Source organism: Luteolibacter sp. Y139 (genome assembly GCF_038066715.1).
GTDB lineage: Bacteria > Verrucomicrobiota > Verrucomicrobiia > Verrucomicrobiales > Akkermansiaceae > Haloferula > Haloferula soli.
Genome location: NZ_JBBUKT010000001.1, coordinates 230,107 through 285,444, shown reverse-complemented (window position 1 = coordinate 285,444; position 55,338 = coordinate 230,107). Strand labels below are relative to the sequence as shown.

55 protein-coding genes and 1 pseudogene (2 of these 56 cut by a window edge) are annotated in these 55,338 nt (G+C 62.4%); 19 read left to right on the top strand and 37 right to left on the bottom strand.

All coding sequences use genetic code 11. The features are described 5' to 3' along the window. The 4 genes from WKV53_RS01265 to WKV53_RS01250 all read right to left on the bottom strand — a co-directional run. Positions 1-875, bottom strand: the 5' portion of a protein-coding gene (locus WKV53_RS01265) for a polyprenyl synthetase family protein (RefSeq protein WP_341402521.1). 127 nt of this gene lie to the left of the window's left edge; the window shows 875 of its 1,002 coding nt (coding positions 1-875); the start codon lies at positions 873-875; its stop codon lies beyond the left edge, outside the window. A 136-nt stretch (positions 876-1,011) separates the two neighbouring features. Beyond that, the gene (locus tag WKV53_RS01260) at positions 1,012-1,845 is read right to left on the bottom strand and encodes a 3-keto-disaccharide hydrolase (protein WP_341402519.1); all 834 of its coding nucleotides are present in this window, start codon (positions 1,843-1,845) and stop codon (positions 1,012-1,014) included. Positions 1,846-1,928: 83 nt separating this feature from the next. Then, a complete protein-coding gene (locus WKV53_RS01255) occupies positions 1,929-3,080 on the bottom strand; it encodes a redoxin domain-containing protein (RefSeq protein WP_341402517.1) in 1,152 nt (383 codons plus the stop codon). A 99-nt stretch (positions 3,081-3,179) separates the two neighbouring features. Further along, on the bottom strand, positions 3,180-4,196 hold the full coding sequence (locus tag WKV53_RS01250; protein WP_341402515.1) for a ferritin family protein: 1,017 nt from the start codon (positions 4,194-4,196) through the stop codon (positions 3,180-3,182). Between the two features lie 138 nt (positions 4,197-4,334). Between WKV53_RS01250 and WKV53_RS01245 the strand changes: the two genes are divergently transcribed. Both WKV53_RS01245 and WKV53_RS01240 read left to right on the top strand, forming a co-directional pair. Then, positions 4,335-5,225, top strand: coding sequence for an NAD(P)-dependent oxidoreductase (locus WKV53_RS01245; protein WP_341402513.1), 891 nt, complete (start codon positions 4,335-4,337; stop codon positions 5,223-5,225). A gap of 15 nt (positions 5,226-5,240) precedes the next feature. Further along, positions 5,241-5,969, top strand: a complete 729-nt coding sequence (locus WKV53_RS01240; protein WP_341402511.1) for an alpha/beta hydrolase — start codon at positions 5,241-5,243, stop codon at positions 5,967-5,969. Positions 5,970-6,237: 268 nt separating this feature from the next. Here WKV53_RS01240 and WKV53_RS01235 read toward each other — a convergent pair whose 3' ends face one another. The 4 genes and pseudogenes from WKV53_RS01235 to WKV53_RS01220 all read right to left on the bottom strand — a co-directional run. Continuing rightward, entirely contained in the window at positions 6,238-7,692 is a 1,455-nt protein-coding gene (locus WKV53_RS01235; protein WP_341402509.1) for a DUF4340 domain-containing protein, read from the bottom strand. Between the two features lie 30 nt (positions 7,693-7,722). Continuing rightward, on the bottom strand, positions 7,723-9,663 hold the full coding sequence (locus WKV53_RS01230; RefSeq protein ID WP_341402507.1) for a Gldg family protein: 1,941 nt from the start codon (positions 9,661-9,663) through the stop codon (positions 7,723-7,725). A 22-nt stretch (positions 9,664-9,685) separates the two neighbouring features. Next, complete coding sequence (locus WKV53_RS01225) at positions 9,686-10,417, bottom strand: ABC transporter permease (protein ID WP_341402505.1); 732 nt, start codon at positions 10,415-10,417, stop codon at positions 9,686-9,688. An 81-nt stretch (positions 10,418-10,498) separates the two neighbouring features. Then, positions 10,499-11,167 (bottom strand): annotated as a pseudogene (locus WKV53_RS01220) (ABC transporter ATP-binding protein); the annotation flags it as partial. A 282-nt stretch (positions 11,168-11,449) separates the two neighbouring features. On the opposite strand from WKV53_RS01220, the gene WKV53_RS01215 reads away from it, so the two are divergent. Further along, positions 11,450-11,995 (top strand): hypothetical protein, encoded by a 546-nt coding sequence (locus tag WKV53_RS01215; protein WP_341402501.1) that lies wholly within the window; start codon positions 11,450-11,452, stop codon positions 11,993-11,995. A 36-nt stretch (positions 11,996-12,031) separates the two neighbouring features. Here WKV53_RS01215 and WKV53_RS01210 read toward each other — a convergent pair whose 3' ends face one another. Then, entirely contained in the window at positions 12,032-13,066 is a 1,035-nt protein-coding gene (locus WKV53_RS01210) for a glycoside hydrolase family 5 protein (RefSeq protein ID WP_341402499.1), read from the bottom strand. Positions 13,067-13,254: 188 nt separating this feature from the next. Here WKV53_RS01210 and WKV53_RS01205 point away from each other — a divergent pair, with 188 nt between their 5' ends. The 6 genes from WKV53_RS01205 (at position 13,255) to WKV53_RS01180 (ending at position 20,230) form a co-directional block, all read left to right on the top strand. Continuing rightward, positions 13,255-16,071, top strand: coding sequence for an Ig-like domain-containing protein (locus tag WKV53_RS01205; protein WP_341402497.1), 2,817 nt, complete (start codon positions 13,255-13,257; stop codon positions 16,069-16,071). A 55-nt stretch (positions 16,072-16,126) separates the two neighbouring features. Next, positions 16,127-17,095: a PhoH family protein gene (locus WKV53_RS01200; RefSeq protein ID WP_341402495.1), complete on the top strand. Its 969-nt coding sequence runs from the start codon at positions 16,127-16,129 to the stop codon at positions 17,093-17,095. Positions 17,096-17,369: 274 nt separating this feature from the next. Further along, entirely contained in the window at positions 17,370-18,971 is a 1,602-nt protein-coding gene (locus tag WKV53_RS01195; RefSeq protein WP_341402493.1) for an HD family phosphohydrolase, read from the top strand. Between the two features lie 5 nt (positions 18,972-18,976). After that, positions 18,977-19,435 carry an rRNA maturation RNase YbeY gene (gene ybeY, locus WKV53_RS01190; RefSeq protein WP_341402491.1) on the top strand — a complete coding sequence of 153 codons (459 nt, stop codon included), beginning with the start codon at positions 18,977-18,979 and terminating at the stop codon, positions 19,433-19,435. A 43-nt stretch (positions 19,436-19,478) separates the two neighbouring features. Continuing rightward, complete coding sequence (locus WKV53_RS01185; protein ID WP_341402489.1) at positions 19,479-19,769, top strand: hypothetical protein; 291 nt, start codon at positions 19,479-19,481, stop codon at positions 19,767-19,769. After that, positions 19,766-20,230: a PIN domain-containing protein gene (locus WKV53_RS01180; protein ID WP_341402487.1), complete on the top strand. Its 465-nt coding sequence runs from the start codon at positions 19,766-19,768 to the stop codon at positions 20,228-20,230. Before WKV53_RS01185 ends, WKV53_RS01180 begins: the two co-directional genes overlap by 4 nt. A gap of 24 nt (positions 20,231-20,254) precedes the next feature. On the opposite strand, the gene WKV53_RS01175 is transcribed toward WKV53_RS01180, so the two are convergent. Both WKV53_RS01175 and WKV53_RS01170 read right to left on the bottom strand, forming a co-directional pair. Further along, positions 20,255-21,211, bottom strand: coding sequence for a M28 family metallopeptidase (locus tag WKV53_RS01175; RefSeq protein ID WP_341402485.1), 957 nt, complete (start codon positions 21,209-21,211; stop codon positions 20,255-20,257). Between the two features lie 77 nt (positions 21,212-21,288). Beyond that, positions 21,289-22,191 carry a ParB/RepB/Spo0J family partition protein gene (locus WKV53_RS01170; protein ID WP_341402484.1) on the bottom strand — a complete coding sequence of 301 codons (903 nt, stop codon included), beginning with the start codon at positions 22,189-22,191 and terminating at the stop codon, positions 21,289-21,291. Between the two features lie 176 nt (positions 22,192-22,367). Between WKV53_RS01170 and WKV53_RS01165 the strand changes: the two genes are divergently transcribed. Next, entirely contained in the window at positions 22,368-22,967 is a 600-nt protein-coding gene (locus WKV53_RS01165; protein WP_341402482.1) for a hypothetical protein, read from the top strand. Between the two features lie 8 nt (positions 22,968-22,975). Beyond that, complete coding sequence (locus tag WKV53_RS01160; protein ID WP_341402480.1) at positions 22,976-23,533, top strand: SET domain-containing protein; 558 nt, start codon at positions 22,976-22,978, stop codon at positions 23,531-23,533. A gap of 144 nt (positions 23,534-23,677) precedes the next feature. Here WKV53_RS01160 and WKV53_RS01155 read toward each other — a convergent pair whose 3' ends face one another. The 3 genes from WKV53_RS01155 to WKV53_RS01145 all read right to left on the bottom strand — a co-directional run bounded on the left by WKV53_RS01155 (position 23,678) and on the right by WKV53_RS01145 (position 25,664). Continuing rightward, positions 23,678-24,607: a DUF6268 family outer membrane beta-barrel protein gene (locus WKV53_RS01155; RefSeq protein WP_341402478.1), complete on the bottom strand. Its 930-nt coding sequence runs from the start codon at positions 24,605-24,607 to the stop codon at positions 23,678-23,680. A gap of 113 nt (positions 24,608-24,720) precedes the next feature. Continuing rightward, positions 24,721-25,035, bottom strand: a complete 315-nt coding sequence (locus WKV53_RS01150; RefSeq protein ID WP_341402476.1) for a hypothetical protein — start codon at positions 25,033-25,035, stop codon at positions 24,721-24,723. 8 nt (positions 25,036-25,043) lie between these two features. Beyond that, positions 25,044-25,664: a hypothetical protein gene (locus WKV53_RS01145; protein ID WP_341402474.1), complete on the bottom strand. Its 621-nt coding sequence runs from the start codon at positions 25,662-25,664 to the stop codon at positions 25,044-25,046. A 309-nt stretch (positions 25,665-25,973) separates the two neighbouring features. Here WKV53_RS01145 and WKV53_RS01140 point away from each other — a divergent pair, with 309 nt between their 5' ends. From WKV53_RS01140 to WKV53_RS01125, 4 genes are all read left to right on the top strand, one after another. Then, positions 25,974-26,564 (top strand): sigma-70 family RNA polymerase sigma factor, encoded by a 591-nt coding sequence (locus WKV53_RS01140; RefSeq protein ID WP_341402472.1) that lies wholly within the window; start codon positions 25,974-25,976, stop codon positions 26,562-26,564. 63 nt (positions 26,565-26,627) lie between these two features. Then, positions 26,628-27,020, top strand: coding sequence for a hypothetical protein (locus tag WKV53_RS01135; RefSeq protein ID WP_341402470.1), 393 nt, complete (start codon positions 26,628-26,630; stop codon positions 27,018-27,020). 72 nt (positions 27,021-27,092) lie between these two features. Then, positions 27,093-27,893 (top strand): S1C family serine protease, encoded by an 801-nt coding sequence (locus tag WKV53_RS01130; protein ID WP_341402468.1) that lies wholly within the window; start codon positions 27,093-27,095, stop codon positions 27,891-27,893. A gap of 41 nt (positions 27,894-27,934) precedes the next feature. After that, on the top strand, positions 27,935-28,537 hold the full coding sequence (locus tag WKV53_RS01125; protein ID WP_341402466.1) for a GNAT family N-acetyltransferase: 603 nt from the start codon (positions 27,935-27,937) through the stop codon (positions 28,535-28,537). On the opposite strand, the gene WKV53_RS01120 is transcribed toward WKV53_RS01125, so the two are convergent. Then, positions 28,528-28,941, bottom strand: a complete 414-nt coding sequence (locus WKV53_RS01120; RefSeq protein WP_341402464.1) for an RrF2 family transcriptional regulator — start codon at positions 28,939-28,941, stop codon at positions 28,528-28,530. The two genes, WKV53_RS01125 and WKV53_RS01120, sit on opposite strands and share 10 nt — an antisense overlap. On the opposite strand from WKV53_RS01120, the gene cysE reads away from it, so the two are divergent. Next, a complete protein-coding gene (gene cysE, locus WKV53_RS01115; RefSeq protein WP_341402462.1) occupies positions 28,940-29,800 on the top strand; it encodes a serine O-acetyltransferase in 861 nt (286 codons plus the stop codon). The two genes, WKV53_RS01120 and cysE, sit on opposite strands and share 2 nt — an antisense overlap. A gap of 60 nt (positions 29,801-29,860) precedes the next feature. Then, positions 29,861-30,871 (top strand): hypothetical protein, encoded by a 1,011-nt coding sequence (locus WKV53_RS01110; protein WP_341402460.1) that lies wholly within the window; start codon positions 29,861-29,863, stop codon positions 30,869-30,871. Positions 30,872-31,488: 617 nt separating this feature from the next. Here WKV53_RS01110 and WKV53_RS01105 read toward each other — a convergent pair. Then, on the bottom strand, positions 31,489-31,980 hold the full coding sequence (locus WKV53_RS01105; protein WP_341402458.1) for a hypothetical protein: 492 nt from the start codon (positions 31,978-31,980) through the stop codon (positions 31,489-31,491). A gap of 260 nt (positions 31,981-32,240) precedes the next feature. On the opposite strand from WKV53_RS01105, the gene WKV53_RS01100 reads away from it, so the two are divergent. After that, positions 32,241-33,929 (top strand): DUF4407 domain-containing protein, encoded by a 1,689-nt coding sequence (locus WKV53_RS01100; protein ID WP_341402456.1) that lies wholly within the window; start codon positions 32,241-32,243, stop codon positions 33,927-33,929. A gap of 10 nt (positions 33,930-33,939) precedes the next feature. Here WKV53_RS01100 and WKV53_RS01095 read toward each other — a convergent pair whose 3' ends face one another. From WKV53_RS01095 to WKV53_RS01005, 19 genes are all read right to left on the bottom strand, one after another. Next, complete coding sequence (locus WKV53_RS01095; protein ID WP_341402455.1) at positions 33,940-34,473, bottom strand: hypothetical protein; 534 nt, start codon at positions 34,471-34,473, stop codon at positions 33,940-33,942. Beyond that, the gene (locus WKV53_RS01090; protein ID WP_341402454.1) at positions 34,470-35,192 is read right to left on the bottom strand and encodes a hypothetical protein; all 723 of its coding nucleotides are present in this window, start codon (positions 35,190-35,192) and stop codon (positions 34,470-34,472) included. Before WKV53_RS01090 ends, WKV53_RS01095 begins: the two co-directional genes overlap by 4 nt. Next, a complete protein-coding gene (locus WKV53_RS01085; RefSeq protein WP_341402453.1) occupies positions 35,189-35,977 on the bottom strand; it encodes a hypothetical protein in 789 nt (262 codons plus the stop codon). Before WKV53_RS01085 ends, WKV53_RS01090 begins: the two co-directional genes overlap by 4 nt. Before the next feature lie 4 nt (positions 35,978-35,981). Beyond that, positions 35,982-36,461 carry a hypothetical protein gene (locus WKV53_RS01080; protein WP_341402451.1) on the bottom strand — a complete coding sequence of 160 codons (480 nt, stop codon included), beginning with the start codon at positions 36,459-36,461 and terminating at the stop codon, positions 35,982-35,984. Beyond that, positions 36,458-36,889, bottom strand: coding sequence for a type II secretion system protein (locus WKV53_RS01075; RefSeq protein WP_341402450.1), 432 nt, complete (start codon positions 36,887-36,889; stop codon positions 36,458-36,460). Before WKV53_RS01075 ends, WKV53_RS01080 begins: the two co-directional genes overlap by 4 nt. Before the next feature lie 51 nt (positions 36,890-36,940). After that, entirely contained in the window at positions 36,941-37,402 is a 462-nt protein-coding gene (locus WKV53_RS01070; RefSeq protein WP_341402448.1) for a hypothetical protein, read from the bottom strand. 19 nt (positions 37,403-37,421) lie between these two features. Beyond that, positions 37,422-38,567, bottom strand: a complete 1,146-nt coding sequence (locus WKV53_RS01065; RefSeq protein WP_341402446.1) for a type II secretion system F family protein — start codon at positions 38,565-38,567, stop codon at positions 37,422-37,424. Continuing rightward, a complete protein-coding gene (locus WKV53_RS01060; RefSeq protein WP_341402445.1) occupies positions 38,560-40,254 on the bottom strand; it encodes a GspE/PulE family protein in 1,695 nt (564 codons plus the stop codon). The genes WKV53_RS01065 and WKV53_RS01060 overlap by 8 nt, the downstream gene beginning before the upstream one ends. Further along, a complete protein-coding gene (locus WKV53_RS01055) occupies positions 40,251-40,823 on the bottom strand; it encodes a hypothetical protein (protein ID WP_341402444.1) in 573 nt (190 codons plus the stop codon). Before WKV53_RS01055 ends, WKV53_RS01060 begins: the two co-directional genes overlap by 4 nt. Before the next feature lie 58 nt (positions 40,824-40,881). Continuing rightward, positions 40,882-42,759 carry a type II secretion system protein GspD gene (locus tag WKV53_RS01050; RefSeq protein WP_341402442.1) on the bottom strand — a complete coding sequence of 626 codons (1,878 nt, stop codon included), beginning with the start codon at positions 42,757-42,759 and terminating at the stop codon, positions 40,882-40,884. 44 nt (positions 42,760-42,803) lie between these two features. After that, positions 42,804-43,511: a hypothetical protein gene (locus WKV53_RS01045; protein ID WP_341402441.1), complete on the bottom strand. Its 708-nt coding sequence runs from the start codon at positions 43,509-43,511 to the stop codon at positions 42,804-42,806. Further along, entirely contained in the window at positions 43,508-44,041 is a 534-nt protein-coding gene (locus WKV53_RS01040) for a hypothetical protein (RefSeq protein ID WP_341402440.1), read from the bottom strand. Before WKV53_RS01040 ends, WKV53_RS01045 begins: the two co-directional genes overlap by 4 nt. Positions 44,042-44,060: 19 nt before the next feature. Next, positions 44,061-45,845 carry a hypothetical protein gene (locus tag WKV53_RS01035; protein ID WP_341402438.1) on the bottom strand — a complete coding sequence of 595 codons (1,785 nt, stop codon included), beginning with the start codon at positions 45,843-45,845 and terminating at the stop codon, positions 44,061-44,063. Positions 45,846-45,994: 149 nt separating this feature from the next. After that, positions 45,995-46,414: a hypothetical protein gene (locus WKV53_RS01030; protein WP_341402437.1), complete on the bottom strand. Its 420-nt coding sequence runs from the start codon at positions 46,412-46,414 to the stop codon at positions 45,995-45,997. Between the two features lie 114 nt (positions 46,415-46,528). Beyond that, positions 46,529-47,803, bottom strand: coding sequence for a type IV pilus twitching motility protein PilT (locus WKV53_RS01025; RefSeq protein WP_341402436.1), 1,275 nt, complete (start codon positions 47,801-47,803; stop codon positions 46,529-46,531). Positions 47,804-47,826: 23 nt separating this feature from the next. Then, complete coding sequence (locus WKV53_RS01020) at positions 47,827-48,699, bottom strand: hypothetical protein (RefSeq protein WP_341402434.1); 873 nt, start codon at positions 48,697-48,699, stop codon at positions 47,827-47,829. A 31-nt stretch (positions 48,700-48,730) separates the two neighbouring features. Further along, on the bottom strand, positions 48,731-49,498 hold the full coding sequence (locus WKV53_RS01015; RefSeq protein WP_341402432.1) for a hypothetical protein: 768 nt from the start codon (positions 49,496-49,498) through the stop codon (positions 48,731-48,733). Between the two features lie 6 nt (positions 49,499-49,504). Then, complete coding sequence (locus WKV53_RS01010; protein WP_341402430.1) at positions 49,505-50,155, bottom strand: ATP-binding cassette domain-containing protein; 651 nt, start codon at positions 50,153-50,155, stop codon at positions 49,505-49,507. 266 nt (positions 50,156-50,421) lie between these two features. Next, positions 50,422-52,122: an ArnT family glycosyltransferase gene (locus tag WKV53_RS01005; protein ID WP_341402428.1), complete on the bottom strand. Its 1,701-nt coding sequence runs from the start codon at positions 52,120-52,122 to the stop codon at positions 50,422-50,424. 200 nt (positions 52,123-52,322) lie between these two features. On the opposite strand from WKV53_RS01005, the gene WKV53_RS01000 reads away from it, so the two are divergent. Beyond that, a complete protein-coding gene (locus WKV53_RS01000) occupies positions 52,323-52,901 on the top strand; it encodes a TVP38/TMEM64 family protein (protein WP_341402427.1) in 579 nt (192 codons plus the stop codon). A gap of 6 nt (positions 52,902-52,907) precedes the next feature. Here WKV53_RS01000 and WKV53_RS00995 read toward each other — a convergent pair whose 3' ends face one another. Both WKV53_RS00995 and WKV53_RS00990 read right to left on the bottom strand, forming a co-directional pair. Further along, complete coding sequence (locus WKV53_RS00995) at positions 52,908-54,497, bottom strand: DUF8728 domain-containing protein (protein ID WP_341402425.1); 1,590 nt, start codon at positions 54,495-54,497, stop codon at positions 52,908-52,910. A gap of 21 nt (positions 54,498-54,518) precedes the next feature. Continuing rightward, positions 54,519-55,338 carry the end of a tetratricopeptide repeat protein gene (locus WKV53_RS00990; protein WP_341402424.1) on the bottom strand. It continues 965 nt past the right edge of the window, so 820 of the gene's 1,785 nt are visible here — the last part of the coding sequence; its start codon lies beyond the right edge, outside the window; its stop codon occupies positions 54,519-54,521.

The window sequence follows — 55,338 nt, the reverse complement described above, 5'->3', positions numbered from 1 at the left end:
TCGACTGCCGACTCGATGGCGCCTTCGTATTCGGCGATGCCGACGAGCACTGGCAGGTCGAGCGCCTCCTGATCGATGATGCGCTTGTTCAGCTTGGCGCGCTGCGACTCGCTGGCGCTTTCGAGCAGGTTGAGGATCGGCAGGGTCAGCTTGCCCTTCTCAAGGTCGGTGCGGAGCGTCTTGCCGACGTCTTCCTCGCTGCCGACGAGGTCGAGGCAGTCGTCGTAGATCTGGTAGGCGGTGCCCAGCTTCATGCCGTAGTCGAACATGCGGGCTTCGGTCTCGGCATCGGCTCCCGACAGTGCGGCGGCGATGCCGGTGGCGGCAGCGAAGAGCGCGCCGGTCTTCATTTCGATGATCCGGAAATAGTCGGCCTTGGTCAGCGTGAGGTCCCAGCGGCGCTGGGTCTGAATGATCTCGCCTTGGCAGACCTCGCGCGAGGCGTGGCCGACCTTGCGGCAGATCGAGATGTTCTCGAACTCGGTCGCGAGGTGCAGCGCGTGCGAGAACAGGGCATCGCCGAGCAGCACCGAGAGGCCTGCGCCCCACTTGGCATTGGCGGTCGGGATCATGCGGCGGGTGACGGCACCGTCGATGATGTCATCGTGCACCAGCGTCGCCATGTGGATCAGCTCCAGGATGACGCCGATCTTGAGGTGATTCTCTTCGACGCCGCCGAGGGCGCCGCCGGTCAGGACCGAGAGGGCAGGGCGGATGCGCTTGCCCGAGGTATTGCAAACATAACTGACATACGGCTCCACCGCCGGATCGAAGGCGCGGACCTGATCGCGGATGGAGGCTTCCACCTTTTCCAACTGGGGCCGGACAAGTTCGAAGGGAAACCGCTCGCTGCGGCCCTGTGGGACGGTGGTCATGCTCATAGCGCTTGGGCTTGTGAAATTTTTCACAAAGTCCCCCAACCCGCAACCCCGATGTCATCCTTGTCACAAAAGAACCCCGGAAAATCCGGGGTTCCAAGGGTTCGGAGATAGGGAAATCCCGTATTTGCCGTTACTTCGCGTCCGGGACCATGCCGAGATCCTCGGGAGTCGGGATCTTGATCTCGCGGATCCAGATATTGCGGAAGCGGACCGGATTGCCGTGTTCGTAGAGCTCGATGAAGCCCTTCGGCGGCTGCGGGGTATCGTAGTTGCCGACGGCGCGGTAGCGGGTATCGCCGTGCAGTTCGCGGCGATTGTGAACGATGAGGCCGTTGTGGAGCACCGTGAGGTAGGCCTTCTTCAGGAGCTTGCCGGAGGCATCCCAGCGCGGGCCTTCGAAGATGATATCGTAGGTCTGCCATTCGCCCGGCGGGCGGGAGGCATTTACCATCGGCGGGGTCTGGCCGTAGATCGCGGAGGCCTGGCCGTCGGCGTAGGTGTCGTTGTTGTAGGAATCGAGCACCTGGACCTCATACTTGCCGTAGATGTTCACGCCGTTGTTGCCACGGCCCTGGCCATTGCCTTCGACCTTGGCCGGGGTGGCGAATTCGATGTGGAGCTGGAAGTCGCCGAACTCGTCCTTGGTGTGGATGCGGCCGGTGTGGGTGGTCTCGGCATAGCCGTTCTCGATCTTCCACTGCACGTCGCCCTTTTCGCCGACCCACTTGGAGAAGTCCTTGCCGTTGAAGAGGACCACGGCGTCGGACGGCGCGTCGGCCATCTGGTCGAACTGCTTGCCCGGGGTGACAATCGGCGGCTTCGGACGATCCGGATCGTGCACGTGCCACTTCGAGCCCGGGATAAGCGGGGTGTCCTTGTAGCCCTCCCCGGCGGAGGCGGCGGAAATAAGCGCGGCGGTCAGGCCGGCACCAAACAGGATGGGCAGGATGGAATTGGATTTCATGGGTGGGATCTCAGATCTCAAGGGAAACGAAACGCGGCCCCTAACGGAGCAGCAACGGGAAACGTCGGCGGCACGGAAAGGGTTTACGGCATTCCTTCCATCGCTTTCACGATCTCGCGGCGCAGCTCGACGGGATCGACGGCTCCGGTATGGCGCCAGACGATTTCACCCTTTGGCGAGAGGAGCACCGAGTGCGGCTGGGCACCGGTCCACTCCTTGTCGATGGCTTCCGCCAGCTTGTCCGGATTGTCGCCGGAAAAGAGGTAGTTGTTGGTCTTGCGGCCGTCCTTTTCGACCGACTCCTTGGTCCGGTCCGACAACGCGAGGTGCTGCTTTTCGAGGAACTTCAGCGCCTTCGCCTCATCGCTGACGGGATCGAGCGAGATGCTCACGAAGTCGAACGAGCGGTTTTGGAAGCGGCGGTAGGCGTCGACCAGGGCGGGGAACTCGGCGACGCAGGGTCCGCAGGTGGTGGACCAGAAATTGATCAGACGGACATTGCCGGAGCCGTTGGCGCGGAGCTTCTGGGCGGTTTCCACGTCGAGCTTCTCGATCGTCACCGGCTTGGCTTCCCATGCCTTCTGGTCCTTTTCACGCCACGCTTGTTTCCAGAGCCACTTGGTGGAGCAGCCGAAGGAGCGGGTGACCGGCTCCTTCACCGGCTGGCCGGCGAGCACGGCATCCAGCGCATCCCGCAGGTAGCTTTTCTCGACGGGGCCCTTCTTGCGCTGGGCATCATCGAGGCGGCCGGTGTAGGCGAGCTTGCGATCCTGGCCGAAGACAAACGCGTGCGGGGTGGACTGGGCACCCACGGCGGAGCTGAGCGTCTGGGTCTCGCCGTCATAGAGGTAGGGCATGGTCCAGCCACTATCCTTGGCGAAAAGGGGCATCTCTTCGAACGAGTCGCCATGCGCGCCGTAGCCAAGTTCGTCCGGCGTCAGGCCGAGCGGGCTGCTGCTGTTGATCGCCACCACAGCGACGCCCTTGTCCTTATAGTCCTTGTAGATCTGCTCCATCCGCGGCGCGGCGGCGATCGCATCCGGGCAGTGGTTGCAGGTGAAGATCAGGCACAGCACCTTCGCGCCGGCGTATTCGGCGAGCTTGTGCTTCTGGCCGTCGATCCCCGGCAACTCGAAATCCGGCACCGGCGAACCGATGGCCAGTACCGGTGGAGTCGGAGGATCCGCGGCGAAGGCGGTGGCGGCAAAGGCGAGGCTGAGGACGATGGCTTTCATGGCGGGGACGATTACCGGTAAAACAACCGGGATGTTGCGGCCGGGACAATCGGAATTGCCCCGGTGACGCAATTCGGCGACCCGCGCTGAAAGTACGGGTCAGGGGCCGGTCTTGTCCGCGGTCTCCTTGGGCGTAGCCTCAGCCTTCGGCGGCTCGATGAGCGTCTTGAAGCGCTCCGCCCAGTCGCGGGCCTTGGGATGGGTCAGATTGTTCTCGATGTGGGCGAGCATGTTGACCGCGGCGCGCTGCTGGTCGCCGGACTTGTACATGTCCTCCTCCATCTGCCACTTCAGGTCGGGCAGGGTCTCGTTGACGAACTTTTCGTATTCGGCCGAGTGGTCTTCGGCGTGACCGCCGCCACCGCGGTTTTCGCCGCCGCGGCCTTCTCCGGGACGGCCACCGCCGCGGTTTTCACCGCCACGACCGCCGCCACCCCACTCCTTGTGCATGACGCCTTCGTAGCGGATGCGGCGCTGCCATTGCTCGCGCAGGGCATCGAGCTTGCCGGTGGCACGAAGGGGTGGGAAGAGGACCTGATTGAAGATGGCGGGGATTTCCAGCGGCGAGAGCGGCCAGTTTTCGACCTTGGCGCCGCCGATGTTGTAGGCGCGGGCGAAGACGGTGTTGGTCACCGGTTCGCGGAGAGGGCCGACGTTGCCACCGAACTGGTCGGGAGAGTTGAAAATGTCATCCAGCGCGGCGCTGGCCTTCGGAGCGAGATCCTTCAAATTGCCCTGTGCTTCCGCGGCTTCGAGCGTGAGCACCAGCCAGCGGAGCTGGTGGCGCAGGCAGCGGCCGAGGCCGTCCTGCTTCAGTTGGTCTTCCTGGCGGCGCTTCCATTCGCGGAAGTCCTGGGCGCTCTTCTTCTGGTCCTCGAATTCGACCTTTTCCACGCACTTCAGGTAGAACTCGACAGCTGCCTCATCGCTTCCCATCGCCGCCTTGTAGGCGCTCATGGCGGTGCCGATCCGGCCCATGGCCTTCTCCTTGGCGTTTTCGCGGAGGTTTTCGAGTTTCTCGATGAGGGCCTCCCGATCCGCCTGGCTGAGCGGGTCGGCGTGGGCAAGCATCGGTGCGGCGGAGAGCAGCAAGGCGAGGTATGCGGTGCGTTGCATGGGTTTGGCGTTAATTGCAGGACAGGTGAAACGTCCGAGTGGCGGGGATGTTTTGCAACCCGGCGGAAAAAGACAGGATTTTTCCGGGAAAGCGGGCGGTGGTGGACAGGTCCCGGGGACTGGGCCAACTTTTGCCTCATGTCGAAAGCACGCATCGGAGTCGTCGGAACCGGCCGCATGGGAGCGAATATGGCGCGTCGCCTGAAGGATCAGGGGTATCCGGTCACGGCGGTCTTCGATGTCTTCCCGAAGCTGGCTCAGGACCTCGCCGCCGAACTTGGCTGCACGGCTCCGGCGACGCTCGCCCAGGTGACGGCTGCCGCGGATGTGATCCTCACGGTGGTGACCGATGACGCCGCGATGCATGGGATCTTCGCCCCGGAAGGGGATTCGCTGCTGACCGATGCGGGCGGCAAGACCTTCATCAACTGCGCCACGATCAGCCCGGCGGTGCATGAGGAGGTGGACGCTGCCTGCCAAGCGGTGGGTGCGACCGCGCTGGAAGCCTGCATGGCGTCCTCGATCACGCAGGCACGGCAGGGCACGCTCTATCTGATGGTGGGTGGCTCGGCGGAGACCTACGCCAAGGTGGAACCGATTCTCAAGGATCTGTCATCCTCGCTGCGCCATGTGGGCGGCACCGGCAAGGCGGCGAAGGTGAAGGCACTGGTGAACATGGTGATGAACATCAACACCGCCGGTCTCGCCGAGGGATTGGGCCTCGGGGCCGCGCTCGGGCTCGACCTTGCGATGCTGAAGGAGGTCTTTTCCCAGACCGGGGCGAACTCCCGGGTGCTGGAGACCGATGGGGACGACATGATCGCCCGCGAGCACGATTGCTTCTTCTCCGCTGCCCATGCCTGCAAGGACAGCGGCATCGCCAACGCCCTCGCCGCCGAGGCCGGTGTGAACACGCCGTTGTCGCTCGCCACCGAGGCGCAATACCACCGGATGGTCGAGCTCGGGCTCGGAGAACTCGACAAGTCCGGCGTGGCGGAGTTGACCTTTCCGGGCCGCACGGTTCATTGAGCCCAGCATTTTCCGATGGATCTTCCTGAATTCCGCAACCGCGTCGGCGAGAAGCTCGACACCGCTTTTCACCCCGGCAACCGCGAGGACGTTCTCGTCCTGCTAGGTCACGGCGTGACGGGAAACAAGGACCGGCCGCTGCTGATCGCGGTCGCTGAAGGACTCGCCGCCCGCGGCTGGCCCTGCCTCCGGATCTCCTGGTCAGGCAACGGAAGCTCGGAAGGGGACTTCCGCCACGCGACCATCACGAAGGAAAGCCGCGACTTGCGGGATATCCTCGAAGCGCTGCCGTCCGGGCTGAAGGTGGCCTACATCGGACACAGCATGGGCGGTGCCGTGGGCGTCACGGTGGCTGCGGAAGACCCGCGCATCCGCGTGCTGGTTTCCTTGGCAGGAATGGTGCGGACCGAGGCCTTCTATGAGCGCGAGTTCGGGAATGTGATCCCCGACAAGGGCTTCATGTGGGACAATTCCGAGGCGCCGCTGTCCCAGAAGCACGTCGATGATTTCTGCGCGATCGGCGACCTTTTCGACGAGGTGGGTCAGGTGAGCGTCCCGTGGCTTCTGATCCACGGCACTGCGGATGATGTGGTGCTGCCGGAAGACAGCCGGGATGCCTATGATACGGCGGAGGAGCCGAAGCGCTTGATCGAGATCAAGGGTGCCGAGCATTCCTTCGACGAGTCCTCGTACCCGCAGGTCGTTTCTTCGATCGCGGACTGGTTCGAGGAGTATTTGGGGTGACCTTTGGGGGCTGCCGCTGGATTCCTTTTTTCCCGTATGCCTAGGGAAACGGGAAAAAGGGAAAGCTTCTGAAGCCAGTGCGGCGATTTTGCCGTCTGCCGGGCCTTCAGCCCTTCTTGGAAAATGCACCGATGACCCAGCCCGATGGGCTGGGCTAAGGGCTTTCGCGCCGTTGGCGCTGAAGAACTGGCTGCCTCTATCAAATCTGGCTGAGAGGCCGGAAACAAGAAGGGCGGCCTCGCGGCCGCCCTTTTTGTTGATTTGGAAGTTATTGTCCCTTGTTCTCCTCCGCGGGTTTTTCCTCCGGAGGCTTTGTTTCGGAGGGTTTTTCCTCCTTGGGAGGCTGCGGGGTTGCTTGCTCGCCTTCCTCAAGTGGCGGGATGGCGATCGGCGGGGTGACTGCTTCCACCGGCTTGCGGCGGGGGGGCATGGGAGGGACCTGCACCGGCGGGGTCATGGCACCACCTTCACCCGGCAGCACCATGCTGGTGCCTGCTGGTCCCGGGCCTTTGGCGGGGCCTCCGGGAGCAGCCTGCTGCGGAGCGACTTCCGAGCGCAGCTTGAGCAATGGATCCACGGTGTATTTGGTGACCTTGAAGACCTTGCCGGCCATGGCCTTTTCGGCGGCGAGGCGCTTCTCGAGCTCGGTCTTGCGGTCGGCGAAAGCCTTGTCCTTGGTCTTGGCGTCTTCCTCGGACTCCTTCTCCTCCTTCTTGCGCTCGGTGGGCAGGGTGGCCTCCACGTTCACGGTCATCAGGTAGTTTGCTTCAGGGGCCGGGGCATCGGGCTGGGCGGGCTCCTTCGGCTTCTCGGCTTCGGCGGGCTCGAGGGTGATGGTGTAAGTGAAGCCTTCGAAGGTCTCGATCTTCGCGGTGATCTTCTCCGCGGGCTTGGAAGCCTCGCCGGCCTTGTCGGCGGGCATCACGTCCTCGAAGCGGGCGTAGGAGAAGAGGCTCTTCAGTCCGTTGCCGGCGGTGCTGTCGACGCTTTCGCCGGGCTTCGGTGAGTCGATGGTGAAGTCGGCATTCTCGTCGGCACGGGTGACCTTCCAGTTGATCTTGTCGGGCTGGCCCTTGTCGCTGACGGAGACGCTCTTGATCTTCTCGACCTTCACGAATTCGTCATTGAGCCAGCTCTTCGGCTCCGGGCTCAGGGCGGAGAACATCTCGCTCACCTTGTAGACACCGGATTGGTCGGCGTGATTGCGGAGGAAGCGGCCGGTGGAACCACCACCGCCACCCATCATGGCGGCCATCGGGTCTTCACCGGCGGCTTGCAGATTCTTGCCGAGGGTGACGTGGGCGAGTTCGGTGCCGGCATCATTCGACAGCACGGCTTCGACGCCGCGTTCCTCCGGCTTGGAAGAACCCGGGTCCATGCCGAAGCGTGGCGCGAACGAGGGCGCGGCTTCCACACCTTCGATGACTTTCACCTCCGCGAGCGAGCGCAGGAATTCGTTCACGGCGGTGGTCTTGGCAGGATAACCGCCGCGCTCTTCGACGGACCACTTGCCGTCCTTGCGGACGAGCGTGGTGGTGTTTTCACCGGAGCTCACCTTGATCTTCGCCACCTGGTCGGCGGCGAAATCGGCGAGCACGGTCTGGCTGCGGCTGCGTTCAGTCTTGCTCTCGAAGCCCTTCGACTTGCCCGAGCGCGCGAAGAACGCGGCGGTGGCAAGGACGATGGCGACGATCCAGAGGACAACGACTTGGCGTTTGTTCATGGCTGGAGTGGGTAAAGGTGAGATGGTGGATTAGCGGGCGCGGGTGGAGGTGCGGCGTTTGATGAACAGCCCCAGCCCGATCAGGATGACCAGCAGCGGCATGGCGGCGACGTTGTAGAGCGTGGCCTTGCCCGAGATCTTGTCCTTCTCGCGTTTCAGGTCCTTTTCCATGTCGCGGAGTTCCTTGCGGGCGCTCACTTGCTGGGCGCGGCCCTCGCGGATCTTCGCTTCCAGGTCGGAGTCCATGAACACGCGGTCGCCCTGCGCACGCTGTTGGACCAGCTTGTTGATGTCCTCGCTGACCTTATCGAGTTCCTTCTGCTTCTCCTCCATCTTCGCGCCGTAGTTCGTGGTGAACGCGGTTTCGAGGTCCTTGATCTTGGTGAAGGGACGGGCGATCGCCGCGCGGCTGCGGGCGCCGATCAGGTGGGTGGAGGACGCGGCCTGGTCGACGATGTTGAAGAGCAGCGACGAGTTGCCGTTGATCGGCTGCGCCATCTGCATGTTGCCGAAGCGCTGGACACGGTAGGCGAACTGATCGAAGAAGATGTCGATGTCGGAGATCAGGAAGACGTTGCCTTCCTTGGTCGCCTCGGTGAGGGCGGCTGGTTTTTCCTCCTTCTTCTCGTCCTTCTTTTCTCCGTCCTTGGCCTCGTCCTTTTTCTCCTCAGGCTTCGGTTCTTCGGTGCCGGGCTTGCCCTTCGGGAAGGCGGTCTTGAAGTTGCCCTTGAGGTGCATCACGAGGTCATAGGACTTCGTGTCCTTGATGGTGCGTGCGAGGTTCGGATCGAGTTGGGCGGCTTTCGCGGAATCGACGAGGCCGGACTTGTCGGAGGACTTCACGAGCGAGGTGATCGCCACGCCGGCGCTGCCGGTCTTGGTAAAGCCACCTGGCAGGAAGAACACCAGGCTGCTGATGTTCTTCGTGATCACGTCCTTGTCCCGCTGGGGCATGCCCGCCTGGGGAACGGTGAGCACCGACACGGCGGGCCGGTTGCCACTCATGGTGGTCTGGTAGTTCAAGTCGCCCACCACCTGGCTGGCCATCGAGACACCCCAAGCACCGAGCAAGGTCGGGAGCGTGGAGGATGTGGGAGCACCGCCGCCACCGGTCATCGGGTTGCCGCGGTCGGTCATCTGCGCGGCCACGGACATCGGGTCGAGGCAGGCCACCACGGTGCCGCCCTGCAGCACGTACTGGTCGATGGCGAACTCCGCTTCCGGAGTGATGCCCGCCGGATGGAACACGAGCAGGACGTCGATGCTCGGATCGATCTTCTCAGGGGTCATGGTGAGGTTCTTCACCTCGTAGGACTGCGCGAGCTGCGAGTAGGCGACCCACGGCTGGGCGCCCTGCTGGCCCTGCATCATCGCCATCGGGTTCTGCGGTTCGCCGGCGATGGGCAGGCCGGACATCAGGCCGATGACCGGCTTGGTGGCGCGGGACACTTCCGAGATCGCCTTGGAAATCTCATACTCGAGCATGGTCTCCTGGCTCGGGTCGATGAAGGGAATGGTCGACGTGCGGTCGATGCAGGAGACGGCCAGACCGAAGTAGAGGTTCTGGTCGTCCATGCGCTGGCCGCGGATGCCGTCGAGATTGGCGGCGTCCTCGGCATCGGTGTCGGGCTGGGGATCCAGTTGCTCGACGCGCAGCTTGCCGCCGGAGAGATTCTGGTATTCCGCCAGCAGGTCATCGACGCGGCGCATGTGGAGCTTCAGGTCTTCCGGCATGTATTCCGAACTACGGGTGGCGTAGTAGCGGATGGTGACGGGGGCTCCGAGTTCCTTGAGAATGCCGCGGGTGCCTTCGGACAGGGTGTGGACCTTGTCTGCGGTGAAGTCGGCGTTCTTGTGGCCAACGCCCAGCGAGGAGATCAGGAGATTGGCCGAGACGACGATGACGCCGAGGGCCGTGATCGCGAGAACCGCACGTGCCATCGGATGGACGGTCTTTGCTTCTTTGCTCATGGATCAGTGAAGGGAAAGAGGTTCAGGCGCGCTTGGCGGAGAGGATCGCGCTGGTGCCCAGCAGCGAGGTGATGATGATGGAGCCGAACCAGACGGCATCCTGCAGGCGGAAGGCGCCGCGGCTCAGCGAGCGGAAGTGATCCCACACGCCGATGGAGGCGAGCCCGCTGCCGACGTTGTCCGAGGTGGCCTTGCCGACTTCGCGGACGAAGTCGTCGTAGCCGCAGAGGACCATGACCACGCAGAGGACGACGGCGACGATGAGGCAGACGACCTGGTCACGGGTGCAGGCGGATGCCAGCATGGTGACCGCCAGGAAGGTGCAACAGACGAAGAAGCTGCCGAGGTAGCCGGCGAAGATCACGCCATTGTCCGGGTCGCCGAGCCAATTGACGGTGATCACGATCGGGAAGGTCAGCAGCAGCGCCACCAGCCAGACCACGCAGGAGGCGAGGTACTTGCCGAAGATGGCGCTCCATACCGAGATCGGGAAGGTGCCCAGCAGCTCGATGGTGCCGGTGCGTTGCTCATCCGACCACAGCTTCATGCCGACGGCTGGCACCAGCACCATGAAGATCCACGGATGCCAGAAGAAGAAGGAGTACTCCAGCGAGGCATCGCCCACGCGCATGAAGTTCCCGAAGGTGAAGGTGAAGCCGAGGGACAGCAGCAGGAACACGACGATGATCGCGTAGGCTGTCGGCTGGCTAAAGTAACTGGAAAGCTCTCGCTTGAAGATGGTCCAGGTGTTCATGGGAAAAAGGAAGGTCCGGAGTTGGCTTCAGGCGGCGGTGTCGAGGGTGGTGACCTTGCGGAACAGGTCGGTCAGAGAGCCCTTGCCCTTGGCGATGAGCTCGGCCGGGGTGCCGTCGACGACGATCTTGCCGCGGTCCACGATGACGGCGCGGGTGCAGGAGGCCTCGACCTCTTCGAGGATGTGGGTGGAGAAGAGAATCGCCTTGGTTTCGCCGAGCCGCTTGATGAGCTGGCGGACCTCGTGCTTCTGGTTCGGGTCCAGGCCGTCGGTCGGCTCGTCCAGGATCAGCACTTCCGGGTCGTGGAGGAGTGCCTGAGCGAGACAGGTGCGGTGGCGGTAACCCTTTGACAAGGTGTCGATGGACTGGAAGGCGACGCTCTGGAGGAAGCAGGTCTCGATCGCGCGCTCCACCGAATCCTTCTTGGTATTGCCACGGAGGCCGCGGACGTCCGCGCAGAAGCGCAGGAATCCACTGACGGTCATGTCGTTATAAAGTGGTGCGGACTCTGGCAGGTAGCCGACTTTCTTTTTGGCCTCATTCGGCTGGTCGACGATGGAGTGGCCGCAGATCTTGGCATCGCCGGAGCTTGGCGGGAGGAACCCCGTGACCATGCGCATGGTGGTGGACTTGCCGGCACCGTTAGGTCCGAGGAAACCGAGCACTTCGCCTTTCCGCACGGAAAAGGAGAGGGCATCGACGGCCGTTTTTTTGCCGAACTGTTTGGACAGATTCTCGACTTCGATCATGGGAGTCAGGATAGGGTCTCTAATGGACGTGTCGCGGAGCGACACCGCGGGTGGCGTGCGTCTGAAAAAATCGCCAGGCCTTGCCGTGGCAAGGGAAAAGGCGTGTCAGCAGGTGAGGTAGCCAGCTTGCGCGGTCCTTGCGGGTCTGTTTTGATCGGGGATACTGAGATGCCAGAAGAGTTTCCCGCGCTTCCCGGATTGGAGGGCTTTGTGCCAAGGCTCCGTGCGCCGTTGCCCTCGAATTATCCAGGAACCCTTTTCGAGATTTCGTCGGGGAAGGCCATGTTCATCGGGATCATCGCCTGTCCGGCTCCCGGTGCGCCTTCCTCGCGGACGGTGGTGATGTCAGAACTCACTGGTCACGAGCGGTATTTGGAAGAGTGGTATGACTTGTCGACTGTTTGCCAGCTCATGTCCCAGCATCAGGCTGTTTTCTGGGGATGCCCGCAAGAGACCTTCTCGGTGCTGGTGTCTGACGAGCGGCATCCGGATTTCGACTCCTATCCGCGTTCTTTTTCCGCGAGGTTCGATTCTCCCGGAAAGGTCTGTCTCACCTCGGCTGGAAACTTGAGAATGGCCCTCGATAGCCCGGAAATGTGGTCACACCCAGTGATTACGTCCGGGCACTCCTATGACGATTCCCTGTTCGAACTTGCGGCAGGGAGCTACGTTGTGACCGTGACGCAAATGTTCCGCTGGAAGAGCGCGCAGTTTGCCCTTCTTCGCCCCGGGGCGATTCACTACCATGTCCATTTCCGGCTGGCGACCGATGAGGGTGGTCCGACAATCCCGGGCATCCCGTGGTTTGAGGTGCCGACTCCGGGATAGCCCATCGCCGCTTGCATGATCATGGGGACGGGGTTGTTACCGCGTCTCCAGCATCTTGGTCTGCACCCACTTGCCCGACTCCTTGAGCGTAGTGCCGGTCCATGGGCCTTTCGGGCAGGTGCCGGGGAGAAAGACGGCGCCGGAGCGTTCGTCATCGGAGTAGTTCCAGTTGATCCAGCTGATTTTCTTTTTGGCCATCAGGTCGATGTAGGCTTGGGCGCTCTTGAAATCATTCGGGCCGTCTCCGGAGGCTTCCTGCGAGCCCCATTCGGTGACGAAGATGGGGAGCTTGTCAGATGCCTTGTCCAAGGCCTTCCGGTAATCGTCGCCGTGGTCGGCGGCGTAGAAGTGGAAGGTGTACATGAAGTTCTTCCCGGCCAGCGGGCTCTGATAGATTTCCTCCGGCCCGCGATCTCCGGAAACGCCGAGCGAGGACCAGTCCGGGGTGCCGACGATGATGACGCTGTTAGGAGCGCCGTCGCGAATCACGGGGATGACTTGCTGCGCGTAGTCCTTGATACGGGCCCAATCCACGGGGCGCTTCTTGCCATCGCCAGCGAGGTATTTGCCGTTCGGTTCGTTGGCGATCTCGTAGAGGAGGTTGGCCTTGTTGCCGTGGCGCTGGACGATGTGGGTGAAGTACTCCTTGGCCCGGTCGAGATTGTGCATGGGATCGCCGGGATCGAGCATGTGCCAATCGATCAGGACGTAGAGCCCGCGCTTGGTGGCTTCCTCGACGATGGTGTCGACCTGCTCGATGAACTTCTTCGGGTTCTTCTCGTAGCCGCCTTCCTGGACGTAGAGCGAGACGCGGAGGATGTCGGCACCCCAATCGGTGACGAGGGCATCGAGCGCGGCGGGGGTGAGGGATTTGCCCCAGCCGTACCATTGCAGGCCGTGGGTGCTCATGCCGCGGAGCTGGATGGGCTGGCCGGTTTTGTCGCAAAGGTGGGTCCCATTCACTTGGAGCGGGCCGTGGTCGGCGAAGGGATTCCGGGTGGGAACGGGCTCTGCCGCCGCGGAGCCGAGTAACGCCAGGGCGATGGAAGCGAAGAGGGCGATGGGCTTCATGGGATGCTTTTGTGGGGGCTTTGTTCCCTGCCAATCCTGTGAGAGAGGCCGGATGGAGGGTTACCGCGGCTTCCATGCTGCATCTTGCAACATGGAAGGGGAAACTCGTGTCAGTAGTTTTCCTTAGTGTCAGTAGTTTCACGAGATCGTGAATTGAGCGATTGGCCCTGATGGTGCTTGTTCGGCGCGTGTTTGCCCGGCTGGTATCGCTCTCATCCCTGTTTTTCGCGCTCTTTACTGCCCTCGCTCCGGCGGACGAGGTGGTGCGGATCATGGCCGCGAACATTTCCAGCGGGAACAACCAGTCCTATGACGCCGGGCACGGGAACCGGATTTTCGATGGCCTGAATCCTGATGTGGCGCTGGTGCAGGAGATGAACGTCGGCGGTAATAGCGCTGCCGAATACCGCGCGTGGGTGAATGCGTATTTCGGCAGCACCTTCTCCTACTTTGTGGAAAGCGGGAAGAACATCCCGAACGGGATCGTGAGCCGTTATCCGATTCTGGCGTCGGGTGTGTGGGACATCTCGGACCTGACCGACCGGGAGTTCGTCTGGGCGCGGATCGACCTGCCTGGCGACATGAACCTGTTGGCCGTCAGCGTCCACCTCAAGTCCTCCAGCGACAGCGCGAGCCGTCGCCAAACCGAGGCTCAGCAGCTGGCTGGCTACATCGCGGCGGAAAAGAAGGCGACGGATCACGTGGTGATCGGTGGCGATTTCAATACCTACAGCCGCACGGAGTCGTGCGTGACGGCGCTGGCTTCCACTGTCGTCACGACGGCACCGTGGCCGGCGGATCAATCGGGCAACACGAACACGAACGCCGGCCAGAGCAGCCCGTATGACTGGGTGATGCCGAGTTCGAGCCTCGCCGCGTTGTCGACGCCGCTGGTGATCTCGCCGAACACGCACACGAACGGACTGGTTTTCGATAGCCGCGACTACACGCCGCTGTCTGCCGTCTCGCCAGTCCAGTCGGGCGATAGCGGGGCTACTGGCATGCAGCACATGGCGGTGATGCGGGCGTTCCTGATTCCGACGAACGAGCCGCCGGTGATCACTGCGGGGACTTCGGTGGCGGTCACCCTTTCGCGGAACAACACGCCGACTGCTTTCAGCCGCAGCCTGACTGCAACGGATGCCGACAGTGATCCTCTGACGTGGACCATTTCCACCGCGGCGGCGCACGGCACGGCTGGAGTCGTCGCTCCGGCGACCGGTGGCACGGTGGCGCTCAGCTACACGCCTACGACCAACTACACGGGGTCCGACTCGTTCGTCGTGCGGGTGGCCGATGGTCAAGGTGGTACGGATACCATCACGGTGAATCTCACGATCGAGCCGCCGCCGAATACAGCGCCGGTGATCACGCAAGGGGACTCGGTGGCCGTGACGATGTCACGCGATGGCTCGCCGACGGCCTTCAGTCGCAGCCTGAACGCCACCGATGCTGATGGTAATTCGCTGACGTGGTCGATTTCCACTCAGGCGGCGCACGGCACGGCCGGCGTGGTGGCTCCGGCGACGGGTGGAACGGTGGCGCTCAGCTATGTTCCTGTGAGCGGCTATACGGGGACGGATTCGTTCATTGTCCGCGTCTCGGATGGGCAAGGAGGGACGGACACGATTACGGTGAATCTTACCATCCAGCCGCCGCCGAATGTGGCGCCGGTGATTGCGGAGGGCGACGCCGTAGCGGTGACCATGTCGCGCGATGGTTCGCCGACAGCCTTCAGTCGCAGCCTGAATGCGACTGATTCTAACAGCGATCCACTAGCTTGGTCGATTTTCACGCAGGCCACGCATGGCACGGCGGGAGTGATTGCCCCTGCGACCGGAGGCGCGGTGGCGCTCAGCTATGCGCCTTTGAGTGGCTACACGGGTACGGATTCGTTTGTCGTTCGCGTGTCGGACGGGCAAGGCGGGACTGACACGATCACGGTGAATGTGACCATCCAGCCGCCGCCGAATGTGGAGCCGGTGATTGCGCAAGGAGACTCGGTGTCGGTGACGATGTCACGGGATGGCAGCCCGACCGCTTTCCAGCAGTCGGTGTCGGCGACCGATTCGAATGGCGACGCTCTGACGTGGTCGGTCTTCACTCAAGCAACGCATGGCACGGCGGGTATCGTCGCTCCTGCGAGCGGTGGCACGGTGGCGCTGAGCTACCTTCCGGTGACTAGTTACACAGGTACGGATTCGTTTGTCGTACGGGTATCGGACGGCGAAGGCGGGACGGATACGATCATGGTGAATGTGACCATTGATCCGCCGCCGAATGTGGTGCCGGTGATTGTCCAAGGAGACTCGGTCGCCGTTGAGATGTCGCGCGATGGCTATCCGGGCGCGTTCCAATTGACGGTCTCGGCGACAGATGCTGACAACGATCCTCTTTCCTGGACGGTATCGACTGCGGCACTCCACGGGACGGCAGTGATTGTTGCTCCTGCCACGGGGGCTTCGCCCGAGATTTCCTATCAGCCGGCGGACGGCTACCTCGGTGCGGATTCGTTCCGGCTGCGGGTCAGCGATGGGCAAGGGGGGACGGATGAGATTCTCGTGCAAGTGACGGTTGTGGCTCCTTCGGCTTACGACGACTGGACCGAAGAGGCCTTTGCGCCGCTGACCTCGGAGACCGAGGCGACTGTCTGGGGTGAGGATGCCGATCCCGATGGCGACGGTATGACCAATTTGGAGGAATTCGCCCGCGGCACCGATCCGGCGGTTGCGGATAGCGGTCCGGCGCTCATCAGCGCAGCGGCGGAGGAGAACCAGCACCTGCTCTTGTCGTATCTCGTGCGGCTGGATGGTTCCGCGCCTGCCTTGGATTATATGATCGAGGCATCGGCCGGACTGGCTGGGCCGTGGACTCCGCTAGCTGGTAGCGAGTATGAGGACGCGGGAACGACGGATCTCGGAGGAGGATTCAAACGGCGGACGATCCGGCTGACTTCGACTCTCGGGGAAGGCCACCGGTTCTTCCGGTTGGCGTTCACTCGCTAAGGAGACTGGTATTTTCCACCTGACCCCACCGGTTCGAGGTGTTTAGTTAGATCCAATGAGTGCCCCGGAGACGGAGATCAAATTGGAGTATGAGACGGCGGCCTTCCTGAACTCGTTGTTCGCGAATGACACCCACGAGCTGAGGTATTTGGAGGAGAAACTGGGTGTCCGGGCGGTCACGCGGGATGGGTGGATTCTTTTTGCGGGTTCGGAAGAAGGCGTGAAGCGGGCGGCGGCGGCGTTTTCGGATCTGGAGCAGGCGCGGCGGCATGGCTCGGAGATCGGGGGCCGGGATTTCCGGCTGGCGGTGGATCTGGCCTCGCAGGGCGGGGGATCGGTGTCCGAGCTTTCCGGTGTTCGGTTGCTGGGGCTGCGCGGTCGCAAGCCGGTGGTGCCGAAGACCCCGAGGCAGTTCGACTACCTCAAGGCGATCGACAAGAGCGACGTCGTTTTCGGTCTCGGTCCGGCGGGCACGGGCAAAACCTACCTGGCGATGGCGATGGGCCTGTCCATGCTCAAGGCCAAGCGGGTGCAGCGGGTGGTGCTGACCCGTCCGGCGGTCGAGGCGGGGGAGGCGCTCGGTTTCCTGCCCGGCGACCTGCGCGAAAAGGTGGCTCCCTATCTGCGGCCGCTTTACGACGCGATCCACGATATGATCGGCCACGAGGAGGGCGAGCGCTACCTGGCAGACGGAACGATCGAGATCGCGCCGCTGGCTTTCATGCGGGGCCGGACGCTGGCGAGGTCGTTTGTAATCCTGGACGAGGCCCAGAACACCACCCGTGAGCAGATGTTCATGGCGCTGACCCGCCTGGGCGAAGAATCGCGGATGGTGGTGACCGGGGACGGTTCCCAGATTGATTTGAAGCCTCACGTCCCGTCCGGCCTGTTTGAGGCGGAGCGTGCGCTGGCGGGCGTCGAGGGCATTGATTTCGTGCGGTTTACGGGAGCGGATGTTGTCCGACACCCGGTCGTTGGCCGGATCATCGAGGCCTACGATGCGCACCGTTCTTCGGTGTCGTAAGTCTTTATGGGTCAGTGAAATTCAGGCCCTGGGGAGGATCTCCGCCAGTGATTGGCGGTCCTCCCTTGGCGGCCGGGGCTACGGGATTTGCGCATTGCAAACGGGCCGCGAATGATCTAACCACCTGCCCCGCCCGCGAGGTCATCCGACGCTGGCCGCGATTCAGCAACCCAGTTGCCTCACCGTGGGATTCATTGATGCTTTCAAACGCTGGCGACTTGCTCGCCGCGGCTTGTCGTCCGGGCGAAAGCGCCGGACACACGCCGAAAACCCGGTGGCCTTGACCCTCGACCGTAGTCCGTGGGTGCGGTTGGCGCTTTATTTGATCTTCATCGTCGGCATCGCGGTGATCGTGCTGCGGGCGGCGACCGATTCGAACTTCGCTGATGATCCGCTGCGTGGCGCGATGTTCGGGCTGGTGATCGCCGCGACGGCTGTGGTCATCCTCGATGCGAACCACGAGGCCGCTGGCGGGCGGAATGGCCGGGTGATCCTGCTGCTCGGCGGTTTGGCCGGCCACATCATGCTAGTCCGCGGGATCTCCATGATGGTGGATGCGCAGGCTTTCCCCGGGCAGATGAAATTCCTGCTCATCCCCTTCGCACTGACGCCGATGATCCATGCGGTGCTGCTCGGGCGGGGAATCGGGACTTATTCGACGATCTACTCGACGCTGCTGGGTTCGCTGGTGATGCCGAAGCAGGATGTGCTGCTGTACATGGCCGTCAGCCTCGTCTGCGGGCTGGTGGCGGTGCAGGCGTCCTACCGGGTGAGGAAGCGGGTGCAGCTCCTGCGGGCTGGCGTCTATGCCGGCGTCGCTTCGCTGCTGCTCTGCATCATGTTCAGCCGGATCGACCTGATGCCGGGGATGGACGACCAGCTCGAAGGCCTGAAGATCGCCGGCTGGAGTTCGCTCGCCGCGATGGGCATGGGCATCCTGATCGCGCTGCTGGTGAGCGGCCTGCTGCCGGTGCTGGAAGGTGCGTTCGCGCTCACCACCGATATTTCCTGGCTGGAGCTGAGCGACCTGAATCACAAGCTGCTCCGCCGCCTTCAGCTCGAGGCTCCGGGGACGTTCCATCACAGCCTCGTTGTCGCTTCGCTCGCGGAAGCCGCGGCCGAGTCGGTGGGGGCGAATGCCGCGATGTGTCGTGTCTGCGCCTACTACCACGACATCGGCAAGCTCAACAAACCGGAGTACTTCATCGAGAACCAGGCCGAGGGGATGGAGAATCCCCACAACGCGCTGACGCCGACGATGAGCGCGCTGATCATCATTGCCCACGTGAAGGACGGCGTGGACCTCGCGGTGAAGCACAAGCTCAACCCGCGGGTGATCGACATCATCCAGGAGCATCACGGGGATTCGCTGGTGACGTATTTCCACCGCCGCGCGCAGGAGCAGAAGAAGACGGAGCTGGAGAAGGTCGAGAAGGGTTTGGAGAACCCGGAGGACCTGCCGAAGATCGACGAGAAGAATTTCCGCTATCCCGGCCCGCGTCCGCGCACGCGCGAGAGCGGCATCGTTTCGCTGGCGGACATCGTTGAAAGTGCATCCCGCTCGCTGAAAAAGCCGACGCCCGCGAAGATCCGCACGATGGTCGAGGACCTCGTCAACGGCCGCGTTTGCGATGGCCAGCTTGATGATTGCGCGCTCTCGATGCGCGATCTTGCCAAGGTGAAGGACAGCTTTTGCGCCACGCTGCGGAGCATGCTTCACACCCGGATCGACTATCCGAAGGAGGACGACCGTAGTACCCTGGGCCGCAAGTCCGATCTGGAAAAGCGGCAGGGGAATGGCTCGAAGACCCAGCAGATCAAGCCGGTGCCGACCCCTGCACCGAGCGACCAGCCGCAACAACGTGCCGCATCCTGACTGCCATGTGCCCGGAACTCATTGTCGGTAACAATCAAGTGCGCACCGAGATCCCGGAGGCGTGGCTAACCGCCCTGGAAAAGGGTGGAGCGCTGGCCGCGAAGGAGATCCTGGCGAGTCATCTGGCCACGAACGATGCGCCCTTGCCGGAGCATGAGTGTGTGGAAGTCGCGCTGGTGGACGACGAGACCAGCGCACGGGTCCATGAGCAATTCATGGGCATTGAGGGCGAGACCGACGTGATCACCTTTCATCACGGCGAGATCGTGATCGGGGTGGAGGTTGCTTTCCGTCAGGCGGCGGAGAACGGCGAGCCGCCCTTGCGCGAGCTGTTCCGTTACATCGTTCACGGCCTGCTGCACCTGGCCGGGCATGAGGACGAGGATGCTGGTGATCGTCAGCGGATGGAGGCGGCGCAAGAGCCGTTGGTGGCGAGGCTGTGGCCAGTGGTGGGGGAGGCGTGAGTCGCAGCTTGCGACAAGCAAAGGCGCACGTTAGGGTTTGCCCATGGGCGTCAAAGAAGCAGTCAAACTTGCGTTGGGCTACGTGATCGACCTTTTCGAATCGGAGAAGATCACCAACGTTGGACTGGAGGAGGTGGAATTCGACGAACCAACCAAGCATTGGTACGTCACCGTCGGCTTTTCCAGACCTTGGGACGTTATTCAGCCTAGGTCAGTGGTGCAACTGATGGGGGCTGAGGAAAGGCTGAAACGGTCGTATAAGGTTGTAACCATCGACGAAGTTGGCGAGCGAGTTCTCTCGGTGAAAAACCGGGAGGTCGGAATTCCGGCATGAGAACGGTGTTGGTTGATACCAATCTTTTGGTGCTGCTGGTAGTCGGCCTCGCAGACCCCAAATTGATCGAAAAGCACAAACGGACCCAAGCGTTCTCTTCCGACGACTTCATGCTCTTTGGTCTCTTTCTCGAGAGATATGAGCAAATCGTCGTAACTCCCGGTATTTTGGCAGAGACCTCCAATCTCTTACGCCAAACTGGCGAGCCTGCCCGGTCTGCCTTGCTGGCTCAGCTCATGGTGCTCATCGACGGAGCCGCAGAAGTTCATATCACCGGACGAACGGCTGCCGCTTGTCCCCGTTTTTTACAGCTCGGACTTACTGATTGCTCCATTCTAGAAGCTACGAAGGCGGCCGAGCATCTAGTCACAGTTGACCTCGATCTTTATGTGGAGGCTGCACGAACCGGCTTGCCGGTTACGAATTTCAATCACCTCAGGCAGGAGCACTTGCTCTCCTAGCTTCTTGCCTATCGGCTAGATGACCTAGGGAGCTACGGAAGAGAGAAACCGCAGCGTCGTCCGGCCGGTTTTTTTCAGGGCGTCGGCGTCGATGTTCTCCATGGTGTCGCCCTGCTGGTGCCAGTAGGGCATGTTCATGAAGTCGCCGATGATGTGGAGGCAAGGCAGGCCGACTTCTTGAAGGGGGACGTGGTCGTCGAGGATGGCGCCTTGCGGGCGGCGGAGCTTGGTGAGGCCGGAGTCCTTGGCGGCGGCTTCCACGGCGATGGCGAATTTCTCCGGCGTCTCGGGGTTGAAGAAGAAGTCGCGATCATCATCGCCGACGAGATCGAGCACGATGCCGAAGGCGGGCTGGTTGTGACGCTTGGTCAGTTCGCGGGCGTAGTACTTGCTGCCATAGAGGCCATCGGTGGGCGAGATGGTGTGCAGCAGCGCTTCCTCGCCATCGAAGAGCACGAACTCGACCTTGGCGGCTGACGCGGGATCGGTGCCGAGGACGCGGGCGAGTTCCAAGATCACGCCGGTGGAGGAACCTCCATCATTGGCGCCGACGAATTGGAAAGCCTCCATCCGCTTGCTATCAAGATGGCCGCTGATGACGACCGGTGTCGATTTCGTCCAGTCGGCTTCACCGGTCTTGTGGCGGGCGAGCAGGTTCGTGAACTCGACCGGTCCTTGCGGTGTGCTGCGGGTGAACTTCTGCCGCGCGGTGGTCCAGCCGTTTGCCGCGAAGTCCTTTTCGAGATACTGCAGCGTCTTCTCGTAGCCTTCGCTGGCCGGAGGACGGGGACCGAGATCGACGATGGCCTTGACGTGCTTGAAGGCATTGTCGCCGGAGAAGTCCGCGGCGAGTTTCTCCGGGATGGTTTGGAAGGTCAGGTGCGCCGGTGCCTCGGGTGCCTTCGGCTTGCCACAGCAGAGCAGGGCGGTGGCTCCTCCGACGAGGACGGGCAGCAGGAGAGGCAGCGGAGCGCGTTTCACGACGCAAGGAAAGTGGCTGCGGCCTCCCGCCGCAAGCTCCGGCACGTGGACTTGCGGCAGCATGCCGCCGCCGTGGATCAAAGATCCTCCACGCCGAGGAGATCCAGCAGGCGCTGCAGGTCGTCGTCGCCGTAGTATTCGAGCTCGATCTTCCCCTTCTTCGCGCTGTGATGAATGACCACGTGGGTGGCGAAGCGGTCGCGCAGCTTGTTCTGAAGCGCGCGCATGTGGGCATCGGGTGCGGCCGGTGTGGAGGCGGCTCCCTTCGGCTTGCCTTCGTCGCTGCCACCGGCGGGATCGAAGCCCTGGGCGAGCTTTTCCGCGGCGCGGACGTTGAGGCCCTTCTTGAGAATCTGGTCCGAGGCGAGGAGCTGGGCGTCCTTGTCCTTGATGGAAAGGATGGCCTTGCCGTGGCCGACGCTGAGGCGGCCCTGGCCGACGAGAAGCTGCACGTCCGGATGAAGGTCGAGCAGGCGCATCGCATTGGCGACGCTGGCGCGGGACTTGCCGACGCGGGCGGCGATCTCGTCCTGCTTCATGGCGAACTCCTTGGCGAGGCGGACGTAGCCGGCGGCTTCTTCGATCGCATTGAGGTCCTCGCGCTGGAGGTTCTCGATGAGCGCCATTTCCAACACGTCGCGGTCGGATGCTTCGCGCTCGATGACCGGGACGGTGGCGAGGCCGAGCTTCTTCGAAGCGCGCCAGCGGCGTTCACCGGCGATGAGCTCGTAGGTGCCATTGACCGGGCGGACGATGAGCGGCTGGATGATGCCGTGCTGGCGGATCGATTCGACGAGTTCGTCGAGCGGAGTCTCGATGAAGGTCGTGCGCGGCTGGAGCGGACTTGGTACGACCTTGTCGATCGGCACTTCCTTGGCGCGACCGTGACCATCGACACCGGCGGATGCTTCCTGGGAAGGAGCGCCGGGTTGTTTGCGAATCAGGGCACCGAGGCCTTTTCCGAGAGCCGGTTTCGACATGGGGCGGGGAGGTTGGCAAAGGGGCCGGGCGAAGCAAAGCGGATTCCGGGATTGGGGATAAGGTTTTTAAAATTCTGTGGAAAACCAATGCTTCGCGGCGCTCTGGCGCGCTTGACGCCGCGCGGATGGCGGGGCATCCATGCGTCGCAATGCGCGCCTTTTTCTTTTCGGCTCTGATGTGCCTGCTGCCTGTGATGCGAGGGCAAGCACAGCAGGCTGCTCCGATCGACGTGACGAACTCCGCCGTAGCTGCGGTGAAAGCGCTGGGCGAACAGGTGGTGCTCGGGAAGCACAAGGTCGCCTTCGAGCGCATGTACGATGAGTGGAAGGTCCGTGCTGCCAAACAAGCAGGCGGCATGGAAAAGCTGCAGGCGCAACTCGACGCCATTCCGGGCCAGATGGCGAAGCAAGGTGTCCAGCTGATTTCTTTCAAGGCCCAAGGAGAGCCAACTTCCTACGAGGTGCAGATGGGCAAGGAAACGGTGACGGAGGATGGCAAGCTGGTTGAGAAGGCGATCTACAAGAAGTGGCTGGTGCTGGTGCCGACCGTGACCGAGTACCGCATCGCCGCGCCGGCGGAGAAAGGCACCGTACCGAAGTTCGCGGTGATCCAGAGCACCGGCTTTCAGGTGGCAATTTCCGACAAGGACAAGAACGACTGGTCTTTCATTGACGGCGCAAGCCTGACGGTGGCGGAACTGCGCCGCGTGTTCAACACGCTGCCGGAAAACACGCAATTGCCGCCGATCAAGAGGAAGCAAGTGGAGGGGAAGTGAGACTACACATGGGCAAGAAATCGAAGAAGCTCCAGGAGGAAGCCACATTGTTCAGGAAGCTCAGGGCCCTCTGGGGTCGCGGGCAAAGCCAGTCGTGTGAAGTACGGAACTCCGCGATCCACGGTCGTGGTGTCTATGCGACCCGCGACATCCCTGCCGGGGAAAAGATCATCGAGTATGTCGGTGAGCTGATCGACAAGGAGGAGAGCGAGCGCCGCGCGTGGGCACAGCACGCGAAGGCCCAGGCCACGGGCGACGCAGCGGTGTATATCTTCACGCTGACCAATACCTTGGACATCGATGGCGACGTGCCGTGGAATACGGCCCGTCTCATCAATCACTCCTGCGATCCGAATTGCGAGGCTTGGATCGATGGCAAGCGGATCTTCATCCACGCACTGCGCCGCGTCGAGGAAGGCGAGGAGCTGACGTTCGACTACGCATTCGATGTTTCCTGCTACGAGGATCATCCTTGTCTCTGCGGCCGCAAAGGCTGCGTCGGCTACATCGTGAGCCGGGAGCAGTGGCCGCAGTTGAAGGAGATCCTCGCCGCGAAGAAGGGCTGATTTCCCAGGGTGGCCTGTGGTTCCGTCGGGACAAAAGGCCGGCGGGAGTGATGAGTAAAAAAAAGGCCCCTGCCTTTTGAAGGGCAGGGACCGAGTGCTTTGAGAGATCCGAAGGGGCTTCTTGAGAGGAAGCCTGCGGGCTACTTACCAGGTTCTCAGCTCGAGACCGGCGAAGCCGTAGAAGCCGCTTTCGAGGTCATCGAGCTGGTTCTGGAAGGGCTTGGTGCCTTCCATGGTGGTCACATTGATCTCGCCGCCGAAGGTCATGCCCGCGCCGTAGCTGAGCCAAAGGTCGCCGGTGATGTTATGCGAGCTGGTGAGGCCGGCGCGGAAGTTCGAGTAGTCGATGTTGGCGTCGCCGAGGGCGGTATCGATGTTCCAGATGCCGCCATTGGGGCGGACCTCGAAGCCGACGCGCCACTTCGGGGTGACGTCGTAGGTGGCCTTGAAATTCGGGCCGTAGAGCGCGACGAGGGTGCGGTCGTTCGGTTCCCAGGCGAATCCGGGGCCGGCGAAGAAGGTGGTGTCGCCGCTGATATTGAGCGCGCCTGCACCCCCGCCGATGACGAGGTGGTCGTTGACCTTGTAGCCGACGGCGCCGGCGGCATCGAAGAAGAAGTCATGGCCGCTGATGCCTTGGAAATCGGAGGCGAGGGACGGATTGAGCCACGCGCCGTAGATCCACGGCGAGGTGTCGTTCATGTGAACGAAGTAGAGCGAGAACTCGATCTCGTGCAGGTCCTCATCGCGCAAGATGATGGAGGGGATCGGTCCGCTCGTGCTCAGCAGCATCGCCTCATAGGAGAACTGGGGGATGAACTGCCAGTCACCGGCGAAATGGATCGGCTGGGAGAGGAACGCGGATGCCTGGAAGGCCTGGGCGTCAACGGCGCCCACCGAGTTCTCGAAATCCATGTCGAAGCTGCCGACATACTTCACCTCGGCGGCATTGATGAGCTTGCTGAGATCGAAGCCGGAGGAAGGGGCCGAGGCGACGGGCGTGTGGGCCAATTCGCCGGCGAAAGCGGCGGCGGTCAGGAAGGGGAGGGCGAGAAGGTGGCGACGGACGTTCATGGGCATTCGCACCCTCTAACCGAAGTCCCGGCGCTTGGCCAGAGAGGAAAGCGCCTATCTGCGTGCCATACCGGCAGCAGAGGAGCAGCCTCAATGAGAGAACAGAAGCGAACTCAAACCACGAACAACTTCACCACCCAGGCGGCGAGCGCAGCGGTGGCGGCGAGCAGCAGCATCAGCAGGAGCAAGCTGCGGCCCTGGGTGCGGCGTTCGTTGCGGATCTGGCGGCGGGAGACGGTCTCCTCGAACATCCGCTGCCGGCGGCGATCGGCGAGATCGTCCGGCGGCGGGATGGTGGCCGCTTGTTCCTGCGCCTCGCGGAGGATCTTCTCCGGTTCGGCGCGGATGCTTTGGATCTGCTCCTCCAGGGCGCGCTGCTGTTCCTCCAGGGATTTGAGGTCGGGCAGATCGGCGGGGGTCCGGGACATGGCGAAGCTCATTTCACGAGATAGATGATCAGGGCAATGGCGCCCAGGATGATCACAGGCAGGTTAAAGGCGAGACCGTTGCGGAATTGCCGGGCGAAATCCCCGGAAACGACGCGGCGCGCCTTGGATCCATTGAAGAGGTTACTGCTGCGCGAGCGCGAGTAGTGCTCGGCGGCTTGGGAAAACTCGTCATCGGCATGATCGACGATGGCCATCGCACGTTCCAAGCCAGCGGCGAGGTTTTCGCGGGTCCAACCGTCGGGATTGATCTTTTCCAGCTTCGCGAGGTGGGCAGCGAAGCAGGCGCGTGCCTGTTCCAGGTCGCTGGTGTGCTCCTTGAGCTCATAGACCTCACGCTCGACGCGTTGGAGCGTGGAGGAAAGCCGTTCGGTGAGTTCGGTCTGGGCCGAGATCAACTCGCGCTTGCGGGAGTTGAGGGTTTCGACTTCCTGACGCTCGCGTTCAAGACTCTCGCGCTGCTGCTGAAGCTGCTCGAGCTGCACCTGGGCGGCTCGGAGCTTTCCTTCAACATCTTCACCCTGCCGGGCTCCGGCGGGAGCGCCGGGGTTCATTTCAAGCTGGGTGCTGCGGATCTTGAGGTGGTGGGTGTGCTCGGTGGCGGGTGGCATTGCCTGTGGGCGGGATGCGGGACAGCGAGGATTTTTCTACTCCTCGTTGATTTCGCCTGCGAGAAAAATAATCAGGAACTATTGAGTAACGGGTTCCTTCCGAGGGCGGATGAGCCCCTGCTCCCGCGTGGGGAGCGATTGATGCTGATTGAGCGGCAGGGGAACCATGATCCGCGCATCGTGGCGACCTCGCCCGGTCCGGCCATGTTGACCGACAAGTCGCCTCCACCGGGGCATGGTGCTTGCTTTACACGGGCGTTCCAAAGTGTAGCCTCCCGCCGCTCACCCCTTCCCCCCGAACACCCCAAGATGCCGGATGACTCCCTTCAGCCGGATCCGGACGATGACCTCGTGGCGCGCGCCCGCAATGGCGACACCCGCGCGTTCGACGCCCTGATCCTCAAGTATGGCGAAAAGCTGTACGGGCTAGTTTACAACATGACGTCCCACAAGGAGGACACCCACGACCTGTTGCAGGACATCTTCGCGAAGGCCTATCACTCGCTGCCGCGCTTCCGCGGTCAATCCAGCTTCTACACGTGGATCTATCAGATCGCGGTGAACATGACGCTGAACTTCCTGAAGAAGCGCAAGCGCCGGAGCGGCATGAGTCTGAATGACCTGGATGCCTCCTTCCAGGATGATCCCGCTCTCGTCGATGCCAGCCACCTGGCCAATCCGGAGAAGCAGAGCAAGCTTCACGAGCTTCAGAAAAGATTGAACGAAGCCATGCTGAGCCTGTCAGAAGCGCATAGAACAGTGGTCACCATGTTCGACATCCAGGGCATACCACATGCCGAGATCGCGCGCATCCTGAAGGTTTCGGAGGGAACGGTTAGATCACGGCTGCACTATGCCCACCTTCACTTGCAGTCAAAGCTGCAAGATTACTGGGAGTGAGGAATTTGAAAATTTTCCTTGCGGGCGAGCTAGAAATTTTAGATTTATTAACCATCAAACGCCGTGAAGCCGACCGTTGAAGAAATCGGAACCCTGCTTGCCCTCAAGCGCCATGAGCGCCCCGAGGATGGGTATTTCGATGGTTTCCTGCGTGAGTTTCACCAGCGGCTGCGGGCGGAGGAAGCCCAGCAGAAGGGCTTGGCGGGTTGGTGGCGCAAGACGTCCGCATGGTTTTCCGATCTCGGGGCCTCCAAGTGGGCTTATGCCGGTGGTTTGGCCTATGCGACCATCGTCGTTCTGGTCATGACGTTCCCGCGGGGTCAGGAAGTGATTCCGACCGCGACCACTCCGGTCAATCACGAGGTCAGGTCCCTCGAGCCGGCTGCGGTCGAGCAGCTGGACGCCTTGGACCTGCGTCCTTCGACGAAAGGCCGCACCGGCGAGCAAGAGTTCTGACGGAAATCTTTCCGGATGCGTCTCTATCCCTTGCGGTGCCTTCCGGCACTCGGAGTTGCGTGGTGTTTCTGTGTGGCGCCAGCCCATGCTGAGGCGGGTTGGTCGGCGGTTTTCCCGACGCCTGCCGGTGATGTGACGTCGGTAGCCTTCGCGGTGGGAGATGGCCGTCACGTGATGAGCGTTGCGGTATCGGGCACGAGTCCCGAGGGCGGGCGACTGTTCTCGGACGAGCGCCTGCTACCGGCTGAAGTCATTCTGGACCCGGTCTCCCGGCTGGTGGTCTTCCGGCTCAGTGGTCCTCCGGGCCGCGCCTTGCCGTTGCTGGCGGATGCGCCCTTGCCTGCGGGTGCCACTGTCAAAGCGGCGACCGGCGTCGAGGGGAAATCGGGTGGCTGGGTGAAGAATGTCTCAGGCAAGATCCTGCCGCTCTCGTTGCTGAAGATGGAGTATTCGGCCCGGGTGCCCAGGCCGGGCACGCCGCTGCTGGATTCCAACGGCAACGTGGTCGCCGTGGCTTATCAGCCGACGGGTGCCCAAAGTGGCTACGCGATTCCCGCGGAAGTGGTGAAGCGGGTGTTGGAGGATGTGCAGCGCGGCGGTCACGTGAGCCGCGGCTGGATCGGGCTCAACCTGCGTCCGGATGCCAAGGCACCGCAGGTGACCCGGGTGCATGAAGGTTCTCCATCGGCCTTGGCAGGGGTGAAGACGGGCGATGTGTTGCTTCAAGTGGGCCAACGGAATCTGGGAGAGTATGCCGACGCGGTGAATGCCTTCTTTTTCCTTCGTCCGGGAGTGGCCACGCCGGTGAAGCTGAAGCGGGGCGATCAGGAAGTGGTGATCTCGGTCACGCCGATCGAGCATCGGGCCGATTGATTGACGCTTGGCCGACAGGCGGGCTTTTGCCAGACCAGCGCATGGAATTCACGGTCCGTCGCCTCGCGGGCGAGCAGGTGTTGCCTTATTTGCCGGATGCGGCGCGGCTTAGGATTTCGGTGTTCCGGGAATTTCCGTACCTCTACGAGGGCGATGAAGAGAGCGAGCGGGACTATCTTCAGGGCTACGCCGCCTGTCCGCGCAGTGTCTTCGTGTTGGCGGAGGTGGAAGGGAAGGTGGTCGGGGTTTCGACGGGATTGCCTTTGTTAGATGCGGATGAGTCGTTCCGCGCGCCGTTTGAGAAGGCCGGGATTAACCCGGCCCCGTGGTTTTATTTTGGAGAGTCGGTCCTTGATCCCGTGTGGCGAGGAAAGGGGATCGGGCACGCGTTCTTTGATCACCGTGAGCAGCACGCGATGGTGCTGGGTTTTTCCAAGTTCTGCTTCTGCGCGGTGGTGCGGCCGGAGGATCATCCGCTGAAGCCGCCCGGCTACCGCTCGAATGATGCCTTCTGGGCCAGGCGCGGCTACGTCATCCGCCCCGAGCTGAGCTGCCACTTCGCGTGGCCGCAGGTCGATTCGGCGGGAGAGGAGGTCGGAAACGAACTCGTTTTCCGGACCCGGGAACTGCCGGTTCAGATATAAAACATCGGGGCTTCGGAGCGTTCTGCGAGCTGCACCAGACTGATCCGCTCCAAGTGTTCCTTCAGGTCGTGGGCGACTTTTTCCCACGCCTTGCGGACTGCCACGCCGCTTTCTCCCTCGGTGTGAGTCGAAAACGACAGGAGTGAGGGCTCCACGGCTTCCACGATTTCCCGGAGCAGGATGGTGTCCGGTTTGCGCGCGAGCAGGTAGCCGCCGCTCTTGCCGCGTCGACTTTCCACCAATCCCGCCCGCCGCAGGTCGTTGAGGATTTGGACAAGAAAGTTGGCGGACACGGCTTCCCGTTGCGCCAGCTCGTCGAGCCGTGTAATCGTTCGCCCGTCGTGACGCTTGGCCAATTGGGCCATCGCGCGGCACGCATAGTCGAGCTTTTGGGAAATGCGCATGGAGGCAAAGCAGCACAGGGAGGAGAAGGGCGAAAGCGCGAAGGCTGTTCGACTCTGTCAGTCGAAGGATTCCGATGCCTCCGGCATCTGGAAATGGGTCCGCGAGGAAGCCGAGCGAGTCGCCGGTGAAGAGCCGGAACTCCGGCCTTTGCTACAGAACGTGGTGCTGAGCCAACCGTGCCTCGGGGCCTCGCTCGGGGTACGACTCGCCCGAAAGCTGGCGCGTGAGGATATGACCAAGGAGGAGCTCACGCCTCTCCTGACTGGAATTCTGCGCGGTGAGGATCATCTGGTGGACAGTGCCGCCCGGGACCTGCGCGCGATTGTCGAGCGGGATCCGGCGTGCCCCTCGCCGCTGGAGCCGTTGCTTTTCTTCAAGGGCTTCATGGCCATTTCGACCTACCGGGTCTCCCATCACTTGTGGAACCATGGGCGCAGGGAGCTGGCCTTGTATTTCCAGAGCCTGGCCAGTGAGGTCTTCGCCGTGGACATCCATCCGGCGGCGCGGATCGGCTGCGGCATCCTGCTGGACCACGCCACCAGCTTCGTGGTGGGAGAGACCGCGATCATCGAGGACAATGTCTCCATTCTTCATGAGGTGACGCTGGGCGGCACCGGCAAGGAATCCGGCGACCGCCATCCGATCATACGCTCCGGAGTTCTGCTCGGCGCTGGGGCGAAGATCCTGGGACGAGTGGAGATCGGCGAGGGCGCCAAGGTCGGAGCTGGCAGTGTGGTGCTCAATGACGTGGCGCCGCATTCCACCGTCGCCGGAGTGCCCGCTGTGGTGGTGGGCGTCAGCAAGGAAGACGCGCCGGCCCTCGAAATGGACCAGCGCCTCGGCTGCCGGGGGCGATAAGTCTCAGGTTGTTGGAAGGTAAGAGTAGTCACGGTCCATCATCCGTGATACCTGAAATTCATGAAATGTTTAGTGTTTGTCCTGCCGCTCCTCGCGCTAGGGCTGACTTCGTGCGACAAGGCCAAGAAAGCGGTCGAGGCGGCGCGGGATAAAATCGAGGGAGCCAAGGATTCCAGCCTTCCGAAGCCGCCGGGCGGGGACGTCGCGTCGACGTTCGTGGCCCAGGTGGACACGGCGGCGGAAGGCGTGCGTTTCCGGCGCGACCTGCCGTTTCCGACGGACATTGAGGTGCGGGTAACGCAGCGCACGACGTTTCATAATACACGGAGGATCACCACTTCGGCGCTCGGGACGGAAAAAGTGAGCGTGGATGGAGCCTTTGAGCTCATCGGCCTGTTCGAGCGCAGCGGCACGAATCTCTCGGTGACGGTGGAGAAGGCCGGGAAGGTGGTTGATTCCAAGGAGGCGGTGGAGAAGGCGAAGGCCTCTGCCCAAGGCGATCCGGCCGCCGAGCCGTCGCAGATGGTGGGCGCGCGGGTGGAATTCGAGCAGACCCGTGACGGTTGGCAGTTGCCGGCCCGCAAGGGCGCGGTGGCATTCAACCGGAAGCTGCTGGAGCAGGATCTTTTGCCGAATTTGTCCGGGATGCTGGTCCAGTACGGATTGGTGCCGCGGAAGCAGTGGTTTTCCTCGTCGAAGCGCTGGATAGCCGGCGACAAGCTGGTTTTGGAAGGGGACTCGCTGGCGCTGCTGTTTGAAAACGGGGCGAGCGGCAAGGTGACGCTGACCTACGAGGTTTCCGAGGCGCTGGACGGGCATCCCTGTGGCCGGTTTGGCGTGCAGGGAGATGTTTCGATCAAGAATGAGACCTCGCTGGATGGTAGCAACGAGACGGGCGAACTGACGATCCAATCGGGAAAAATCTGGTGCTCGCTGCTTCACCCGCTGGTGCTGAGGGAGGAATACCAGACGGTGAGGACCGTCACGCAGGGCCAAGGCAATGGCCCGAAGCAGAAGATCCAAGGAGCGATCGACCAGCTGCGGGTGCGCCAGTGGAAGGACCGGAGCTAGAATTCCGGGGTGCCGGAAAATTTCTCGAAAAAGCTGAAACAAAAATCCGGCCGGTGACGTTAATACTCATGTGAGGCGATTGCGAGAGCATGACTCCTCCAACACAAAAGGTCTTGTCAGGGAGGTGACTCCCGGCAGGTGGCCCGACCGCTTGAGCCTTAGGTTTTTGGGTTTTTCCTGAGGCACAGCGGTCGGGCTTCTTTTTTGCCCGTTTGGGGCGGTTTTGTTGAGCTTTTGTTGAGTCTCGATCTCGAGAAGGTGGCTGTGGAAGTTGTGGGGACGCTTTGGAGGTGTGGCAACCGGGGAAAGGAAGTTCCAGCCGCAGTTGGGCCCATTGTTCCGAGCCTTGCTGCAGCCGTGCCTCGCGGTAATCCGCCGGATTCCGATATTCCGATATACCTAGGAGGTCGGAATATCGGAATTTTTCGGTGGGTGGTGGCACCGGATGGCCATCCCCGATGAGCGGCTGGGATGAAGGGTTCGTGCACTTTGCACTCCACTATTCCCGAATGCCTATAGAGTGGAATTATTGGAGTGCTCCCGGTCGCTCGCCCAAGAGGCTGTTGGCTTAGCGGATCCCAAAATTCACGTGCGGGAAGGACTGACCCCACCCACTGCTATCGAGCTTTTTTCACAGCTCCCGAGTAGTCGTCATGCCGTGGCCCGCGGCCGTAGAGATCCAGCGGCACGCCCTTGCGTTCCTCCAGCATCATCGCATTGAAGCGCGACATGTAGGACTCCGCGAGTGGGATGTGCTTCTCGTTCCGGCCACCCATGCCCTGCCAGGTCACGTCATAATCATCGTACTTGGCCTTCGTCCCGCGGCGGGTCACGCCGGGAATCCAGTAGTCTTTCCTGTCATAGATCGCCAAGCCGAGTAGCCGATACTCACCCTGCGCCACGCGTGTGCGGACCTGTGGCGCGGGATCGCTTTCCATCCACTCGACGAAGGCCCGCTCGTTCATCGAGTCGCTGACCTGCTTGAGCCCGGGAACCTGAGCCGCCGAGTAAAGGGCATTCCCACATCCGGCGAGCAATCCCGCCACTGACGCTGCGGCGATGCCGCTGACCCCGCACCAGTTCCTGATCTTGCTGGAATGTTTCACCATGGGTGAGGGTGTTCCCTTGCCATGAATTCGCCAGCTTCCATTCCCGGGGAGCGGCCAGCCTTGTCATCGTGGTACATGGATTTTCCAACCTTAGCCCTTGGCTGTAACATTTTTCCGGCTGGACCGCGATTTGGTCGAGGAGGGCTGGCCTGTTTTAGAAACAGTGACAAAGCGGGGCGGGAAACCGCGTTTCCGCCAACAATGCGGGATCGCGGTCTCGCTTTTCGGGGAATCCACGCTTTGATCCCATTTTTCATTCCATGAACCGGTCCAATCCTTTCAAGCGCCTCTTTTTCTGGCTGTCCGGCGCTGGCACGGAGACTCTCGAACAGTGCCCGAATTGGGAGCAGCGGAAGTATGTGGCATTCGGGGCGACGGTTTTGGTGCCGTGCGCGTTTGCTTTCATTGCCTGCTCTTATGCGCTTTCGACGCTGACCACTGATCCGCGGGTGATTTATCCGGTGGCGGGGGTGTGGGCGTTTATCATCATGACGATCGACCGGGCGCTGCTAGCGGGCTACCGGCCGTTCCTTTCGTGGTGGCGGAAGTTGTCGCAGTTCTCGCTGCGGTTGCTGGTGGCGATTTTGATGGGGCTGACGATTGCGCACCCGCTGGTGCTGCTGCTGTTCCGGGATACGATCCAGACGGTGGTGGAGGAGAAGCGCTCCTCGGAAATCAGCCAGGAGCGGGCGAAGTTTACCATCGGCAAGGACAAGGTCCGCGAGACGATGGACGGGCTTGAGAAGAAGATCGCGGCGCTGCAAGAGGAGCGGAAGCTGAGCTACAGTGCGAAGTTCATCCTTCAGGAGAAGACGGATGCCGCCTCGGCGATTCCCGGACTGACGGCGGAGCAGCAGACGGAGCTGAAGGCGGCGACGGAGGAGGCGACGAAGCCCTTCCGCGACCGGCTGGATATCGTGAACAAGCAGTCCGACGAGCTTTCGCCGCAGTATGCGAAGCTGCAGGAGGAGTTGGGATTCTGGCAGGCGGAATTCGAGCGGGAGTTGAATGGCCAGCGCTCGGGGATGCGTGGGGAAGGACCGCGGGCGCGGTCGATCCGGGCGGACCAACTGGAGCCGCGCCGCACGGAGGCGCAGCGGATTGGTGCGTTGCTGGAGCATGCGTCGACGGAGAAGGCGAAGCTGCAGACGCAGGTGCGGGAGGCGGAGAAGGGGGCGATTGCGACCTTCGAGACGCGGCTTGCCGAGATTGCTGCGGCTAACAAGGCGGAGGCAAACCGGGTGGCGGCGCTCAAGCAACGGGTGGAGGAGGATCAGGCCTCCTCGTTCACGGAACAGCAGAACGCGGTGCGCTCGGCACTCGACCAGCAGATCGAGACGCGCAACCTGGAGTTCAAGGCGGCGCAGGCGGAACTCGCTGCGATTTCGACGGAAGAGCAGAAGCGCATTGCCGATATCCAGGCTGAGCCGCGGAAGGATATCCTGACCCAGACGCTGGCGCTGCATGGACTTTTCAAGGCGGGGAGCGAGGGCGGGCAGTTCGCGCTGGCCACCTACATCGTGCTGACCTTGCTATTCATGCTGGTGGACACGATTCCGCTGATCGTGAAGTTCTTCACCAAGCCGGGTCCGTACGACACGCTGCTGGACCGCGACGAGATCGCCTATGACTCGGAGCACCGAGCCTTCCGCCAAAGCAACCAGCGCTACATGGAGAAGCTCGCCGCCGGCAATTTGATCGCGGTGACGCGCAACAAGCGGCTGGAGAACGCGCTCATCGATGGGGTGGAGCACAGCCGTGCGGCCCAGGAGTTTCTCGATTCATTGATCGAGATGGAGAAATCCTTCGCGGCGAAGATCAAGCTGGAGCAGGACGAGGCATTCCATGCCGGTCCCGAAAAGATCGCGGCCCTGGAAGCGATCAAGAAGCGCTTCTACGAGGACATGCAGCACCGGATGGAAGTCTTCTTCGCCGGCCAGCACGCGTGACGTGAGTAAATCACTCCAACGGTGGTAGCACCCCGGCGCTGCCATCGTCATAGGGAGTGGCCTCCTCCTGAACCTTCAGGGGGCGGAACTCGCCATCGTAGCTGTCCACGCGGAACTGGAGTTCCATGAGGCTGCGATTGGTATCGGCGACGTTGTCACGAAGCTGCCGGTTTTCCTCCTGGATCCGCTGGTTCTCGCCGACCATTCCTTCCATCGCGGAGAGGAGGCGTTCGAAGCGGTCTCCGGTGGCGCCGGTGGCGCCGGTGGCAGCGGACGGAGTTTTCGCCGGGGCATGAGGAAGATCGGCGGCCGGCTTCTTCCAGCCACTGCTGCGCGCTTCAGCGAGCAAGGCCTCGGCCTGGCGGGTCCTGCTGTCGTCCTGTGGTGCCGGAAGGGGCCTGATAGAAGGTGACTGCGGCGCGGGCATCGGCATGACCCCGGCGAGCTTCACCATGTCACGGACGGAACACCAGTGGGCAGCGGAGGCTCCGGCCATCAGGGTGAGGGCGGTGCTACAGGCGATCGGGATGAGGCTTGGTTTCATCGCGGCTTCTTCTTTTCGGGTGAAATGACTTCCTTGGCGACCGGTGGGGGAGGCTCGGGAGTGGGCAGCGAGCTCAAGAGCTGGCCGAGGCGATCGAGGGCATCGCCCAGTTTGCCGGAGTCTTCCTCCATGCGCTCCACGGAACTCGCAAGTAAGGCACTTATCGTACCTGCCTGGGCGTAGCCGAGCGAGGCGTCGTAGCCGGGTTCCTGGACGGCGATCACGTTGGCACCATCGGCATCCGGCACCAGCACGTGGGGGCGGATCGAAAGAGGGATGCGGGTGCCGTTAAGCTCCACTTCCTTGGTGATGGGAGGAACATCATCGGGATGCTCCAGTTTCCAGCCTGGCGGCGGTTGGGAAAGCGGCTTGGCGGGGAAGGGGGCGAGCAATTTGATCGAAGCGGCATCGACCTTTCCGATCATGCTCTTGCCGGGTTCGATTTGGACGGTCACGCCCTTGGGCTCCGGAGTGACAGGCTCGGGCTCTTCAATCTCCGCTCCTTCGGGTGGCGTGCCGGTGATGAGCACCGGGGCACCGCCATCCTCTCCCGACATGAGCGGGGGAGGCGCGTCGGTGAGGGCATTCGCCTTCGGGGTCTCGCCGCCTTCCGTCAGCGAGGAGAGCACGGGATCCTGCTCCGATTCCTTCGGTGCGATATTTTGGGCGAATGTCACCGGCGTGACGACGGCGGCAAGGATGAGGAGAGAGCGGGTCATCGGTTTTTGATTTCGATGGCTTGGGTGCTGTCGAGGGGCTCGCCGGTGGAGGCCTGCGGCGCACCGCCGAGCGACGGGCTATCGGCGCGAAGCACCGGGGTGGGGATGGACTCACCGACCAGGGCGTTCCATTCGCCGAGGAGCTTGGTGCCTTCATTGCGGACGATCTGGGCGGCCTCCTGGTAGTGGCCGATGCGGGTCATCAGGTTGCGGGCACGGGCGATTTCCTCAGGCGTCCAGCGCAACGCGCGGCTGCGATAGAGGACGGGTACATCAAGTGTGAGTTTGCCGAGGTCCTCGCCGCCGGGGCCCTGTGCCTTCAGCACATGCTGGATGCGGAGGTTGGTTTCCTCGAAGGCGGTTTCCGATCCGCTGCCCGCCGAGGCGAGCCGTTTTGGATCGGCGGCCTGAGGCTTGGCGGTGTCGCCGGGAAGGTGGCCGCCGCGTGGCAGCAGGGAATCGGCAGCCTTCGGTGCAGCGGCGATCATGGCGGGCACCGGTGGGGCTGGAGCGATCGTGGTAGCCGCCGGGCCTGGGCCTGGGCCGGCGACGATGACCGGCTTGTTCAGGTAGAGTCCGCAGAAGACTGCGGCGAGGGCGGTGCTCGCGATCAACAGCCACGGATACGCGCGCTGGACGGCGCACGACGTGGCAGCCCGACGGTTCTGGGCTGGCACGGTGGAATGATGCAGCGGTCCCAGTTCCAAGGTCTGGGAGACGGCGGTCGAAACCGCGGGTTTGGTGGCAAGGGGGGCGGCCTGAGTGGTGGTGGGCAGCGGACGCATGAGATCAAGGTGCGGGCGATCCTTTCCGGGAATCGGCGGCAGGCTCATTAGCGGGGGGAGAGGCGAGGACGGCATTGGTGACGACTGTCTGGTCGGAGACTCCTGGGAAAACGGTGAGAGTGAGGGTATCGCGGGTGAGGCGCAGGTGCTTGTGGACGCCGCGGTGGTCGCTGGTGGCCTGCACTCCGGGCACCACTTCGAGCGGGCCTCCGGGAGTATTCTGGCGGCCGATGCCGTCGGAGCGATAGATGGTGAAGGTGGAGAATGCCTCCGACTTTTCCGCTGACGAGATGCGGATGCTCACTCCATCGGACGAGACGGAAAGCTTGAGCGGCTTGATCGGCACCTGGACCACCTTGCCACTGCCGGTGATCTTCGTCTGGCTGCGGATCTCGTACTCGCCGAACGACTCAAAGCCAGCGGTGTCCGCTGCGGCGAGCGGAAGGACCGTGGCGATGAGGGCGGCGACCAGTGAGAATTTCATTCTCCTACATCCCAGAGGGAATCGGTGGTGGATCCGGAGGGGTCGTAACGAGAGGGCGAGGTGGCACCGGAAACGGTGGCGGTGGTCGTGTAGAACGGCGGCGATGCGCCCACGAAGACATTGAGCGTCGCTCCGGTCACCGACTTGGCGGTGGGGAAAACGGTGGGGCCGTTCTGGATGTACGGCAGCAACAGCGCGGGAGTCAGCGCGCTCATTGCCGTGGTCGGATTGTCGGCGAGGTAGGTGCGCTGCGCGATGTACACGGTGCGCAGGGTATCGGAGGCCTCGCGAGCGAGCTTCCAGGTCTTGAAGGCATTGTTCGACTTCAGGCCGACGGTGATCAGCAGCAGGAGCACTGACATTACCAACGTCAACTCCAGCAGCGTGAAGCCACGGTGCGACGATTGGCCATGGACACGGGATTTCATGGGACGAGTGGGAACCTAGGTTGTTTAAGGGGGCTTGAAAAGCCGGAAATCTTAACGTTTCTTTGGTCCTCGCTCCTCGGGTCGATCCGGTCTGGCCGCGTCACCCTTGAGAATCGAGAACGCCTCGGTGACGTTCTTCCGCAATTCCGGATTGGCCCACGCGATGCGGCCGAGGTGAACCAGGCCGAAGACCGCCATGCCGGTCACACCGAGCCAGACGAACCACCAGGTGATGGACTTGCCATGGGGCGCGATCAGCGGGACATACCATGCCTCGCGATCCACCACCCGGGTGGTGAACATCTGGTTACCCTCGCGCAGCTGCTCGATCAGCGCCTTCACCGCGGCATCACTGCGGAGGATGAAGCGGTGCTTGAAGCGCCGGCCGGGTGACTCGGGAAGCTCTTCGGCGATGACCCCGGCTGGCACGGCTTCGGGCAAGCGAAGCGTGTAGATGTGGGTCTCGTAGACGAAGCGCTCCCTTAGCCAACGGTCGAGTCGAGTCAGTTGCATGGCGACAAGCGGTTGGGGATTACATCTTGCTGTTCATCATCTTCGGACCCATCAGGAAGATTGGCAGGAAGGTTCCGATGAAAACGGCAGCGATCAGGAAGACGGCGATGATGAGGACCAGGAAGTTCACGGCAGCGGTGAAGGTTCCCATGTAGTTCTCGGCGTCCTCCTCATACATCTGGGCGAGCATCTCGAGCTGCGCATCCAGCGAGGCGGACTTTTCACCGATGGACATCATGTGGACCACCTGCGAGTCCACCGAGGTGTACTTGGAGAAGGCGGTGGAGAGGGGAACGCCGGAGCCTTCGTATTTGTCGGCGGCGTCGCGGAGTTCCTGATAGAAAGGGGTGCCCTTCACACTGTTGGCGGAGACGCGGATCGACTTCGCCAAGTTGATGCCGTTGGCGTGCAGCATCTTCATGGTGGAGAGGAAGGTCATCTGCCGGAGGCTCATGATCATGAGGCGAAGCAGCCGCCACTTGGACATGCCGATGCCGAGGATCATGTTGCGAACCTTATCCGAACGCCAGATGGTGATGGCGATCGCAACGACCGAGCCGAAAACGAAGGGCCAGATCGCCCTGGTGATGGCGCTGACCTTGAAGGCGATGGCGGTCATGCCGTCGGGCTTCTGGGCCACGGACTTGAGCATGTCTTGCACCTGCGGGACGATGCTGACCTGCGAGAAAACGAAGGCGGAAGCCAGGACCGTAATGACGACGGAAGGCATGACGGTGGCCTTGCGCAGCGCCTTGGTGAACTGCATCTCGCTGGTGAAGCGGGCTGCGAGTGCGCCGAAGGCCTGGTGGAGCTGGCCGGCATCGCTACCAGCCTGGATCAGACCGATGACCATGTCCGAGAAGCGGCCGGTGCGGCGGAATGCCTCGTGCACGTTGACGCCGGAATTGATCTCCTCGCGGATCTTCAAAAGGGCTTCGGACATCACCTTGTCCTGAAGGCCCTGACCGTAGTACTTGAGTGCGTCCGCGGTATTGATCTGGGCGCGCAGCATCGAAGCGAGGCCACGGAACATCGAGACCAGTTGCTTCTTGGTGAAGAGCTTTACCTTCGTCTGCTTGAGGAAGCCGAAGGAGCCGCCTTGGGCGGCTGGCTTGGCGGCGGACGCGGGAGTGCCCGGCTTGGCGGTGGCGGAGGCGCTACTCATCGGTGTAAGTCATGTCGATGACCTTCGCCACGGCTTCAATGTCGGTTTTGCCTTCGCGAAGCAGGCGCAAGCCGCTTCGGCGCAGGTTGGGCAAGATTCCTTCGTTCTGGATCTTCACTTCCAGTTCGTAAGGGGAAATTTCGCCCTTCGACAGCATGTCGGAGGTCTTCGGGGTGATGGGAATGATTTCGAGAATGGCAGTACGACCGCTGTAGCCGGAGTTGCGGCATTCAGCACAGCCGCCTGATTTTGCGGCAAAGACGGGAACGGTAGCCCAGGACTCGTCGAGGTTGAAGGTTCTCCGGTCGTGGTCGGAGATGCCGTCCTTGGGTTCCTTGCAGTAAGGGCAGAGCAGCTTCACCAGACGTTGCGCGCAGGCAGCCTTGAGGGTCTGGGCAATTTTCCAGCGCTCGATGCCGAGCTGCTCGAAACGCTCGATGATCTGGGAGGCGCGCGGGGTGTGAATGGTGGTAAGCACCTTGTGGCCCGTCACCGCAGCTTCGATCGCGAGTTCCGCGGACTCGATGTCGCGAACCTCACCCATGAGGATGATGTCCGGGTCGGAACGCATGAAGGAAGCGATCATCGGCTTGAACTCCTTCGGGCTCTTCAAGTCGCAGTGGGTGATGCCGGGAACTTCGTCTTCCACCGGGTTTTCCAGTGTCAGGATATTGACGTCCGGGCGGTTCAGCTCGCGAAGGATGGCGTTCAGCGTCGTCGACTTACCGGAACCGGTGGGACCGGACATGACGATGATGCCGGCGGGGACGCGCATCACCTTGCTGAGTTCGAAAAGGGTCTCTTCGTCGAAAGCGAGGGTGCCCTTGCCGAGGGTCACGTTGATGTGGCTCTTATCGAGCAAACGCATGGTCACGTGATAGCCGCGGTAAGTACGGTGTCTCTCGTAGCGAATGTCGATGGGGCGGTGGAAATAGGAGATGGTGAAGCGGCCCGAGATACCCGGCGCGGTGGCGCGGATTTCGGTGGGGAGCTTCATCAGGTTGAGAAGGAAGGCATCCAGTCGGTCCTTCAGCTTCATCGGGATCTCGACCTTCGAGCCGATGTCGCCGTCGACGCGATAGGCGTAGTAGAACGACTCCTTCTCGACCTTGAAGTGAATATCGGAAGCGCGGGTTTTGACCGCGTCCGCCATCACCGTGGCCACGAGTTGGGCCATCGGCTCGGTGTAGTCGGTGGTGACGTCGAAGTCGCGGATGGACTCGTCATTGTCCTCGACGTCGATGGCTTCCAGTTCGGAGCGGCTGGGGCCCGAATTGGTGCCGACCGACTCGATCGCGCGGGCGATTTCAGAGGCGAGGGTGACGACCTTGACGATCTCGAGATCCGGGAAACGCGGGGCGAGGTATTCGTCAGGAAGCGGACTCCAGGGGTTGGCGACCGCCACGATGAGCTTGTCACCCGTGACGCAGAGCGGGCTGAAGAGCCCGCGGGTGAGCACGGTGGGATCGCAGTAGGTGTGCAGCGAGCCGTCACAGAACTCCGCCACCCTCGGGAAGAAGGGCAGGCCATTGATCTTGGCCAGCGCGCCCATGAAGCAGTAGCGCGTGACGCGGTTGGCGACCTGATCGTGTTCCAGTTCCGCGTACTGGGGATCGTGGTTGGCCAGCGCGCGCATGATTTGCCCGCTGATCAACTCGTTGAAGGACATGCTGTCGTAGTCGATCACAATCCGAAGTGTTTGCGGGTGAGGAAAGACCAGCTCTCGTAGTCCATGCGGACCGCGGTGACGAATGGCTTGATGCCGAAGCGGCGATTCACACCGTTCAGGATTTCATCGGCCATGATGCGTGCGGCGATGGGATTGAGGGCGCCGGTGCCGACCGCGTCCGTGTCCTCGGCATAGAGGATGGGGGACAGCAGGGCGCGGGCGGTGTGGTGAAGCTGGTCGAAGGATTCGTAGAAGGCAGAGGGCGCAATCAGCTTGCCCGCGAAGGGCACCAGCGGTGGCGACGGATGGATGACCATCGACACCGCATGAGTGATGCGCGCGACCTCGATCCCCACGTGTTCCTCCTCCGCTCCCTGCACACGGGCGAGGATCTCGAGCAGATCGAGAGGCTCGCCCTGATTCACCGAGCGTTCGAAGTGAGCTTGCATGCGTGCGAGCTCAGTCTCGGTGGCGATGCCGGTAGCCTGGAGCGCCTGTATCGTCTGCTCCAGACAGGTGTGGAGCAGTTGCAAGGCGTCGCCGGGTTTCCGCACGGCAGGAGTGGCGGGAGTGTAGGGGGATGACATGGGTGTCGTCGGTTGGGTGAAAACGGATGGGGCGGGGAAGGATTCCCCGCCCGCCGTCTCACTTGCTCGGGTTACCAGCGCGCGAGCGGCTCTTCGTCGTCGATGCCGGAACCGGTGCCGGAGCCGCCTTGGAGCGGTTCAACTCCTGTTCGGTCGGATAGTAGGGCGCTTCCTGCGGGCGCAGATCGCGGATACCCCGCTGAAGGTTCGGCTCGTGAGCCGGGCCCGGATTGCACTCAGGGTCCACCCAGTCGTGATCTTGCGGCAGCATCGTATTGCGATGGATGCGGCTGGACTGTTGGGCGGTCGCCTTCTTGCTCGACGGATCGTAGGACGTGGGAGTCACGATGAAGACGAGGCTGGCGTGTTCCTTGATGGTGTCCTTGCTCTTGAAGAAGAAGTTCAGGACCGGGAGGTCGCCGAGGAGCGGGATCTTGGTGCGATCCTTGTTCTGAACCTCGCCGTAGAAGCCGCCGACGATGAGCGAGTGGCCATCCGGAACGCGCGAGAGCGATTCGATCATCGACTCCGTTACGCGGGGGTAAACGTTGCCGGTCTGGCCGACCACCTGCTGCACGATCTGTGCGGAGCGCGGGCGGAGCTTCATGCGGACGGTGCCGTCCGGAAGGAGCGTCGGCGTGACCGAGAGGGAGATACCGATTTCGCGATGCTTGTCGGGCTCGTCGGTGATGGCCTTGTCGGAGGCATCGATCTTGTAGCGGACTTCTTCGGTCACGATGGCGGTATTGCCGGTGCCGCTCTGGGTCTGCGTGATGATCGGCACGCGGTCGATGATGGAGATCGAACCTTGTTCGTTGTCTTCCGTGATCAGCGTTGGGTTGGAGATCTGGGTGGCGAAGTTTCCTTCGGCCAGAGCGCGCAACACGCCATTGAGCTGGATCGGTGACAGCACCAGGTCGGAGGTGCTGCCGGCGGCGGCAGTGGTGGTTTCAGCCGAGGAGAGCGCGGAACCGGTGGTGCCGCCCTTGGTGACGAAGCCGGCGGTATTGATGCCGAACAGCGAGTTGAGGCTGCCAGCGAGTTCCAGCGAGGTGCCGGCCTCACCGAGCGAGGCGGACCAGTTCACACCGGTGCGTTGGGCGGCAGTGCTGTTGACCCGGATGATCTTCGTTTCGACGACGATCTGGCCCTTGGCCTTGTCGATGTTGTGGAGGAATTCGCGGGCCTGCTCGATGCGGTGGGCGGTGTCGATGATGACGATTGTATTCGTCTTCGGCTCGAAGTTCACGATGCCGGTGCCCGGAGTGAGCATCGGAACCAGCAGGGACTTGATCTGCTCGATATCGGTCGGGCGGAGGTACTGGAGCTGGTAGTTGAACTCGGCGCTGGGCAGCTGGCCGAGCTGGGCCTGGCTCAGGGCGTAGATGGTGTTGCCCTTGGTGTAGAGCGTGAGGCCATACATGAAGGCCAGCTCTTCCATTTGATTGAGCGGGTTGCCATCATTGAGGTGACCCGTCACGCGATAGTCCGGCGTGGCGATCTTCGCGTTGTGGAAGTACTGGCGGCCTGCCTGCTTGGCGAGGAACTGGAAGATGTCATTCAACGGGGCGTCCTTGATGAGGTAGCCTTCGTCGGACGGTTGAATGGTCTCTTGGCCGGCGGCACCAGGAGCGCCCGGATGGGCGGTGATGGGCTTGCCAGAAGCATTGAGATCGGATTGCGGCGGTGTCACTGGTTCCACCGGCGGGGCAGCCGGCAACTCGGCAGCTCCGGGTGCGGCGGGCACGGCCGGAGGCGCGGGCAGGTCAGCGGGAGCAGGAGGGGGCTCCGGAACAGGGGCGGGCGGCGGCAGATTCGGCACCGCGGGCTCGGCCGCAGCGAGAGGAGGATCAATGGCTACGGGCCCATCATTCTGAGCGAAAAGATGGGGCGTAGGGAGGGCCAGCAACGTGGCGACGGCGATGGCAGGCTTCATGGTGTGCGGGTGTGTGTGGGACAGCAGGGGGAAGAGGATCTGGATCAGTTGTTGGACAGAGGGACGGAGGGTTGGATCTCAACGGGGGCGTTGGAATCGACAGGCTCGAAGCCCGGGGCAGTGATCTTGCCGGTGCCCTTCTGCATGCCGGCTGGAAGCATGTTCAGGGTGAGGTCCGCCGTCTCATTGGTGGTGACGTTGCGGAAGCGAATGCGCTCGGCGGTGACGGACACCACTTTGACCGTGAGCTGTTTGCCGTTCGGCAATCTCACGGAGAACGAGTCGTTGGCGCTGAAGCTGCGGTTGCCGATGAGGAACTTTTGTTTTCCGGGAATCACGGTGTTGATCGTGATGCCTGCGACCACGTCCGAGAAGGGCATGGGCGGCTCCGGCTTATAGGAGCGCGGGCCCGGGGTCTTGTTGATCGCCTTGGGCTCCGGAGCCACGAAGTTCGGGTCCTGATAGCGACCGAAGCAATCGGTGGTCCGCTTGCGGATGGAGAAGCGAGCGGCGAGCTGGCGGACATAAGCAGGCAGCTCGTCGCCAGCGAAACGGGAGGCTTCGATTTCCTTGGTCTCGACCGCTGCCGCGGGTGCTGCCTCCGGCTTCTTCGCGGCTGCGGCAGCCGCTGCTGCCGGAGTCGCCTCGGGAGTGTTATCGAGGCCCTCGGCCATCTGCGCGAAGGCCGGCCCTGCGGTGAGCAGGAGACCGGTCGTGAGGGTCAGGATCGGGAGAAAGGGTGTCGTTTTCATTTTTCCCACGCGGTGTAGGTGACCTGGAAGTTCAGTGAGGAAGTGGAGGAGCCGCTCGGATCGATCTTGAGCTCGTGGAGCTGGAGCTGAGGCATGCGGGATTCCAATTCAGCAAGCGCCATCTGCACCGAGCGGAAGGTGCCGCGGAAGGCGAGGCGGACTTGGGAAGAATCCTGTGCCGCCGAGGTGGCAAAGCCGCCCTTCGAGTTCGGGTAATCAACCGCGGTTTGTTGGAATTCCTTCGAGGGCAGGGAATCCGCGATTTGCTTGAGGTTCGAGGTGATCGAGCTGGCGGTCTCCTTTCCGACCTGGGAGAGCCAGCGTTCCATGTGAGGGCGCTTCTTGCTGATCTGAGCTTCGATGCCGAGGGCACCGATGCGATCGCTCTCGGCGCTCTTGTAGAGCGACTGCTTTTCGAGGAACGAGGCCGAGGTCTTCGACTTGAGGATCATCCCTCCGCCGACGACGACCGCGCAGATCGCGAACGGCACCACGAAGCCGAACAGGATGATGGATTGACGGTAAAACATGGAGATCGATGGGTGGAGGTCAGGGGGCCTTGGCGAGGACCACAGCCAGTTGATCGGACGATTCGAAGCGTTGCGTGATCGTCAGGTCGAACGAGAACGGGTAAGTGGAGTCGTCGAGGCTTGCTGCTTCTTCAGGCGGACCTGCCCGGTAGCTGGAGTTTTCCAGGGTGCGGACGGTGACCACCAGGGTGCGGCTCGGCAGATCGGTCTTGAAGGAGGTATTGCCGGTGGTGTCGGCGACCTGCTTGAAGACGGCCGAGATGCCGTCGCGGGTATTGAGGATGTTCAGCTGGTCCAGCGCTTCGTCACGGGCCAGGCCGGTGATCTTCCATTCGCGGATGAATCCGGCCTTGGCCTGGCCAGGAAGGGACTCGGGGCGGACGGTGTGATAGAAGGTCTTCACGATGAACCCGCTCTTCTCAGGGAAGAGGGTGCTCAGGAGTTCCATGGAGACCCATCCCTTGGAGCGGTCTTCCAACAGATTGTCCCAGTGATCGACGCGGGTCCGCTCGGAAGCGAGGAAGGTGAGGCGTTGCTTCTGCGACTTGGCTCCGTCGGAGTTGAAGGTGAACTCGGGCTTGCGCACCAGATCCAGCATCTGCAGGCCGAAGAAGGCGAGCGCGAGGACCGTGAGCGCCGCAAAGCCCAGGCGGGCATAGCGGGCAGCGCGGAGCAGCTTCATCTCGCTGCTGGCCGGATAGACTTCAGCCAGTTCGCGGGACACCGGCAGGAAATCCTGGGTGGCCCAGCCATCGCCACGCAACACGCCGAAGGTGTGGGAGGATGCCAACGGAGTTTCCGGGGCGGTGGCGACAGAAGAGGCAATCTGTGGTTCCGGTCCCACTCCGGCGGTGACCGCCGCGTAGGGAGTGCCGACCCAGTCGACCTCGCGGATGGAGGCGGCGGGGAATACCAGTTGCAGGTCCGCAGCGAGCTGCGGGTCGGTGATTTCACCGGTGGAAAGGAGATAGACCTCGGGGTCTGCCAGTTCGAGTGCGGCTGCCGTGGTGGATGCGGCGTGCCGGAGATTCGTGGGGCGGCGCTGGCCGCGATGCTGGAGCGTACGGAGCAGGCGGAGGTCGCCGTGCTCATTGAAGAAGGCCAGCAACGTGAAGCGGTGGTAAGGCAGCACCGCGATCAGCGGGCGGACCAATTCATCCCGCTTCAACTCGGGCAGCGCGAGCAGGCAGACGAGCGGTGCGCTGACAGCCCGGGTGATGACAGGGAAGTTCTTCTCTTCACCGGTCTTGCGCAGCTCATCGAGGAATGCGGCCCAGCTGCGAGACAGGCAGACGGTGGTGGCGATCGCCTCGCTGCCGGCGGCAGGGTAGGGGATGAGCCTCCAGCTCGACTCGGTGGCGGACACCGAGGAGTCGTCGAGAATGCTCTTGGGGTCGGACTCGATCGTGGTGCGCAGCTCGGCGAGAGCGCCGGGGTTGTCGAGCTCGGGCTTGAGTTCGGAAGTTGCGAACTCGTCAGCCAGATGAAGGACGACACCGATCGAATCGGCCTTGGCGGCTTGGGCGACACGGATGACCTCGGCCGCGAAAGCGGGGATCAAGGTGAGGTCGGTGGCGTGCGCCTCGGAAAGCTGGGGACCAGGGGTCCATTGGCCGGACCGGCGGTCAAAGAGGCGGGAATCGACGCGATTGCCGTCGGCGCGCAAGTGAAGCTGGAAATCCAGTTCGAGCGCACTGCGGTACCAGGCGGCGTTATCCGCGCGGCTGGTGCCCTTGAGGACAGAGCCGGCTTGGCGGAAGCGTTGGAGCGGATTGAGCCCCGCGGGATGTTGGTAGGCGACCAAGGGACGAAGGGTGGGTGGGTGCTTTCATCAACGGGGGGAAAAGGGGTGGGGAGAAGGAGGGTCTCCCGCCCGCCATGCAGCAGGCGGGAGACTTGAATTGCTAGCGAGCTACTACTGCCGGAGCAGTGTCACCCGCAGGCGACCGGGGATTACCAGTCCTGGTAACCGGTCGGTGCGTAGTCAGCAGCGGTGCCACCGTTGGTCGGCGTGCCGGTGCTGCTGGTGAACAGGGTGCCGATGCCAGGAACGGTACCGGAGTAGGAGTAGGTGAGGCCGGAGACCGGGTGGGTCGGTGGGTTCTCAAGGAAGAAGCCCGTTCCGAACAGCGGACCAGCGGTGGTGGTGCCGACGGTCGAACCTTCGGACACGTTGTTCATGTTCTGATACGAGCGAACGGCCTGCTGGACGTTACGAACGATCATCACGTTGGCAGCGCGGTCAGAACCCTTCTTCCAAGCGCGGGCGCCCACGAAGAGGATGGAGATGAGCGAAAGGAGAACGAGGATGACGACCGTCAGTTCGAGGAGCGTCATACCTTTCGCGCGCTTGGTGATTTGAGTCAGTTTCATGTTTGGTGTGTTGTCTTTTTGGGTGTGTCTAATTGTCTTGTCGGAGAGAGAATCAGCGGAGGGCCCGGGAGGATTAAAAAGACCAGGGGTCCTTCGCGGATTCTCAGAAAGTGGTCAGAGGATTTCGGATTCGTCGCGGTTCATGCGGGCGTTCTCGAAGGTTTGTTCGGTGATGAGGCCCTGGCGCATCAGGCGGCGCAGGTTGGCGTCCCACTCGATGTTGCCGGCGCGGCGGATCACATCTTCCAGAGAACGGGCACCGCCATCGTAGTTGGCAATTGCCGAGGCGACAGAGTCGTCGTTGTTCTGCAGGAACTCATAGGTGAGCACCCGGCGTTGGACGCCGTTGAGCAGGCCCTGAGAGTGGATGAAGATGAGGATTTCCGCCAGTCGTGAAAGTACGGATGCGTGACTTTCCTTGGGGTAGAGTTCAAGGATACGACCGATGGTCTTGACCGCGCCAGTTGTGTGTAGCGTGGAGAGTACCAAGTGACCGGTCTGGGCTGCTTCCATGCAGGTTTCCATCGCTTCGCGGTCACGAATTTCCCCGAGAAGAATGACGTGGGGCGCCTTACGAAGAACGTCCTTGAGGCCCTGGCGGTAGGAGTGAACGTCGCGGCCGACTTCCTGCTGCGTGATCACGCTGGGGCAGGGGATGCGGCGGCCCGGGTATTCCGGATCCTCCATGTCGTCCGGATACTGATATTCGATCGGGTCCTCGACGGTCACGACGTGCTTGCCGTGATTGCGGCGGAGCCAATCGATCAGGGCGGCGAGGCTGGTCGACTTGCCCGAGCCGGTGGGACCGGTGACGAGGCAGAGGCCGGCGCGCTTTTGCACGGCCATGCGCAGGATGCTCGTCGTGTCGGGGTCGATGCCGAGGCTTTCGAGTTCCGGAATGAAATCGTTGAGGATACGGCAGGTGACGCCGAGACCGGAGGAACTCAAGTGAGCCTGGATACGAAGGCGGCCGGAGCGCTCGCCATTGTTCCCCATCAGGATGCCGTTACAAGAGAAGTCGGCGACCTTGCGTTCGGCGAAGTCACGGATCGCATTGGCGATCTTGTCTTCCACGCGCTGGCCGAGATCGCTCTCTTCGCCGAAGCCGTGGCTGGCGCTTTCGCGGTTGGTGATGAGTTCCTTGAGGATCTCATCCATGTGGCGGGCATCCAGGACGCCGAGGAAGTCCAGTTTCTCCACGCCCTTGTTGGTGTGGATGTAGACCGGGCGGTCGGAGCGCATCTGGATATCCGAGACGCGGACCTCCTTGCACACCCGGAAAATGATTCCCAGCAGCGTCGCGCCATTCATGCCCGGCGTGAAGCGCGGGGCAGCAACCGGACCATTGTGGACCGGCAGCGGTGGTGGCTCATGAACAGCAGTGAACATGGGGAGTGGAGAGGGCGGAAAAATCAGGGAGAATTGGCGGCTTGGTCGCCGGCCGGAGAAGCCAGGCGTTCCACCGTCTTGACGGCAGCATCACGGACTTTGACGACGAACTTCAGGCGCTCGAGCATCTCGGATTGGCGGGCAGGCGAAAGGTTCTGGAACTCGCCGCTGGAGAGCCATTTTTCCGTCAGCGCGCGATGCTTGCCCAGGGAGTAGTCGAGGACGTGGAGTTCCTCCTTCATCTGCTCCAGCTTGTAGTCGTCGCGATGCAGGAACATCAGTTCGAGGACATTGCCGGCTGCTGCGGCAGCGGTCAGTGCGGGGCGGGGATCGGACTCCTCCTTGAGGCAGTAATTGATGGTGCTGCTCGCGAGTTCGATCACCTTGTCGGTCAGGACCGGACGGGTTCCGACCGAGGGCTCGGTCAGGAACAGATGATACGAGTTGTAGTTCGCGTAGTTGGAAGGATCGAGTTCGTAGGCCAGGCGGAGTTGGTCTTCGGTCTGGCGGCGGAGATAGAGCTTGTGACCGTTGGTGACCGGGCTCGGATTGGTGCGCTCGGTGGCGGCCAGTTCGATGCGGGAGATCCAGCTATCAGAAGCTCCGGCCTTGTGATCGGCGTGGCAGGCATCGCCTTCCGGGCCGTGATGATGTCCGCAGGTGGCGCAGGTGGAACCCTCCGTACCCTCGACTTCCATCGTGCCGTGCCAGTCGGATTCAATGCCGCCCTGCATGGCCAAGGCAACGACAGCGCCGTAGGGGCTGGTCTTGAGGCCCAGCGGATTCGGACGGAAATCGAAGTCCCCCCCCGCCGCGAGGCGGTTGGCTCCGTGCGACCACAGCGCCACGCCGGCAACGGCAAGGGCAGAGGTAATCGCGATGTCGCGGAGATTCATGGAGAGGGAGGTGATGGAGGAAAGGGTCAGATCAAGCCGTGGCACGGGCGCGGAACAGGACGCGGGAGATCGCGGCGTGAACGAGCAGGATGCCTCCGAAATAGGCGAGCAGCAGAGGGAACTTGTCCCAGGCGATAGCTCCCAACTTGTAGCGAAGGCGTTCCGTAGGATCGGCGAAATGATAGTGCGGAGATCCGGCCCAGATCCACTTGAGGGCAGGGTAGCTCTCAAGATTGGCGAGCAGCTTCAGATATCCCACGCCGTAGAGGCCGTAGATGGCCAAGGCGGCGGAAGTGACAAAGCCGGTGATGCTGCCGAAGCGTGAGGCGACCGACATCGCAAGCGCTGCCAAGGGCGCGATGGCGAGCAGGAAGAGCACTCCGTACTGGAGATTCGTGGTGATCCACATGCTGCGCTCGGCGGCCTGGCCGGGGCTGGCAGCAAGGATGCAGACAGCGGACGCAAGCAGTGGGAGAGGAGCAATGAAGGTGAGCAGTGACAGCCACATTTCCAACAGCTGGCGGGTGCTGGAAACCCCGGTGGTCAGGAAGTATTCGCCGACGCCCGAGCGTGCATTGTTCTCGCCGAGCTTGGCTGCGGTGAAGAAGCCCCAGAAGATGGCGGAGAGTAGCGCCATGGCCCACGTGGCCTGGGCGATCGCCGGCTTGAGCAGCGTGGCGTTTTCAGTCGCGATGGAAATCTGCGAGAGCGCAAAGGGAAGGGCACAGACCGCAAAGAGGCAGATCGCCCAGGATTTCCACTGGAAGAGTGTCGCTGTAGTAAGGCGGTAGAGTCGCATGACAGGTCAGTTCAGCTGGCTCTTGAGTTGATTCCACGTCTGGTCGTTGCCGATCGTGTGGCGGATCTCCTCCCCTTGGATCACGACCGCGCTGGGCATGCCCATGGAGTCGTAGTCCGGATGGCAGCTCACCAAGCGCAGCACAGTGCTGGCATTGGCGCGCCACATGTCCTCGAAAATTTCGCGGGCGTAGGCATCGAGGCCGCTGAAGGGCTCATCGAGCAGCAGGATATTGCCGCGGGTGGGGTCAATCGACATTTCGGCCATGATCAGATGGGCCTTGCGACGATTGCCGGTGGAAAGCTTGCCGTAGGACTTGCGGGCATCCAGCTCCAGCGACTCGGCCAGCTTCATCGCTTCGGCCACGCGGTTGGAGGGGATCATCGCCCGGAAGATGGCGGAGACGGTGGTGATGGGATCGAAGCGAAGATCTTCGGGCAGGTATTGCACCCGGCCGTTGGCTTCGAAGTGACCGTGCATTTGGCGGAGGGTCTTGGCCAGGGTCCGCAGCAGGGTGGTCTTGCCGCGGCCATTGCGGGCAATCAGGAAATGAGTGCCGTGTTCCAGCTGGATCGCCTCACGTACGGTTGCAAGCGGCTGGCGGTAGCCAATCGCGAGACCGGAGTGGAGATTCAACTTGGGAGACGAAGAATTCATTTTTCTCTACTGCTAGGATGCTGTGGTTTGTAGGGCTCGGGGCTAGATATTCAAGCTTTATTAAATATCGGGTAGCCCGTTGCTTCCTTGGCTTTAAGGGTTTTTTTGAAAATTGACAATAAATTTTTGAACGTTTTTAGAAAGTATTGGTCCTCAATGTTTGGAGGAGCTCTGGAAATCTTGAAAATCGGCTTCGGGAGTTTTCTTTTTGGACGAAGCGCAGATCCGGTGCGAGTTTCTCGATTTTCGTCCGGGGCCTCGGAAAATCAGGGTTTTGGCGAGGGTTTGGCGGCGGCCACAGGGGGCGCGGCCTCGTGCAGGACCATGAAATCCTCGTGGGTGAAGGCCTGTTTGTAGTGGCCTTCGATAAGCGAGCGGAGTTCGGGGAAATCTTTGAGCGCATCGCCGGAGTCGAGGTAGTTGCCGGTGACGCCGGGGAGGGGGTCGTGGCGCTCGATGATGATGAATTCCGGGGGATTTGCCGCGAGGTCGGCCATCAGGCGGTCGCGCATCGTCTGCTGGAGCCAGGCGGCGCGTTGCGGGACGTTGTAGATGTAGCGGGTCGAGGCCGGGCGATTTGCCCAGTCGTAGATGATCGGCTCGAAGCCCCAGATGAAGATGGGCCGGAGGGGCTTGCCGGGAGACAGGCTGTCGATTTCCTGGAAGAACTGGGCGATTTGGCGATTTGCGCCGGCATTCACGCCGTCCACGGAGGCGAGTTCGTCGCGGATCTGGGGCGTGAGGCCGCCCGAGAGAAGCGCCTGGGTGCGGATGGAAGTGCGCGCGAGGAAGGACTGCGGTACGCCCTTGGTGGCCGAGCGCGTGAAGCAGATGAGCGGCACGATGAGGGCGAAGGCGGCGATCCACCAGCGGGAGGCTTTGATCGCCTGCTCCCAGAGCAGGGCGATCCCCAGCCCGACCAGAAGGGCGGTCAGCGGCCAGGTGGCGCCGTAGTGATAGGCGAAGAATTTCGCCTGGGCGACGACGCCGGCGAGGTGCAGCGCGATGAGGAGGCAGATCGCGAGTGCGGCAGCCCGCTCGCGTGAAGAGAGGCGATGGGCGAAGAGGAGCAGCAGCGAAATGCCGAGAGGCACCAGGGCCGAGTAGCCAGTGAACCAGTCGACCACGCCATTGTAGGCCAAATCGAGCGGGCTGAGGCCCTGCCAGCCGAGCTTGGTGTAGTTCGGGGTGAAGACGAAAAGGACTTCGTAGAGATCCTGGAGCGAGCCCTTGGCAGCGAACCAGAGGGCGCAGAGCGCGACCGGGGCGATGGTGCCGAGGCCCGTGGCGAAGAGTGACTTCCATTCGCCCGGTCCGTCCTTCGGTGCTGCGAACGCTTGCAGGAATGGCAGCTTTTTCCCGAGCAGGCGTGCGGCAAGCGGGAGCATGACCAGCAGGCCTCCGCCGAAGGCGAGCTGCGGCTTGAGGAGGCCCGCCATGCCGAAGAAGACGCCGGCGACGAACCACCGCAGCAGCGGGCGAGAAGGCGAGCGGTCATCGGTGGCGAACAGCGGAGCGGTGCAGAGGCCGAAGATGGTGAGTGCTCCGCCGAAGGACTCCGGCTGGGCGGTGTGCCAGAAATCGAGCTGGGCGTGGATCAGGATCGCCAGCGCGATCGCGAAGTAACCGCTGAGCTGCGGGAGGAAGACCTTTTTCGCCCAGCGGACGATGCAGATGCACATCGCGACGAGGAAGAGGCACTCCAGCAGCCGGATGCCCCAGTCATTCGCGCCAAAGAAGAGGCGTGCGATCGCATAGAGGACGAAGATCCCGGGCGGCTTGAAGTCCCACGCATCGCGGTAGGGCATGCCTCCTTCAAGGATGGAGCGGGCGACGACGGCGTAGATCCCCTGATCCCGCCCGTAGTCGAACGTCAGGATCTGGATCAGGAAGAATGCGACGAAGACGCCGCATAGCACTGCCGGGATACGATTTGCGGGTCGCGCCCGGAGGTCAGGAGAGGTCATGGAGGAGAGGTTCCAAAGTCTCGGCATCAGCTTGGGAATCGGCGGCCAATGTTCAAGTTTTATTGAAAATTGAATGACTCGTGATTCCCGGTTTGTCCGATTTTCCGGGTTGCTAAAGTTTCTAACAAGCCAAGATGCGACGATTCGGGAAGGTGATTTGTCTTCCGCTGGGTGAAGTTGTCGCGAGAGTGGCCCGGTCGATGGAACAGTTGCTCGCTTGGAAGGACAGCTTGCTGGAGGCACTGAGGACGGCGCCCTTGTGGATGTTCCTCTCCGGCCTGGTGCTGCTGCCGCTGGGGCCGTTTCCGGGGAGCGTGCTGTTTGTGCTCGCGGGAGTGAGGTTCGGGGCGGCGGCGGGCTTCTGCATCGTGATGCTCGCCGTGGCGATCAACATGACGCTGGGCTACTGGCTCGCGCGACGGGTGGTGCGGTCTCCGCTAGAGCGGTGGCTGACGCGCCGGGGAGTGGCGATTCCGCGATTGGCAGCGGGGGATGAGATGAAGTTCCTGCTGCTATTCCGGATCACGCCGGGGATGCCGCTCTTCATTCAGAACTATGTGCTCGGCCTCGCGGAGGTGGGGTTTGGCCGCTACCTCGCCGTTTCGCTGCTGGCGCAGGTGCCTTACGTGCTCGGCTTCGTGTGGTTCGGCCAAGCGCTCACGCAGAGTTCCGGGTGGAAGATTCTGTTGGCAGTGGCCGGAGTGGTGGCGCTCCTGCTGGTGATCAGCCTGCTGAGGAGCTGGCTGAGCCGGAAGCAGGCGGTGGTTCCCGAGGAGTGAGGTCTGCTACTGGCGGGCTGGCGCGGCCTTGTTGAGGGCGGCGCGGGCTTCGGAGCGGACCAGGATCTTGGCGGCTGGCGGAAGGGTTTGGCGGAAGTCGACGAGCAGGGATTCGATTTCCGGAACCAACTCCGGCGAGGTCGCGAAGATGCCGACGATGGGCGAGGCGAGGGAGACGCAGTCGCCGTGGAGCTGGAGTTCGCCGACCTTGGTCCATCCGACGGCGTTGGCGGGGATCCAGCTTTCGTAGACCATGACGAGTCCGACGTTTTGGTCGCGGGCGATGTCTCGCATCCAGGAGTTGTCCTTGTTGGCTAGGCGGGCCTCGAGAGCGACGTGCGAGCCGAGGCCCCACAGGTCGAGGACATGCTGGTCATTCTGGTAGCTTACCCAGCCGAGGTCATTCACGGCCACGGGGCGCTTCCACCAGCCGGTGACGAAGCGGTGCATCTGGTATTGCTGGGTGTAGACGTTGTTGGCAGCGACTGGTGTTTGCGGGAGAGCCTTCAGGTAAGGGTACGAGATGACCAACGCGAACAAAGCGACGGCGAAGGTGTGGACGGGGCGCCACTGGCTCGCAAGGAAGCCGGGAGCAGGTGCCAAGGCGAATAGCGCGAACAACAGTGAGGCGTAGATGTAGGCCTCGTAGCGATTGAACCAGCCATAGGTGCCGAAGATCGCATGCAGCACGCCTGCTCCTGCTAACAGCAGGGCGGCTTTGCCACGCGGGGTTTTCCAGTCAGCGGTGAGCCCTGCGACGATCAGGGTGGAGGTGAAGAGAAGTAGCAGGACACCGCGGTTCTCCATGAAGCTGCGTTCGATCGCGAGCGGGAGGCCATTCATGAAGCCGCCGTGTTTCGTGAAGTCGGACTTCGCGGTGATGGAGCTGGGGATGAGTGGCAGTCCCAGGCCGTGAAGGAAGAACGAGAACGCGGCGACACCTGTCAGGGCGGCGGCTCCGGCGATGATCGCAGCTTTCGGGCGTCCGGTGAAAAGCAGGAGGCCGCATGCGGCGGCGGAGAGGGCGAGGTTTTCATAGCGGACCAAGGGGCCGGCGATGACGGCGAGCCAGAACCACTTGCCCGGGTCGCGGCTCTCGGTGATGCGGATCATGCCTTCGACGAGGACGACGGCGGCGAGTAGCTGGAGATTGTGCTCCATGCCGTTGAAGACGATGCCGAGGGCATTGCAGGAGGAGAGGATTGCCCAACAGAGAACCACGCGAGCTGCCGTGTTTTCCGGCAAGATGATCCGGGCGCGCTTGAGCAGGACCATGGCGGTGAGACCGCCGAAGATCATGTTCAAGATGAGCGGCACGTATTCGCCGATGGGCGTGCGTGCGAGAGGGGCGAGCAGGAAAGGCCAGATGGCGCTGGAGCAGGGCGAGGAGAACTCCGTCGAATTGATGCCGTAATGTCCCGAGGCGATTTGCTCGGCGACGGCGAGGTGGATGTAGGGGTCGTCGAGCGTGTAGGTGAACTTGCCTTCGTTCAGGACGAGGATCGAGACTGTCCCGATAAGGCATAGCATGAACCACAGGCCGACCACCAGCAGGGCGTCGAGAGGGAACGGCTTCTTGGAAAGGGGAGCGGTCATGGTTTGCGGGGCGTGCGAGCTTCAGTGGCTCGGGGCGGCGGAGCTTTGGGGAGCGAGCTGAAGCATCACCTTCGCGATCTCGTCGCGCTTGTCCGGGTGCATGGCGGCGGATTTCTCCAGTGTCTGGCGGGCTTTCTCCAGGTCGCCCTTGCGGAAGTAAATGTCGGCCAGCATCAGGGTGGCGGGGAAATGTTGTTCGCGGTCGGGACGCTGGAGCAGCGGTAGCAGCAGGTCTCGTGCTTCGGCGAACTTGCCCTCGGCAACGAGAATCTCCGCGCGCCGGATGTGTATGAATTCCCCGAAGCGGATGCTGGAGTCGGCCATCGATTGCGAGCGGTCGAAATAGTCGGCGGCTGACTTGTAGTCGCCCGAGCGGATGGCGATCTCGCCTAACAGAAGGTAGTTGATCGTGTACCAAGGGCCATCGGCGAGCGATTCGTCCACGAGGGCCTTGGCGGTGGTGAAGTCGCCGCGGTAGATCAGTTCACGTGCGGCGAGGTTCTTCTGCTGGAACTGCGCGGGGCGGTCGTAGGCTGAGTAAAGGTAGAGGCGGAGAGGATCGTTCCAAAGGGTGGCCTGATGCCAGAAGAGTGGAATGCCCCCGAGCTTGAGGACGACGATGCAGCAGGCAACGCAAGTCAGCGCGAGCTTCCGGTGTCCGATGGAGGAGCCTTCCGTGGTGGCAGCACGTGCGAAGGCGAAGCGCAGTAGGGCAACCACCGCAAGGGCCAGGCCCACGCCGGGGACGACCACGTAGTAGTCTTCGATGGGGCCGGATCGGAGGGGGACGAAATTGGAGGACGGGAAGCTCGCGAGGAAAAACCATGCGATGCCAAATGAG

What these genes read in the sequence shown, in the direction of transcription:
- WKV53_RS01260 (WP_341402519.1), bottom strand. Translation starts at nt 1,845, where the DNA reads ATGAAATCCAATTCCATCCTGCCCATCCTGTTTGGTGCCGGCCTGACC.
- WKV53_RS01255 (WP_341402517.1), bottom strand. Translation starts at nt 3,080, where the DNA reads ATGAAAGCCATCGTCCTCAGCCTCGCCTTTGCCGCCACCGCCTTCGCC.
- WKV53_RS01250 (WP_341402515.1), bottom strand. Translation starts at nt 4,196, where the DNA reads ATGCAACGCACCGCATACCTCGCCTTGCTGCTCTCCGCCGCACCGATG.
- WKV53_RS01245 (WP_341402513.1), top strand. Translation starts at nt 4,335, where the DNA reads ATGTCGAAAGCACGCATCGGAGTCGTCGGAACCGGCCGCATGGGAGCG.
- WKV53_RS01240 (WP_341402511.1), top strand. Translation starts at nt 5,241, where the DNA reads ATGGATCTTCCTGAATTCCGCAACCGCGTCGGCGAGAAGCTCGACACC.
- WKV53_RS01235 (WP_341402509.1), bottom strand. Translation starts at nt 7,692, where the DNA reads ATGAACAAACGCCAAGTCGTTGTCCTCTGGATCGTCGCCATCGTCCTT.
- WKV53_RS01230 (WP_341402507.1), bottom strand. Translation starts at nt 9,663, where the DNA reads ATGAGCAAAGAAGCAAAGACCGTCCATCCGATGGCACGTGCGGTTCTC.
- WKV53_RS01225 (WP_341402505.1), bottom strand. Translation starts at nt 10,417, where the DNA reads ATGAACACCTGGACCATCTTCAAGCGAGAGCTTTCCAGTTACTTTAGC.
- WKV53_RS01215 (WP_341402501.1), top strand. Translation starts at nt 11,450, where the DNA reads ATGTTCATCGGGATCATCGCCTGTCCGGCTCCCGGTGCGCCTTCCTCG.
- WKV53_RS01210 (WP_341402499.1), bottom strand. Translation starts at nt 13,066, where the DNA reads ATGAAGCCCATCGCCCTCTTCGCTTCCATCGCCCTGGCGTTACTCGGC.
- WKV53_RS01200 (WP_341402495.1), top strand. Translation starts at nt 16,127, where the DNA reads ATGAGTGCCCCGGAGACGGAGATCAAATTGGAGTATGAGACGGCGGCC.
- ybeY (WP_341402491.1), top strand. Translation starts at nt 18,977, where the DNA reads ATGTGCCCGGAACTCATTGTCGGTAACAATCAAGTGCGCACCGAGATC.
- WKV53_RS01185 (WP_341402489.1), top strand. Translation starts at nt 19,479, where the DNA reads ATGGGCGTCAAAGAAGCAGTCAAACTTGCGTTGGGCTACGTGATCGAC.
- WKV53_RS01180 (WP_341402487.1), top strand. Translation starts at nt 19,766, where the DNA reads ATGAGAACGGTGTTGGTTGATACCAATCTTTTGGTGCTGCTGGTAGTC.
- WKV53_RS01170 (WP_341402484.1), bottom strand. Translation starts at nt 22,191, where the DNA reads ATGTCGAAACCGGCTCTCGGAAAAGGCCTCGGTGCCCTGATTCGCAAA.
- WKV53_RS01165 (WP_341402482.1), top strand. Translation starts at nt 22,368, where the DNA reads ATGTGCCTGCTGCCTGTGATGCGAGGGCAAGCACAGCAGGCTGCTCCG.
- WKV53_RS01160 (WP_341402480.1), top strand. Translation starts at nt 22,976, where the DNA reads ATGGGCAAGAAATCGAAGAAGCTCCAGGAGGAAGCCACATTGTTCAGG.
- WKV53_RS01155 (WP_341402478.1), bottom strand. Translation starts at nt 24,607, where the DNA reads ATGAACGTCCGTCGCCACCTTCTCGCCCTCCCCTTCCTGACCGCCGCC.
- WKV53_RS01150 (WP_341402476.1), bottom strand. Translation starts at nt 25,035, where the DNA reads ATGTCCCGGACCCCCGCCGATCTGCCCGACCTCAAATCCCTGGAGGAA.
- WKV53_RS01145 (WP_341402474.1), bottom strand. Translation starts at nt 25,664, where the DNA reads ATGCCACCCGCCACCGAGCACACCCACCACCTCAAGATCCGCAGCACC.
- WKV53_RS01140 (WP_341402472.1), top strand. Translation starts at nt 25,974, where the DNA reads ATGCCGGATGACTCCCTTCAGCCGGATCCGGACGATGACCTCGTGGCG.
- WKV53_RS01125 (WP_341402466.1), top strand. Translation starts at nt 27,935, where the DNA reads ATGGAATTCACGGTCCGTCGCCTCGCGGGCGAGCAGGTGTTGCCTTAT.
- cysE (WP_341402462.1), top strand. Translation starts at nt 28,940, where the DNA reads ATGGAGGCAAAGCAGCACAGGGAGGAGAAGGGCGAAAGCGCGAAGGCT.
- WKV53_RS01120 (WP_341402464.1), bottom strand. Translation starts at nt 28,941, where the DNA reads ATGCGCATTTCCCAAAAGCTCGACTATGCGTGCCGCGCGATGGCCCAA.
- WKV53_RS01110 (WP_341402460.1), top strand. Translation starts at nt 29,861, where the DNA reads ATGAAATGTTTAGTGTTTGTCCTGCCGCTCCTCGCGCTAGGGCTGACT.
- WKV53_RS01105 (WP_341402458.1), bottom strand. Translation starts at nt 31,980, where the DNA reads ATGGTGAAACATTCCAGCAAGATCAGGAACTGGTGCGGGGTCAGCGGC.
- WKV53_RS01100 (WP_341402456.1), top strand. Translation starts at nt 32,241, where the DNA reads ATGAACCGGTCCAATCCTTTCAAGCGCCTCTTTTTCTGGCTGTCCGGC.
- WKV53_RS01095 (WP_341402455.1), bottom strand. Translation starts at nt 34,473, where the DNA reads ATGAAACCAAGCCTCATCCCGATCGCCTGTAGCACCGCCCTCACCCTG.
- WKV53_RS01090 (WP_341402454.1), bottom strand. Translation starts at nt 35,192, where the DNA reads ATGACCCGCTCTCTCCTCATCCTTGCCGCCGTCGTCACGCCGGTGACA.
- WKV53_RS01085 (WP_341402453.1), bottom strand. Translation starts at nt 35,977, where the DNA reads ATGCGTCCGCTGCCCACCACCACTCAGGCCGCCCCCCTTGCCACCAAA.
- WKV53_RS01080 (WP_341402451.1), bottom strand. Translation starts at nt 36,461, where the DNA reads ATGAAATTCTCACTGGTCGCCGCCCTCATCGCCACGGTCCTTCCGCTC.
- WKV53_RS01075 (WP_341402450.1), bottom strand. Translation starts at nt 36,889, where the DNA reads ATGAAATCCCGTGTCCATGGCCAATCGTCGCACCGTGGCTTCACGCTG.
- WKV53_RS01070 (WP_341402448.1), bottom strand. Translation starts at nt 37,402, where the DNA reads ATGCAACTGACTCGACTCGACCGTTGGCTAAGGGAGCGCTTCGTCTAC.
- WKV53_RS01065 (WP_341402446.1), bottom strand. Translation starts at nt 38,567, where the DNA reads ATGAGTAGCGCCTCCGCCACCGCCAAGCCGGGCACTCCCGCGTCCGCC.
- WKV53_RS01055 (WP_341402444.1), bottom strand. Translation starts at nt 40,823, where the DNA reads ATGTCATCCCCCTACACTCCCGCCACTCCTGCCGTGCGGAAACCCGGC.
- WKV53_RS01050 (WP_341402442.1), bottom strand. Translation starts at nt 42,759, where the DNA reads ATGAAGCCTGCCATCGCCGTCGCCACGTTGCTGGCCCTCCCTACGCCC.
- WKV53_RS01045 (WP_341402441.1), bottom strand. Translation starts at nt 43,511, where the DNA reads ATGAAAACGACACCCTTTCTCCCGATCCTGACCCTCACGACCGGTCTC.
- WKV53_RS01040 (WP_341402440.1), bottom strand. Translation starts at nt 44,041, where the DNA reads ATGTTTTACCGTCAATCCATCATCCTGTTCGGCTTCGTGGTGCCGTTC.
- WKV53_RS01030 (WP_341402437.1), bottom strand. Translation starts at nt 46,414, where the DNA reads ATGAAACTGACTCAAATCACCAAGCGCGCGAAAGGTATGACGCTCCTC.
- WKV53_RS01025 (WP_341402436.1), bottom strand. Translation starts at nt 47,803, where the DNA reads ATGTTCACTGCTGTTCATGAGCCACCACCGCTGCCGGTCCACAATGGT.
- WKV53_RS01020 (WP_341402434.1), bottom strand. Translation starts at nt 48,699, where the DNA reads ATGAATCTCCGCGACATCGCGATTACCTCTGCCCTTGCCGTTGCCGGC.
- WKV53_RS01015 (WP_341402432.1), bottom strand. Translation starts at nt 49,498, where the DNA reads ATGCGACTCTACCGCCTTACTACAGCGACACTCTTCCAGTGGAAATCC.
- WKV53_RS01010 (WP_341402430.1), bottom strand. Translation starts at nt 50,155, where the DNA reads ATGAATTCTTCGTCTCCCAAGTTGAATCTCCACTCCGGTCTCGCGATT.
- WKV53_RS01005 (WP_341402428.1), bottom strand. Translation starts at nt 52,122, where the DNA reads ATGACCTCTCCTGACCTCCGGGCGCGACCCGCAAATCGTATCCCGGCA.
- WKV53_RS01000 (WP_341402427.1), top strand. Translation starts at nt 52,323, where the DNA reads ATGGAACAGTTGCTCGCTTGGAAGGACAGCTTGCTGGAGGCACTGAGG.
- WKV53_RS00995 (WP_341402425.1), bottom strand. Translation starts at nt 54,497, where the DNA reads ATGACCGCTCCCCTTTCCAAGAAGCCGTTCCCTCTCGACGCCCTGCTG.